Raw genomic sequence first — 57,532 nt, 5'->3', positions numbered from 1 at the left:
CGCGGGTCTCGTACGACCGCTGACGCAGCCGGCCCGACACGATCACCCGGGCGCCACGCTGCAGCGACTCGGCGACGTGCTCGGCGGCCTGCCGCCACACGGTGCATGCGAGGAACAGCGGCTCGCCGTCCTTCCATTCGTTCGACGCCTTGTCCATGAAACGGGGCGTCGAAGCGACTCGGAACTTGGCGACCGCAGCCCCGGAGGGGGTGAACCGCAACTCGGGGTCATCGGTCAGATTGCCGATGACCGTGATGGTGGTGTCTCCTGCCATGACCATCTCCTCGCGCACTCAGCGTCTCGTCGTACAGGCTCGCAGAGCCGTACGACAGAGTCACGGAGGCTGATCCGGACGAACCGGGGTTGGATGCTCTAGCGCATTTCCGGTCGGATGACCTTGGTGCGCAGCACGGACTCGTTGAGGCGCAACTGACGGTCCAGCTCGGCCACCGCAGCAGGCGTGGCCTGCAGGTCGATGACGGCGTAGATGCCCTCGGCCTTCTTGTTGATCTCGTACGCGAGGCGCCGGCGGCCCCACACGTCGGTCTTCTCAACCGAGCCACCCGCGGTCCGAATCACGTTCAGGTACGTGTCGAGCGACGGTGCGACGGTGCGCTCCTCGAGGCTGGAGTCGAGGATGACCATGAGTTCGTAGTGACGCAAGACGTGCTCACCTCCTGTGGGCTAAGCGGCCACGGTCCTTCCGTGGCAGGAGGTCTTGTGTCGCTGCCCGCACGCGCCGAGGGAACCCGGCCGGACGCGGACAACCGCACCAGGATACCCGGTCCGAACGATCATGCCCGGGGCGGTCGGATCAGCACCCGGACACGCTGACGGGGGTCCACCGCCCGACCGGGTAGCGATCGGTGGTGGACCCCCGTCCAACGAGGCCGCGGGGCGTCCCGTCCGCATTCCTTGGGTGGGACCTGGGGAGGAACGACCACACCGATGAGGTTGGACGGAAGACGCCCCGCGGAGCTTTATCGTGTTGTTATCTGACGATACAACAGCACTCGTACCTTGTCGGGGGAAAAAGTACAAATTTCCGAGATTCTTCATCGGCCTGGATCCGGGGTGTGAAGGGGCCGCCCCCGCCGCGCCGGGCCGCGTGGCGGAGGCAACCTCGCTGTCGGCCGTCGACCCCGGTCACCGGACGTGGCGCCCACGCCACCAACCGGACCGGGCACTGGTCGCCGGTTCAATCCCATCAACGAGCGTCGGTCCGAGCGGTGACGTGTGACCCCCCGCGACACCGCCCCGACCGTCGCGGCGGCAGTCAGGGTCGCGACGTAGGCTCGCTCGCATGCGTATCGGAGCCCACGTCGACTCGACCGACCCGCTGGCGGAGGCGGCCGCCCGGTCCGCCGACACCGTGCAGTTCTTCCTCTCCGACCCTCAGGGATGGAAGGCGCCCAAGCCTCGGGAGGACGCCGAACTACTGCGCACGGCCGAGGTCGACCTCTACGTGCACGCGCCGTACGTCATCAACGTGGCGACCCTCAACAACCGCATCCGGATCCCGAGCCGGAAGCTGTTGCTCGGGCACGCCAACGCGGCCGCCGCCATCGGCGCCAAGGGCGTGATCGTCCACGGCGGGCACGTCAACGCCGGTGACGACCTGGCCGTCGGCTTCGACAACTGGCGCAAGACCTTCGCGTACGCCGCCGACTCCGGTGGCTTCGGCGTGCCGGTTCTGATCGAGAACACCGCCGGGGGCGACAACGCGTGCGCCCGACGACTGGACGCGCTGGCTCGACTCTGGGACGCCATCGGCGACCACGAGGTCGGTTTCTGCCTGGACACCTGCCACGCGTACGCGGGCGGCGAGGACCTGCTCGGGCTCGTCGACCGGGTCAAGGCGATCACCGGCCGGATCGACCTGATCCACGCCAACAACTCCAAGGGCGCGTTCAACTCCGGCCAGGACCGGCACGACAACCTGGGCGGCGGGACGATCGACCCGGAACTGGTGGTGGCGGTGATCCGGGCGGCCGGGGCGCCGGTGGTGGTCGAGACACCGGGGGGTGTGGCCGGTCAGGCCGCCGACATCGACTTCCTCCGTCAGCAGCTCGGGACGGAGAGCCGGGCAGCATGACGACCGGACAGCCCGGGACCGGTGCGGCCCGGCCCGCCCCCGCCGGCGCGGAAGCCGAGAACCAACCCGCCACCGCATCCACGACGGGCCGCCCGACCCGGTCGGCCGACACCTCGGGCACCGACCAGGCGCCCGACTCCGCCGAGGCATCGGCTGCGACGTCGGCGGAAAGCCCCGGGCCGCGATCGACCGACGGCGCGAAACCCGGAGCGGCGACGAACGGCAGGCCCACGGGCGCCAGCGTCGCCACCGGTGACATCGAACCCGGTCCCGCGAAGGACGACGCGGCCAAAACCAGCGGTACGCGCGAAGCAAGCGATACCGCCAAAGCCAGCGGTACCGGCGAAGCAAGCGACGCGACCAAAGCCAGCGACACAGCCAAGGCCAGCGGTACGGCCCGGGACGTCACCGGCACGGACGCACCGAAGCGCGGCTGGATCAGCCGCCTGACCAAGCGCGGCAAGGCGGCCAAGGGGGCCAGCGCCACGGCCGGCGCCCCGGTCAACGACAGCGACCCGGCCAAGGACGACAAGACCAAGGCAGACGCCGCCAAAGACGGCGTCCTGGTCAAGGACAACGACCCGGACAAGGACGACAAGACCAAGGCAGACGCCGCCAAGGACGGCGACCCGGCCAAGGACGGCGACCCGAAGGACGACGCGGCCAAGGGCGATGGCGCGACCAAGAGCGCGAAGCCGGGCGACGCCAACGGTCAGCCACTGACCGATGGCGAGACGAAGCCGGCTGACCCGGATCGTTGGGAGGCGTTCGCTTCCGCTCCGGAGCCGAAGCCGTCCATCCTCACCCGGTCCGGCCGGGCCGTGGGCCGATTCCTGATCCACGAGTGGACCCTGGCCGCCCTCGGCGCGCTGGCGCTGGCCGTGCTGATGACCTGGCCGACGCTGCGCTACCCGCGCTACACACTTCCGCAGGACTACTGGGATCCGAGCCTGCAAGCCTGGCAGATGGCCTGGTCGGGGCACATCCTGCTGGCCGATCCGGCGCGCCTGTGGCAGTCCAACACGTTCTTCCCCGAGCTGTGGAGTTTCGCGTTCTCCGACACCCTGCTCGGGTACGCCCCGGCGGGGATGCTCGGCAGCGGCCCCGAGGACGCGGTCCTGCGCTACAACATCATGTTCGTGCTGGCGCACGCGCTCGCCACGTTCGGGGCGTACGCCCTGGCCCGACAGCTCGGTGCCGGCCGGATCGGTGCCGCCGTCGCCGGGGTCACCTACGCCTACGCGCCGTGGTTGCTGTCCCAGGCCGGGCACCTGCACGTGCTCTCCAACGGCGGGATTCCGCTGGCGCTGGCGATGTTGGCGCGCGGGCACGGTTGGTCACTGCGGCACGGTTACCGACCCGAGCGCCGGCACGACGGTTGGGTCTACGGCGGTTGGCTGGTGGCTGCCTGGCAGCTCAGCCTCGGCTTCGGCATCGGGCTGCCGTTCGCGTACTTCCTCGGCGTCGCGGTGTTGGTCGTCGTCGTCCTCTTCTACGTGCGGCGGCTGCGCACCCGCCAGGCCGTACCGTTCGGTCGCCGGCTGCTCCTCGCCGACCTGCTCGGCGGGTTGCTGTTCGCCGGTGTGGGTCTGCTGATGGCGTTCCCGTTCTTCCGGGTGACCGAGCTGCACCCGTACGCCGAGCGCACCATCGACGACGTCGGCATCTTCTCGCCGCCGGCGTCGGGTTTCGTGACGTCACCCGCGGAGTCGTTGATCTGGGGTGGACTGCACAAGGGCGCCCGGGCGGCACTGCCATGGCATCCGGAGATGACCCTGTTGCCGGGCTACGTGCTCTACGCGCTCGCCCTGGGTGGGCTGTTCTTCTCGGTCTGGCGGCTGCGGCATCGCCTGCTGCTGCTCGCCGGGGTGCTGGTGACGATGGCCTTCGCGATGGGCACCCGTTTCTTCGACGGCACCTTCACCTACGTGCCGCTCTTCGAGCACGTGCCGGGCTGGAGTGCTCTGCGTACTCCCGGTCGGTTGATGTTGTGGACCACGTTGTTGCTTGGCCTGCTCGCGGCGGGAGCGGTCACCGCGCTCACCGACCGGGTCCGCGAGTTGACCGCGCAGCGGATCCCGTCGTGGCCGGGGCCGTGGCTGCGGATGGCCACGTTGCTGCCGCTGCTGCTGGTCACCGTCGAGGGCCTGAACAACACCCCGCACCCGGTGGTGCCGAGAACGCCGGCCGCGATGCGTACGGCCGAGGGACCCCTGCTGGTGTTGCCCAGCAGCCAGAACCTGGACCAGCACGTGATGCTCTGGTCGACAAGTGGGTTCCCCGACGTGGTCAACGGCGGCAGTGGCTTCACTCCACGGCAGCTGGACGACGTCCGTCGGGTGAGCCAGGCGTTCCCCAACCAGACAAGCATCGACTACCTGCGCACGCTCGGCGTCCGGACGGTGGTGCTGCTGCGCGACCGGGTGCCAGGTACGCCGTGGGAGATCACCATCGACGCACCTGTCGAGTCGCTCGGCATCACCCGCCAGGAGGTCGGGAACGCCGTCGTCTACAAGCTCTGACGCGGGGTCAGGTGGCGGGGGTGGGCTCGGGTTCGGGTTCGGGGGCCGGTGCTTTGCGGCGCCAGCGGTCCAGCCACGGCGCATCGGGTGCGCCGTCGAGGACGCCACCGTCCGGGTCGTCCGGGTAGGTGGCCCGTACGGCGTCCCGCTCGGGGTGCCGGATCTCCTGGATGACCAGCACGCAGAGCACCACCACGGTGGTCAGCCGCAACGTGGAGGCCAGCACGAACACCCCCTCGGGGAAGACCGGGCGGCTGGTCGCCGCGCCGAGCAGCTCACCGTAGAAGGCGACGAAGTAGCAGACCTCGGCGATCTGCCAGGCCAGGAAGGCTCCCCACTTGGGGCGGGCCAGCACCACCAACGGCAGGAGCCACAGCACGAACTGCTGCGACCAGACCTTGCTGAAGATGAGGAACGCCGCGACCACCAGGAAGGCGAGCTGGCCCAGCCGCGGGCGGCGTGGTGCCCGCAGCGCCAGCACGGCCACGCCGAGGCAGGCCAGCCCGAACAGCGCGTACGAAAGGTTGTTGAGGGCGGGGATGTTGCCGTTCAGCCACTCGAACGGGCCGAGCCGGGCGGGGTCGTTGCCCACCTTGCCGTCCAGGTAACGCCCGATGTACCAGAACGTGCCCCAGTCGATCGGCCGAGTGGTGTTCAGCTCGAAGAATCGGTCCCAGTTGTCCGGGTACGCTCGCGCGGCGGGCAGGTTCACCAGCACCACGGCGGCGATCGCCGTACCGATGGCGGTGAGCGCGGCACGGACCCGGTCGGCCCGCAGCGCGAGAATGAGGATCGGCCCGAGCAGGAACAACGGCCACAGCTTGGCCGCGCCGGCCAGCCCGAGCAGCACACCGGCGACCGCCGGTCGTTTTCGGGCCCAGGCCAGCAGGCCGAAGGCGGCCAGCCCGATGGCCAGCAGGTCCCAGTTGACGGTGGCGGTGAGCACCAACGCCGGGGCGAGTGCGAACAACGCGGCGTCCCAGGGTCGTCTGCGGCGCAGCGCCAGGATCACCGCCACCGTGGCCACCGCGAGCGAGCCCAGCACCAGCGCGTTGAGGTTGTAGAACCACTGGCCCTGGTTGATGCCCGGGTCGTCGACACCGACCGCGTGCACCGGCAGGCCCAACGCGCCCATGAAGTAGCCGGTCAGCACCGGGTACTCGACCGGGTGGTCACGGTAGGGCACCTTGCCCTCGTTGAGCCCTTCGGCGTAGTAGAGGGCGAGGACGTCGGTGTAGCAGAACCGGGTGTACTGGACGTTGTTCTGCCAGGCGCCGTCCTGGCAGGGCGACTTCTGCACCCAGTGCAGCGCGAGAGTGAGGCAGACCAGGGCCAGCACGATCCGGACCGCGGTCCAGAACCGCCGCTCCTGGCTGGCCGGCCGGTCCAGCGCGGTCGCGTGGTCGCCCAGCGGGCCGCCGATCGCACCGGAGAGGCCGCGGACGAACCCGTCGGAGCGGGACGGGTGGTCGGTGGTGCCGGCGTCGTCGATGCCGGGCGTCGACTGGGTGCTCATGAAAAGGCATCCTGCCGTATGACGGGGGTACCCGTCCCGTCCCGACGCGGAGAGATCTGGGTACGAAAACGCCGCCGCCGGCCGGACAGGTCGTCCGGTCGGCGGCGGCGTCGTGCGGAGCTGCGGGTCAGTCCTGGTTGGGCGGTAGGCCGGGCAGCACTCCACCGCCGGCACCACCGAACCCACCACCTGGCCCACCTGGCCCACCGGGCCCGCCAGGCCCACCGGGGTTACCGCCCGGGTTGCCCCCGGGGTTACCGCCCGGGTTACCGCCCTGAACCGTGCAGAACGGGTCGGTCAGCGGGTCACAGGCAGGGCCGCCCGGTTGGCCCGGCAGACCCGGGATGGCCGGCGGCGGCTCCTTGCCGTTGCCCTTCGTGACGTCACCCTCACCGGTGACGCTGGGCAGGGGGATCTCCTCCAGGCCCTTGAGGGCGGTGTTCATGTACTTTTCCCAGATCGGGCCGGGAAGGTTCGAGCCGCCCACATCCTTGCCGCTGGCGAGGCGGATCTGCGGCTTCTTCGGGTCGCGGCTGCCCACCCACACCGCTGTGGCGTTCTGCGGGGTGTAACCGACCGTCCAGGCGTGCGAGTTGTCGTCCTTGTCGTACTCCCAGGTGCCGGTCTTGGCGGCGGCCTGGCGGCCGTTCTCCAGGGAGATGTCGTTGGGGCGCGGGATCTGCTTCAGGACACCGGTGACCTCGTCGGTGATCTTCTTGGGGATCCGCGGCTCCACCTTGATGCGCTCGCTGCCGACGACCTTCCACTTGCCGGTGTCCTTGTCCTGCTGCTCCACCTTGATGACGAAGTGGGCCTTGATGTACTTGCCGTCGTTGGCGAACGTCGCCATGGCGTTGGCGTGGTCGAACACGGTGATCGGGTACTTGCCGAAACCGGTGTAGTTGTCGAACGGGTTCGGACCCTTCTTCGACAGGTCGAAGGCCTGCGGCGGGTCGACGCCCCACATGGTGGTCACGCCGGCCTTCCGGGCCATGTCGACGACCTTGTCCGCGCCGATCTTGTCGGCGACCCAGTAGAAGGGCACGTTGTACGACTGGACCGTCGACTCTTCGAGGGTGCAGTACTTGCCGCACTTGAGGTTGGTGCGGCCGGCGTTGCCGATCGCGACAGAGGAACCCTCGGGCTTGTACGGCGTGGGGTCCCAGTGCGACTTGACCGAGATGCCGGCCTCGATCGCGGCGGCCAGCGTGTACACCTTCATCGACGAGCCCGGCTGGTGCCCACCGGTCAGGTCGCCGTTCTTGTCGGTGTTCTTGCCTGCGTAGTCGAAGTCGGCGCCGCTGTCACCGCCGTAGTAGGCGAGCACGCGACCCTTCGACGGGTCGATCGACACCACGGCCGCCATCAGGTTCTTCGGCTGGTCGTTGAGCTCGGAGCCCTTCTTCGACTGCATCGCCGTGTTCTCCGCGGCGGTCTGCAACTTCGGGTCGATGGTGGTGGTGATCCGGTAGCCGCCGTCGCGCAGCGCGTCCACGCAGCTCGTCTTGCCCTCCGCACCGCTGTCGGAGCAGAGGCCCATCGCGTCCATCTCCTGGCGGACGTAGTTGATGACGTTGCCGCGCGGGCTGTCGACACCGAACCCGTTGCCGCCCTTCTTCGGTGCCAGCACCTTCGGGTACTCGGTCGGCGACACGGGCTTGCCGGGGGAGTCCACCCAGCCTTCCTTCTTCATGCCGGCGAGCACGTAGTCCCACCGTGCCTTGGCGTCGGGCATGTTGACCGCGGGGTCGAACCCCTTGTGGGTGTCGCTGGCCACCGGCTGCTTGATGACCGCCGCGAGGACCGCGCCCTCGGCCACGTTGAGGTCCTTCGCCGACTTGCCGAAGTAGGTCTGGGCCGCCGCCTCGATGCCGTAGGCGCCGCGGCCGAAGTAGATCACGTTGAGGTAGTGCTGCATGATCTGCGGCTTGTCGTACTTCTCGTTCAGCTTGGAGGCGAGGATCGCCTCCTTCACCTTCCGGCCGTACGTGTCGTCCTGGAGATTCTCGAACGCGTTGCGGGCGTACTGCTGGGTGATGGTCGAGGCACCCTGCTTGTCGCCACCGGAGATGTTGTTCCATCCGGCCCGGACGATGCCCTTGTAGTCGACGCCGGAGTGCCGGTAGAAGTTGCGGTCCTCGGCTGCCGCCACCGCGTGCTGCACGAACTCCGGGATCTGGTTGATGGTGACGAACGTACGGTTCTCGCTGCCCAGCTTGGCCAACGCGGTCTTGCCGTCCTTGGCGTACACCGTGGTGGACAGCGGCAGCGGCAACTCGTTGGGCATGACCACGTTCGTCGAGTAGTAGGTGAACCCGACCACGCCGACACCGGCCAGCATGATGAAGACCGCGACCCCGGCGATCAGCAGGTTCATCCGTTTGCGCTTCTTCGCCCGCGCCGCTCCCGGGCCGCCGGCGCCACGACCGCCCCGGCCCGGCCCGTTGGGTCCGCCCGGACCGTTGGGCCCACCCGGGCCACCGGGACCGCCGGAGACCGGCGAGACGCTCGCCCGGGCCACCGCGGCGCGGCCACCCACCGAGGCGGAGCCGACACTGGCCCGGCCCGCCGAGGCGGCGCCGACAGCGGCGGCACCGACCGTGGCCCGACCTGCCGGTGCTCCGGGCGCCGGGGACACGGGCACCGAGGCCCGGCCCGCGCCGGCACGACCGGCGGCCACACCCGGCGCCGGCGACACCGGCACCGAGGCCCGCCCTGCTCGGCCCGGGGTCGCCGAACCCACCGAGGCCGATCCGGCCGCCGCGGTGCCACGCGGCGGCACCGAGGCAGAACCGCCCACCGTGGCCCGCCCACCGGCGGCCCGCGGCGGCACCGAGGCGCGACCCGGGGTTGCCGCGCCGCCCTCCGAGGCCGACCAGCCACTCCCGGGGGAGTCACCGCCGGGTCTGCGGTGCGCGTCGTCCGCGCCCGACCCGGGGTTGCCGTTCGCACCCGGGTACTGGGCCCGGCCGCGCGCAGAACTGGGATCGCCGTACGAGTTCATTCCTCACACCCTGCCGGTCGCGGTGGGGCGCGACTGCGCCGCCACCGGGTTGCCGTGAGTTGCTTCACCCGGGACGGTGGCACGAGAGTGCCACCTCACCGAGGTCAATGCCGTATCAATCGGGCCAATCGGACCAACGAGCGGTCGTCCGTCCCGGGTTTTGTCGATGGCCCCGGGGCCGGTCCAACCAGCTGCGATCACCGTTGCGCCTCTCGCCTCCGCCGACCCGCACCTTCGGCGGCCGCCATGTCCTGCTCGCCGGTGCCGTCGCTGTCGCCGGTCAGACCGTCCCGGCCGAGCAGGTACTGCTCGACGAGATGGTTCCAGTCACAGCCGAGGCACACCTCCACCACGAAGACCTGGAACTCACGCAGCGTCATCGCCAGGACGGGCAGCTCGGTAAGTGTCCGTGCCTGCCCGGCGGACTGCTTGAGCTCGTCGCCATAAATGTAGTGGACGAGGGTCAGGTTTTCACTGCGGCAGATCGGGCAGCGCCGCTCGGTCGGCTCTCCGTGGAACCGGGCGGCGTTCTTCAGGTACGGCGATGCGTCGCAGACGTCGTACGTGCCGACCCGGCCGGCCAGGAGCTCACGCAGCACTGCTCGCTTCTGAAGCGAGTAGTCGACGACCTGGCGCTGCGTACGCATGCGGAGAAGGGTACGCGGTCCGGCCCGACCAGGCGACCATGCTCACGATCCGTGACGACGACGTCTCGGAACGGGGGTTTGCCCTGGCTGGCGCGACCCGCTAACGTGCGATGTATCGGACCGATACATCGCGGCGGTTACCGCTTCACGCCGGAGGGTAAGGAGAGGGTGGCCAGTGCTCGAGTTCGCCATCCTCGGCCTCCTGCAGGAGTCTCCGATGCACGGCTACGAGCTGCGCAAGGAGCTGACCGCCAAACTCGGCGCGATCCGGGCGGCGATCAGCTACGGCTCGCTCTATCCAACCCTGCGCAGGCTGCAGGCGGCGGGATGGATCACCGAAGCTGCTGAGACACCCGCCACTGCCGAGGAGGTTCCCGCGCTGACCAGCCGACGAGGTCGGGTGGTCTACAAAATCACCGCGGACGGCAAGGAACGCTTCGCCCAGCTGATCGCACAGGCCGGGCCCGAGACGTATGACGACACGGGCTTCGGGGTGCACTTCGCGTTCTTCGCCCGGACCGACCAGGCGACCCGCCTGCGCATTCTGGAGGGTCGCCGCCGCAAGATCGAGGAGCGTCGCGAAGGGCTTCGTGACGTGCTGGGCCGGGCAGCCGAGCGCCTCGACGCTTACACCTTGGAACTACAGCGCCACGGCCTCGACGCCTGTGAGCGCGAGGTCCGCTGGCTGGAGGAGCTCATCGCCAACGAGCGCTCCGGCCGAGCCCCGACGGTCCCGAACATCGGGACGGCCGGTGGCCGACGAGAAGACAACAGCCCGCCTCCGCCTGGAGAGACCAGGAATGAGCGGCCGTGACAGAAAAGAAGGAGGCAGACGCTATGGGCTCCGTCCGCGTCGCCATCGTCGGTGTGGGTAACTGCGCCTCGTCCCTTGTTCAGGGCGTCGAGTACTACCGGAATGCCGACCCGAACGACCGCGTCCCGGGTCTCATGCACGTCGCCTTCGGCGACTACCACGTCAACTCCGTGGAGTTTGTCGCGGCGTTCGACGTGGACGCCAAGAAGGTGGGCATGGACCTCGCGGAGGCGATCGTCGCCAGCGAGAACAACACCATCAAGCTCTGCGACGTGCCGCCGACCGGCATCAGCGTGCAGCGCGGTCCGACCTTCGACGGTCTGGGCCAGTACTACCGCGAGATCGTCGAGGAGTCCGACGCGACCCCCGTCGACGTGGCGCAGGCGCTGCGCGACGCGCAGGTCGACGTCGTCGTCTGCTACCTCCCGGTCGGCTCCGAGCAGGCCGCCAAGTTCTACGCCCAGGCCGCGATCGACGCCGGCTGCGCGTTCGTCAACGCCCTGCCGGTCTTCATCGCCTCCGACCCGGAGTGGGCCCAGAAGTTCACCGACGCGGGCCTGCCGATCGTCGGTGACGACATCAAGAGCCAGGTCGGCGCCACCATCGTGCACCGCGCGCTGGCGAAGCTCTTCGAGGACCGCGGCGTCGAGCTGCTGCGCACGTACCAGCTCAACTTCGGCGGCAACATGGACTTCATGAACATGCTGGAGCGCAAGCGGCTGGTCTCGAAGAAGATCTCGAAGACCCAGTCGGTCACCTCGCAGATCCCGCACGAGATGAGCAAGAGCGACGTGCACATCGGCCCGTCGGACCACGTGCCGTGGCTGGACGACCGCAAGTGGGCGTACATCCGCCTGGAGGGCCGCTCGTTCGGTGACACCCCGCTGAACGCCGAGCTCAAGCTCGAGGTGTGGGACTCTCCGAACTCGGCTGGCGTCATCATCGACGCGGTTCGGGCTGCGAAGATCGCGCTGGACCGGAAGATCGGCGGCCCGATCCTGTCGGCCTCGTCGTACTTCATGAAGTCCCCGCCGGTGCAGTACGCCGACCACGACGCCCACCAGGCCGTCGAGGAGTTCATCGCCGGCGAGGTCGAGCGCTGACCCGCTGAGCACCAGGTACGGCCGAGGGCCGGGTCCGTTGGGACCCGGCCCTCGCCGCGTTCGGCGCCTCGCCGTCCGGACGGCGAGCGAGCTACTTCCAGCTCGGCTTGCCCTGCTTGGCCTTGGCCGCCCGCTCCGCCTTGCGGTCGGCAAGCGACTTGGCGCCGCGGGCCGCGGCGTTGACGGAGTACGGCAGGATGTCCTCGTGGACCTCGCCGTAGCCGACCACGAACGCCGTCACGTCGAGGACGACGTGCGTGGTCTGGAGCGCGTAGATCGAAACGGCGTCGGCGGTCCAGCCGATGCCCGACATGAACGCGTTCGAGTTGACCTGGTTGGCCGAGTAGTTCAGTGACGCGAAGTTCGCCGGCCGCGCGGTGTCGTAGGGGAAGATCTGCAGGAAGCCCGCGTTGACCGCGGTCGTCGCGGTGACGATGCCGAAGAGCGCGTCACCGTAGTAGACGAAGTCCTCAAGCAGGACGTGGATCGTCTGGCCGCCCCGCAGGCGGCCCGCGCTGTCCAGGGTGGTCGAGGAGGCGTTGGCGATCCGGTTGCGAAGGCCGGGGTCCCGGGTGTCGATGACCCGCTGCGGGACGATCGGCACGATCTGGTTCGAGTTGCCGGTGGTGTACACGTAGTCGGTGATGGAGTTGTTGGCGCTGTCCTTGACGGACACCACCTGGAAGTTGCCGTCCTTGTCCACGCCCATCGAGCCGATCGGCGCTTTCGTACTCAGCTGGTCACCGCTGGGGGTCAGCATGAGCTGTGGGCCGGCGAACTTGACGTTGAACGCGCCCGTTTCGAGGTTCGTGTTCTCCAACCGCAGGGTCGGCACGTTCGCCGGGTTGACCAGGGCGGTGGTGCCGCCGCCCGTGACGACGTTGTTGGCGGCCTGGATCACCGGCTGACCAGGGTCGGCCTGGGCCGAGCCGGCCGCGACGGCACCGACCACTGTGGTGCCGGCGACGCCGGCGGCCACGGTGCCCGCGCGGCGCAGCAGCTGACGCCGGCCGACGTTCTTGTCCTGGTTTTCGGTCATGAGTACCCCCGCGAAAGTGGAAACGACGCTTGATCATGACCGCTGCGGCATGGAATCCATATCGACCGGTCGGCTGATAGTCGGGATTTGTCCCGCATCCGGCGGGCCGACCGACCGCGAGCGGTCAGGACCAGGCGTGGCGCAGGGCGACCGCGGCCTCCAACTCCAACAGCGTGACCTTGCGCGGCAGACCGCCACCGAAGCCGACCAGCTTGCCGCCCGCACCGACGATCCGGTGACACGGCACGATCACCGGCACCGGGTTGCGGTTACAGGCCACGCCCACCGCCCGAGCCGCCCCGGCATCGCCGACCCGGCGTGCCACCTCGCCGTACGTCAGCGTCTCGCCGTACGGAATGCGCGTCATCTCCCGCCACACGGCCCGCTCGAAGTCCGAGCCACGCGGCATCGACACCGGGACGGTGAACGCGGTCAGCTCGCCGGCGTAGTAGGCCCGCAGCTCGGCGACGGCCTGCCGGGACAGCTCGTCGCCGGGTTCCTCGGTGGCGGCCTCGACCCGACCGAAGTGGGTGCCGCAGACAGCCGTGCCATCGGTGGCGACGGAGAACTCACCGATCGGGGAGTCGAGCACGGTCCAACGCATCGCCCCATTCTCCCCGACCCGGGCGACCGGGCGAACCCCGCCGGCAGCAGCCGGTCCGCGTTGCGCGGCGTCGATACCGTGCAGGTCGTGGCAACGGGGACGCTCATCTTTCTGATCATCGGCGGGGCGGGCATCGGGGTGCTCGCGCTCGCCCTGCTCGGCACCGAGCTGTTCCAGTTCGGGCACGCCGACGTGGATGGTCCGATCTCGGTCGAAACGGTTGCCGGCTTCGCCGGGGCGTTCGGCTTCGGTGGGGCCATCGTCAACGAACTGCTCGGTGCGCGTACCCCCGGCATGATCGTCGGTGCGGCGGTCGGCGGCGTGCTCGCGGCCGTGCCCACCGGCTGGCTGGCGGCCCGGCTCAGCCGGGCCGCGCGCAACATGCGCACCGATCCCACCCCCACCCGCGACGACCTGGTCGGCGCGCTCGGCCTGGTCGTCACCCCGGTGCCGGTCGACGGCTACGGCGAGGTCCGGGTGCGCCTCGCCGGCCAACCGGTCAAGCTCAGCGCCCGCGCGGACCAGCCGATCCCGCTCGGCGCCCAGGTCTTCGTCGTGCAGGCGCTCAGCGAGACGAGCGTGCACGTCGAGACCTACTGATCTCCTCCTCGTAGACGGGACTCCTTTATATGGCCCTGCTCATCGCCATCGGTGGCGCGGTTGTCCTCGCGCTCATCCTGGTGCTCTTCGTGCTCTCCCGGATCAAGGTGGCCGGGCCGAACGAGGCGTTCATCGTCACCGGCCGCAAGGGCCGCACCACGCAGACCGCCGACGGCGGCCGGTCGACCGACAACTCCGGGCAGAAGGTCGTGCTGGGCGCCTCGGTCTTCGTGCTGCCGGTGGTGCAGAAGCTCCAGTCCCTCGACCTGTCCAGCCGGCGGATCGACGTCGGCATCCGGGGCGCGGTGAGCAAGCAGGGCATCCGCGCCGATCTGCACGGGGTGGCGATCGTCAAGGTCGGTGGCACCGAGGACGCCATCCGAGCCGCCGCCCAGCGGTTCCTGCACCAACAGGACGAGATCGACAACTTCACCCGGGAGGTGCTGGCCGGCGCGCTGCGCTCGATCGTCGGCCGGCTCACCGTCGAGGAGGTCATCCGGGACCGGGCGGCGTTCGCCAACGCGGTCGCCGAGGAGGCCGAGCACTCGATGACCAACCAGGGTCTGGTGCTGGACACGTTCCAGCTCCAGGACATCCTCGCCGAAGGGTCCTACCTGCAGGACCTGGGTCGACCCGAGGCCGCTCGGGTGCTCAAGGACGCGGCCATCGCCGAGGCGCGGGCCCGACAGCAGGCCGAGCAGGAACGACTGCTCGCCGAGGAGGCCATCGCCGAGGCAAACCGCAACCTGGCCCTCAAGCAGGCCGGCATCCAGGCCGAGATCGACGCGGCGAAGGCGAAGTCCGCCGCCGCCGGGCCGCTCGCCCAGGCGGAGCGGGACCAGGCCATCCTCTCCGAGCAGCAGAAGGTCGCCGAGCGCAACGCCGAACTCAAGCAGCGCCAACTCGACACCGAGGTACGCAAGCCCGCCGACGCGGCCCGGTACAAGGTGGAGCAGGAGGCCGAGGCGTCCCGCGCCGCGGCGGTGCTGCACGCCGACGCGCAGCGGCAGTCCGTGATCGCCGCCGCACAGGCCTCCGCCGAGCAGGCGCGGCTCACCGGTGAGGGCGAGCGGGCCCGACGTGCCGCACTGGCCGAGGCGAACGCGATCGAGGGTGCCAAGGAAGGTGAGGCCGAGCAGCGTCGCCGTTCCGCGATCGCCGAGGCGGTGGAGCGCGAGGGTCAGGCCGAGGCGGCGGCCATCCTGGCCAGGGGCGAGGCCGAGGCGGACGCGATGGCGCGCAAGGCCGAGGCGTTCGCCGCGTACGGGGAGGCAGCGGTCCTGGACCTGCTGGTGAAGGTGCTGCCGCAGGTGGTGGAGGCGGCCAGCGCCCCGATCGGGGCGATCGACAAGATGACTGTCATCTCGACCGACGGTGCGTCGTCGCTGACCAAGTCGGTGGCCGGCAACGTGGCGCAGGGGCTCCAGCTCGGCAGCGACCTGACCGGGATCGACCTGGCCGGTCTGCTGGCCCGGCTCGGCTCCGCGTCGAGTCCGACCCGCAACGGCGCCGCGTCCGTCGACGGGCAGGCCGTCGAGACCCGCTGACGGTGTACGCGACGGGCGTCGCTCCCGGTTCGGGGGTGGCGCCCGTCGGCATGCCGGGGCGGGCCTGCCCGTCGGCACGCCGCAGTGATCCACTCGGCTTCCTGAAAATCGGGCCATGCGCCGTGTCGGGACACCGCGACTTCAACGAAACCGAGTCGATCATCGCAGGGCTCGGAGCGTGCGGCTCGGAGCTCTAGGGGATCAGGCCCTCGGCACGGGCCCAGCGCAGCAACTCCGCCTCGGCAGCGTCGCGGTCCAGCGGGCCGTGCTCGAGGCGCTGCTCCTTGAGGTGCTTCCAGGCTCGCCCGACCACCGGCCCCGGCGGTACGCCGAGCAACTCCATGATCGCGTTGCCGTCCAGGTCGGGACGAACCCGGGCCAGGTCCTCCTCGGCCGCGATCCGGGCGATCCGGTCCTCCAGCGCGTCGTAGTCCGCCGCGAGCTGGGCGGCCTTGCGCCGGTTACGGGTCGTGCAGTCGGAACGGGTGAGCTTGTGCAGCCGGGGCAGCAGGTCACCCGCATCGGCCACGTAACGACGCACCGCCGAGTCGGTCCACTCGCCCCGCCCGTACCCGTAGAAGCGCAGGTGCAGCGCGACAAGCGCGGTCACCTGCGCGGTGACGTCCTTGGGGTAGCGCATGGCCTTCATCCGGGCCTTGGTCAGCCGAGCGCCGACCACCTCGTGGTGGTGGAAGCTGACCCGACCGTCCGGCCCGACCGCCTTCGTCGCCGGCTTGCCCGCATCGTGCAGGAGGGCGGCCATCCGCAGGACGAAGTCGCAGCCCTCCTCCTCGTAGGAGACCGCGTTCTCGACGACCGTCAGGGTGTGCTCGTAGACGTCCTTGTGCTGTGCGTGCTCGTCGATCTCCAGCTTCAGACCGGTCAGCTCCGGCAGGAACCGGTCGGCCAGGCCGGTGTCGACAAGCAACCGCAGGCCGGTGATCGGGTCCGCGCCGCAGAGCAGCTTGGTGAACTCGTCGCGGATCCGCTCGGCGGTGATCCGGTCCAGGTCGGCGGCCATCTCGCTCATCGCCCGGTGCACGTCCGGGTGGACGGCGAAGCGCAACTGCGCGGCGAACCGGGCGGCCCGCAGCATCCGCAGCGGGTCGTCGCCGAACGACTCACCCGGGGTGCTCGGAGTGCGGATCACCTTGGCGGAGAGGTCGTCCAGCCCGCCGTGCGGGTCGGTGAACCGGTGCTCCGGCAGGCTGACCGCCATCGCGTTGATCGTGAAGTCGCGCCGCTTGAGATCCTCGTCGAGGCTGGTGCCGTACACCACCACCGGGTTGCGGCTGACCTGGTCGTACGACTCGGCGCGGAAGGTGGTGATCTCCAGTCGGAGGCCATCGCGCTGCGCGCCGATGGTGCCGAATTCCCGGCCGGTCTCCCAGATCGACTCGGCCCAGCCCTTGATGATCCGCAGCGTCTCGTCGGGGTGCGCGTCGGTGCAGAAGTCGAGGTCGTCACCGAGCCGGCCGAGCAGCGCGTCCCGTACCGAACCGCCCACCAGGTGCAACTCGTGACCGGCGCGGACGAACCGGCGGCCCAACTCGTCGGCGACCGGGGAGACCCGGAGCAGTTCGGCGACGGCGTTGCGCTGCGCGGCGGTGAGTTCGCGGCGGTCGGCGGCGTGAGGAGCGGAGGCTTCGGACATGGGATCGCCAGCCTATCGGGCCGGGGTGTGATCCGATCCGCCGGGCGTGGGTAACGGGTGGGGGTTGACTATGGTCTGTGGCGTGCGGGTCGGTGTCCGACCCGACGTACCCCTGGGAGGCTGGAGATGAGCGGCGGGCTCTACCGCAGCGCCAACGCCGCGCACGGCGGCGGGCCCGGGGCCGGCGCGCGTCCGGGTGACGGCGCCACCTTCATCTCCGCCGAGCCGCTGAACCAGCCGGCCCTGGAGTCGACCGCGCCGCCGCAGGAGCAGGTGGCCGAGGCGAGCGCGGCGGCCAACAGCGCGGTGATGGCGGTTGGCAGCCTGGTCAGCCGCGGCACCGGCTTCCTCCGCAACCTGGTGATCGGCGCGGCCCTCGGCGGTCTGCTTGTCGGCGACGCGTACACGACCGCCCAGATCCTGCCCGGCATGGTCTACGAGTTCCTGCTCGGTGGCGTCCTCACCAGCGTGCTGATCCCGGTGCTGGTGCGCCGACGCAAGAGCGACCCGGATGGCGGGCAGGCGTACGCCCAGCGGTTGCTCACCCTCGCGGTGTTCGCCCTCGGCGCGGCGGCTCTCCTGGCGGTGGCCCTGGCCGGGCCGTTGACCTGGTTGTACGGCAGCGGTGAGTCGACCGGGGAGTTCTCCGGGCTGGTCCGGCACCTGTCGTACCTGATGTTGCCGATGATCTTCTTCTCCGGCCTCTCCGCGTTGATCAGCGCGGTGCTCAACACCCGGGGTCACTTCGCCGCCCCGATGTGGGCGCCGATCCTCAACAACCTGGTGGTGATCGGCACCGCCGGCCTCTACATCGCCATCTTCGGCGCGAAGATCGTCCAGCCGGAGGACATGACGGCCGGCCGGGTCATCCTGATCGGTGGGGGCACCCTGGTCGGCGTGGCGGTCCAGGCGACCGGCCTGCTGCCGGCGCTGCGCAAGGTCGGCTTCCGCTGGAAGATGCGCTTCGACTTCCGGGCGCTCGGGCTGCGCGAGCTGGGCCGGCTCGGCGCCTGGATGATCTGCTACGTCGCGGTCAGCCAGGTCGGCCTGATCGTGCTGATCAACCTGCTCAACCGGGCCGGTAAGGAGAACGCCGCCGGCCCGCTGATCTACAACAACGTCTTCCTGCTGCTGATGACCGCACACGGCATCATCGCCGTCTCGATCATCACCGCGCTGATGCCCCGGATGAGCGCGGCCGCGGCCGACGGCCGCTACGGCGACCTCGCCGCCGACCTGTCCCGGGGCACCCGCACGGTCACCGCGGTGCTCGCGCCGATCGCGGTCTGCTACGCCGTCCTGTCCACCCCGATCGCGTTCACGCTGTTCCGGGTGGGTGCCTTCACCGAGGACAACGCCACCGCCACCTCCGTCGTGCTGCTCGCGGCGGCGCTCGCGCTGGTCCCGTTCGCGATCAGCCAGCTCTTCACCTTCGCGTTCTACGCGCTGCCGGACACCCGTACCCCGGCGTTGATCAACATCCCGGTGGTGGCGCTCCGGATCGGGGTGCAGATCGTGCTCTTCGTGGCCTTCTCGGCGAGCTTCGCCGGCGCCGGAATGATGATCGGTAACGCGGTGTCCTACCTGGCTGCCGCGATCGGCTCGGCCTGGCTGCTCCGGCCACGCGTCGGTCGGATCGGCCTCGGCGGCATCATGCGCACCGGCGGCCGGGTCGCGATCGCGGCGCTCGGTTCGGCACTTGTCGGCCTGCTGGTGGTGAAGCTGCTACCCGGCGACGACACGCCCAGCCGGCTGGAAGCGGTGGTGCAGCTCGTCATCGGTGGTGCGGTGATCGGCGGGACCTACCTGGGTCTGGCCATGTTGCTGCGGATCAGCGAGATCGCCGAGGTGGTCGGCATGGTCCGCCGCCGCCTCGGTCGCTGACCGCCAGCGGTTGGTCACAAAAAGTCGACACGCACACGGACCGTGACCGCGGATCACCAGGCTGGGGACGCACCTGTGGATAACTCCGCGATTCGCCGGTCAACCACCGCATCAGCCTGTGGATAACCAACCGTAAGGCTGAGGGTGCGGGGCCGATCGGTGGGAACATGCCAGGTGTGGGGAGGGGCCGCGCCAGCCCAGCCCCGGCGTCGGTCACTTGCGGTGAAGCCGTAGATTAGCTAGTACATGTGCCAGCAACGTGGCTGACAACGGTCGTAACCGGACGAGCTCCTCGACTGCCGGCAACCCGCCGGGTACGGCGGGAAGATGACATGTCGAGGAGATGGGCAACCCAGGTAAGGTCGCTCTCGACGGGTACGGCAGGGGCCGACGCGGCGCGTCGACACCGTCGGCCGGTTCCTTCAACGGCAGAGCGGGAAGCCACATGCCCAGCAGTTCGGGTCCATCGATCGACACGATCACCGAGGGAGGACGGGTGACCCAGGTCGGCGAGGGTCAGGAGGCAGACGAGAGCGCTCCTCCGGTTATGACCTTCGGTGCTCCCACGGCCGGTGAAGTCCTCGCCGAGCGTTACGAACTGGTTGAGCACATCAACAACGACAGCGCGGGTCGGCTGGTCTGGCGCGGGGTCGACGTCATCCTGCGCCGTCCCGTCGCAGTCGTGCTGCGCTACCCGGGTGGCGACTCCGCCACCGAGATGCTCCAGGCCGCCGTCGCGGCGAGCCGGGTCATCCACCCCAACCTGGTCGGCGTCTACGACGCGATCGACGAGGCCGAGCGGGCGTACGTGGTGCGCGAGTGGGTCGACGGGCAGTCCCTGCGCGACCTGGCGACCGACGGCCCACTGGATCCGGCCCGCGCCACCGCCATCGGCAACGCCGTCGCGAGCGCGCTCGCCGCGGTGCACGCCACCGGCATGGTGCACGGCAACGTCCACCCCGGCACCGTCATGATCAGCGACGAGGGTCGCGTGGTCCTGGCCGACGCGCGCACCGATGGTGCCGACAGCCAGGAGAACGACATCCGGGCGGTCGGCGGCATCCTCTACTTCGCCCTGACCGGCTCCTGGCCGCACGCCGAAGCACCCCTGCACGGTGCCACCGCCGGTCACGGCCGTGCCGCCATCCCGGACGCCGTTCGGGACGCCGGGGGTGGCATCGCGGCGCCACGTCAGGTCCGGGCGGGCGTGCCCGCCTACCTGGACGACCTGACCATGGATCTGCTCGACGCCGAGATCGCGCCGCCGTCGTCCGATGTGCTCGCCGCCGAGCTGGCCCGACTGGACGTGCCGGCCGAGGAGGAGCACTACCTCGAAAACAGCGGCCCGCTGCGTTTCGCCGCCGAGACCGGTGAAGAGCCGTCGCCACTGGCCGCGGCCGGTGGTCGCAAGGTCGCCGTGGGCATCGCCGGCCTGCTGGCGGTCGCCCTGGTCGGTCTGCTGATCGGGATCAGCACGCTTGGCGACAAGGACCCGCAGGCCAGCCCGAACCCCACTCCGTCGGCGAGCGCCTCGGCCGGCGCTGCCACCCCGGCCGCCGCGGTGGTCCGCAAGCTGCCCGTGAAGGACGTCCGGATCATCGACCCGGACAGCAAGGTGCGCGATGAGCTGGACGGCGCCATCAAGGCGGTCGACGGCGACCCGGACAAGGGCTGGGGCACCGACACGTACACGACCGCCAAGTTCGGCAACACGAAGCAGGGCATGGGGATCTGGCTGGACCTCGGCGCGCCGCACACCGTCAAGTCGGTGCAGGCGGTGCTCTCGGCCCGTGGCGCCTCCGCCCAGCTTCTCACCGGCAGCGTCAACCCGCCGTCGACCTCCAACGGCGACAAGCAGGTGATCGCCAACTACCGGACCGCGAAGAACGCCATCGGGCAGCCATTCGAGGACCACGACGGCACCACGATGGCGTTCGACGGCTTCGACGCCGACCGGAAATACCAGTACCTGCTGTTCTGGGTCACCGAGTTGCCGCCCGCCGAGGGGGGCTTCCAGGTCGACGTCCAGGAGATCACGGTCCAGGGGTCGTGAGCCTGGCACCCCCACCGTGGCGCCGCATTCGCAGGACGTGGTGATGGACGGGCACGCCGCGGCTTCGGATCTGGAGCTGCTGCGTGCCCACGTCGATGGTGACCGGCACGCTTTCGCCGAGCTGTTCCACCGGCACCGCGACCGGCTCTGGGCGGTCGCGGTGCGTACGCTCGGCGACCGTGAAGAGGCCGCCGACGCGCTCCAGGACGCGCTGCTCTCCGCGCACCGGGCAGCCGCCCGGTTCCGTGGTGACTCCGCCGTCACCACGTGGCTGCACCGCATCGTGGTAAATGCCTGCCTGGACCGGATGCGTCGCCGGCAGGCGCACCCGACCGTGCCGCTGCCGGACGGCAACCGCGCGGGGGACGGCTCGGGCATCGGCGGGATCGAACCTGTCGCACCCGCACCGGACCACGACACCGCGCTGGTGGTCCGCGAGGCGCTGGCCGCGCTGCCCGTCGAGCAACGTGCCGCGCTGGTGCTGGTGGACGTCCAGGGCTACCCGGTCGCCGAGGTCGCCCGGATCCTCGGCATCGCCGAGGGGACGGTGAAGAGCCGGTGCGCCCGGGGCCGGGCCCGGCTGGCGGTGCTGCTCGGGCATCTTCGCCCCGCCGTCGCCCCGACGCCGTCGGCCCGCCCGCACGCAAACGGCCCGACCAGGGAGGTGCCGGGCGTCACGCCGGGGAACCCGAGCCCGGCCGAGGGCGTCGGATCGGGGTCGGGGCGGTACCGGCGGGACGCCAACCAGGAGGACACGTGACGACCGAGGGGTTCCGGGAGGTCGACGACGACCTCCTCGCTGACTACCTCGGCGGGGCGTTGGACGGCACCCCGCGGCAGGAGGAGGTCGCCGAGCTGGTGTCCACCGACCCGGCCTGGGCCGAGGCGTACGCGCTGCTGGCTCCCGCGCTCGCGGAGGTCCGTGCCGACCTGGGCCGCTGGGCCGAGCCGTCGCCGCGGATGCCGCAGGCGATCGCCGACCGTCTCGGCGCCGCGCTCGCAGATGCGGGGCCGACACCGGCCGAAACCTCGGCCGACGAGGATGCCTCCGCAACTTTCGAGGTCGACCGACCCGGCGACACCGCGCCACCGCCCATCGTGCCGACGCAGGGCGGTGCCGGCCGTCGGCCAGCCGTCCGCGTACCGGCCGGTGCCGGTCGTCCGGCGGCGCCCACCGGCCCGGGCCGCCGGCGCAGCTGGGTGCGCCGTGGCGCACCGGTGGCCACCGCCGCGATCGCCGTCGTCGCGCTCGCGTTGGGCCTGAACCAGCTGTCGATGGGCGCGAGCGACGACTCCGGCACCACCGCCATGAACGCGCCCGACATCGCCGCGGCGCCCGCACCGGTCCGCACCACCGGGCCGGCACTGCACAGCGGTACGAACTACGCCCCGCAGACCCTCGGCGACCTGCAGACCGCATCGTCTCCCGGTCGGGCGACCAGTAACACGCCCGGCACCCAGCCGGGGGTGGAAGCCGAGGGTGACCGACGTCCGTCGCCCGACGGCTCGGACCAGTTGGCCCGGCTGACCACCGAGGCCGCGCTGACCACCTGCCTGACCAGCGTGGCGGCGGAACACGGATCCGCCCCCCTGGCGGTCGAGTTGATCGACTACGCGCGGTTCCAGGGCGAGCAGACACTTGTCATCCGTTTCACCGACGCGACCGGGGCCCGCTGGGCCTGGGTGAGCGGCCCGGAGTGCGGAGTGCCGGGGTCCGGCTCGGACAGCCGGTATTCGGCGCGGGTAGGGTGAATCCACGGTCGACGGCACGATGACCACCCACGTGACCTGACCCACCAGATGCCGGTTTCGGGAATCCCCGGTTCGTACGATGACGTTCTGGAAGTCAGCTGTCGGCCCCATCCAGGCGTCGGCAACTCGGATCAGCACCGGCGCTCACACCGACGCTGAAACACACACAATCGGGAGACGGCAGTGGACGAGGTCCGCAACCTGATCATCATCGGCTCCGGTCCGGCCGGCTACACGGCGGCGGTCTACGCCGCCCGCGCCAACCTGAAGCCGCTGATCATCGAGGGCGTGCAGTCCGGTGGTGCGCTGATGACCACGACCGAGGTGGAAAACTTCCCCGGCTTCGCCGACGGCATCCTCGGCCCCGAGCTGATGGACAACATGCGCAAGCAGGCCGAGCGGTTCGGTGCGGAGTTTCTCACCGACGACGTGACCCGGGTCGAGCTGGTGGACACCGGCGACGCCGGTTCCGGTGCGGTGAGCACCGTCTGGGTCGGCCAGACCGCCTACCGGGCCCGCTCCATCATCCTCTCCACCGGTTCGGCCTGGCGTCCGCTGGGCGTGCCCGGCGAGCAGGAGTTCCTCGGCCACGGCGTCTCCTCCTGCGCCACCTGCGACGGCTTCTTCTTCCGCAACCAGCACATCGTGGTCGTCGGTGGCGGCGACTCGGCGATGGAGGAGGCCAGCTTCCTCACCCGCTTCGCGGAGTCGGTCACGATCATCCACCGCCGAGACTCGTTCCGGGCCAGCAAGATCATGGCTGAGCGGGCGTTGAGCAACGAGAAGATCAAGGTCGAGTGGAACAGCGCCGTCGAGGAGATCCTGGGCGACGACGGCAAGGTCACCGGCGTACGGGTCCGCAACGTGCACACCGGTGACACCAAGGTGCTGGACGTGACAGGTGTGTTCGTGGCCATCGGTCACGACCCCCGCAGCGAGCTCTTCCGTGGTCAGGTCGAGATGGACGACGAGGGCTACGTGAAGGTCCAGGCCCCCGGCACCCGCACCAACGTGCCAGGTGTCTTCGCCGCCGGTGACCTGGTCGACCACACCTACCGTCAGGCGATCACCGCGGCCGGCACCGGCTGTGCCGCCGCGCTCGACGCCGAGCGGTTCATCGCGACGCTCAGCTGAAACAAGGAACACATCCCGGAGGAGGGGCATAGTGGGAAATACCAAGGCGGTCACCGACAAGAGTTTCGTCGCTGACGTGCTGCAGGCCGACAAGCCGGTTCTGGTGGACTTCTGGGCCGAGTGGTGCGGCCCCTGCCGCAAGGTGTCGCCGCTGCTCGAGGAGATCGCCGGCGAGATGGGCGACCGGGTCAGCATCGTCAAGCTCAACATCGACGAGAACCCGGAGACCGCCCGCGCCTACCGGGTCATGTCGGTGCCGACGCTCACCGTCTTCAAGAACGGCCAGCCGGTGCAGTCGATCGCCGGTGCCAAGCCGAAGGGCGAGCTGGTCCGGCTCATCGAGTCGGCTCTCTGAGCAGCAGAAACATCCACCGAACCCCGTACCCGCTCGTCGGGTGCGGGGTTCGGTGTCCTTCCGGCCGCGGCGTCGACGTTTTTTCCGGCCAGGCCACCTCGCCGCCCCGGAACGCATAGCCTCAACCCTGGGCCGCCCGGCCAGCCAGCGTCGTGCAGAGGGGGTCGTGCCGTGCGTCCGATCCGATCCGGTGACCGGGGACCCGCGGTCACGGAGATCCGCAGCATCCTGACCGGCCTCGACCTACTCACCGTCACCGGGCCGCACGCCGACGAGTTCGACCTCGCCACCGAGCGGGCGGTCCGCGCGTTCCAGCAGTCCCGCGGCCTCAGCGTGGACGGCCGGGTCGGGGCGGAAACCTGGCGCGCCCTGGACGCCGCCCGCTGGCGGCTCGGCGCCCGCACCCTCTACCACGCGGTCCCCGACCCACTCACCGGCGAGGATGTCCGGTCGCTGCAGGAGCGGCTGCTGGAGATGGGGTACGACGTGGGCCGGGCGGACGCCATCTACGGCATCCGGACGTCCCGGGCGGTGGCCCAGTTCCAACGCGAGGTCGGCCTCACCCCCGACGGATCCTGCGGCCCGCACACCATGAACGCGCTGCGCCGGATCGGCCGCAAGGTGGTCGGTGGCCGACCGCAGTGGCTACGCGAGTCCGACGCCATCCGGCAGTCCGGCCCGGCGTTGGTCGGCAAGACGGTGGTCATCGACCCCGGGCACGGCGGCACCGACCCGGGGATGGTGGTGCCCGACGGGTCGCTGCGCTGGACCGAGGCCGACCTGATGCATGACCTGGCCAGCCGGCTGGAGGGGCGACTCGCCGCGACCGGGGTGCGGGTGCAGCTCACCCGTGGCCCGTCGCCCGACAGATGCCTGCCGGACACCGACCGGGCGCTGCTGGCCAACTCGCTGGGCGCTGACGTGTTCATCTCGCTGCACCTGGACGGCCACGCCAACCCGGAGGCGGAGGGCGTCGCCACCTACCACTACGGCACCGACAACGGCGTGACGTCGGCGACCGGTGAACGCCTGGCCGGGCTGGTGCAGCGGGAGATCGTCGCCCGCACGGGGCTGCGCGACTGCCGTACCCACGCCAAGACCTGGGACCTGCTGCGGCTGACGCGGATGCCGGCCGTCCGGGTCGAGGTCGGCTACCTCACCTCGCCGACGGACCGCGCCCAACTGGTCGACCCCCGTTTCCGCGACCGGGTGGTGGAGGCCATCGTGGCCGCGGTACAGCGGATGTACTACCCGATCGAGCGCGACGTTCCGACCGGTTCGCTGGACGTCAGCGAGCTGCGGGCCGTCGTGACCGCCGGCACGGTGGTCGACTGACCCGCCGGGCGGCGATCAGGTGTTGGTGGAGCGGGTCGCCGGGGCGGGACGGACCGGACGAAGCAGGGTCTCCGGGCTCATCGAGCCGAGCAGCTTCTCCAGCGCGTACTCGACGTCGGACTTCCAGCTCAGCGCCGTCCGCAGCTCAAGGCGCAGCCGGGGAAAACGCGGATGCGGACGTACGGTCTTGAACCCCACCGAGAGGAAGAAGTCGACAGGTGCCACGCAGCCGCCCGCGGGGTCGTCCGCGTCGCCGAACTTGGCGTCGCCGAACGCCTCGATGGCCTTGATCCCCCGCTTGGTCAGGTCTCGGGCGACGCCCTGCACCAGCATCCGGCCCAGCCCGCCCCCGGAGAACGCGGCGACCACGTTGGCGGTCATCAGCAGTGCCGCGTCCGCGGAGACCGGTGAGGTCGGGAACGCCATCGAGCGGGGCACGTAGGCGGGCGGCGCGTACGTCACGAAACCCGCCGGCATGCCGTCGACGTACGCGAGCTTGCCGCAGGAACCCCACTCCAGCAGTGTCTGGGAGACCCACGCCTCCTTCTCCAGGCCCGGGTCACCGGCGGCGCAGGCCCGGTCCGCGGAGACCGGATCAAGCTCCCAGTAGACGCACTGCCGGCACGGCCGAGGAAGGTCTTCCAACGTGTCGAGGGTCAGGCTGACCAGACGTCGCGACATACGGCGCATCCCCACAATAGGCTCGGTGGAAGGATCGGCACGAAACGACAGTGCCGCCTTCCTGCCCCCGACGAGCGATCGTACGCCGCCGATCGGCGATACGGGAGGGGACGCGCAGATGCACACCGCACCGGGGGACGTCCCGGACGACGGTCCGCCATGTGGTCGATCCGTCTCGGCAGGCCTGCGACGTGGCCCTGGCGGACTAGGATCGACAATCGGTGTCCCACCGCCATGGTCATCGGTGAATGGGGTACCCGGGACGGGAACCACCCGAGCAGCGATCGAGGTGAGGTCATGACCGGCACGACTCTTGACGACTACACCGACCGGTACGCCCGGCGGGTACGCGGGATGACCGCCTCGGAGATCCGAGCACTGTTCGCGGTCGCCAGTCGTCCAGAGGTCGTCTCGCTCGCAGGTGGCGCACCGTACATTGCCGCCCTTCCGCTGGACGCGGTCGGTGAGATGCTCGGCCGGCTCGGCTCGGAGCACGGCGTGACCACCCTCCAGTACGGCATCGGTCAGGGCACCCTCGAGCTGCGCGAGCGCATCTGCGAGGTGATGGCGCTCTCCGGCATCGACGCCGCGTGCGGCGCCTCCCCGGAGGACGTCGTGGTCACCGTGGGCGGGCAGCAGGCCCTGGACCTGGTCGCCCGGCTCTTCCTCGACCCCGGTGACGTGGTGTTGGCCGAGGGTCCGACCTACGTGGGCGCGCTCGGCGTGTTCCAGGCCGCCCAGGCGCAGGTCGTGCACGTGCCGATGGACGCGGACGGGCTGATCCCGGAGGCACTGGAAACCGCCATCGCCGACCTGGCCCGCGCGGGCCGGCGGGTCAAGTTCCTCTACACGATCCCCACCTACCAGAACCCGGCCGGTGTGACGCTCAGCGAGGAGCGCCGGGAACGGGTGCTCGACATCTGCGAGCGCGCCGGTCTGCTCGTCGTCGAGGACGACCCGTACGGTCAGCTGGGTTTCGAGGGTGACGCACCGGCGCCTTTGCGGGCCCGTCGCCGCGACGGGGTCTTCTACCTCAGCACGTTCTCCAAGACCTTCGCGCCGGGGCTGCGCGTCGGCTGGATCCTGGCCCCGCACGCGGTCCGCGACAAGCTGGTCATCGCCAGCGAGGCCCAGATCCTCTGCCCCAGCGTCTACGCCCAGACCGCGGTGGCCACCTACCTCGGCACCATGCCGTGGCGGCAGCAGCTCAAGGTCTATCGCGAGGTCTACCGGGAGCGCCGGGACGCCCTGCTCGACGCGATGGCCGACCTGATGCCGGAGGGCACCAACTGGACCACGCCGGCCGGCGGTCTCTTCGTGTGGGCCACCCTGCCCGAGGGCCTCGACTCGAAGGCGATGATGCCCCGCGCGGTCGCCGCTCGGGTCGCCTACGTGCCCGGCACCGGCTTCTACGCCGACGGCACCGGCACCGGCGCGATGCGGCTGAATTTCAGCTTCCCGCCGCCGGAGCGGATCCGCGAGGGCGTCCGCCGGCTGGCCGGTGTGATGGAGCAGGAGATCGCGATGCGCCGGGTCTTCGGCGCCGTGGGCGGCACCGCCGGCCGACGCGGCCAGGCCGGCTCCGACGTGCCAGGGCCCGACTTGGCATGATGCCGGCATGGGTACGACCGCCACTGAGCGCCTCCTCGTGACCGATTCCGCCACCTCCACCGACCTGCGTGTCGTGGTGCTCGCGGGTGGGCTCTCCTACGAACGGGACGTGTCACTGCGCTCCGGTCGACGGGTGCTCGACGCGCTGCGCGCTGTCGGGGTGGAAGCCGAGTTGCGCGACGCCGACGCGGCGTTGCTCCCCGCGCTGGCCGCCGACCCGCCGGACGCCGTCGTCATCGCACTGCACGGGGCCACCGGCGAGGACGGCTCGCTGCGCGGCGTGCTGGACCTGTGTGACATCCCGTACGTCGGCTGCGACGCCCGCGCCTCCCGGGTCGCCTGGGACAAACCCTCGGCCAAGGCGGTGCTCCGCGAGGCCGGCATTCCCACACCGGACTGGGTGGCCCTGCCGCACGACCGCTTCTCCGAGCTGGGCGCGGTCGCCGTACTGGACCGGATCGTCGACCGACTCGGCCTGCCCCTGATGGTCAAGCCCGCCCAGGGCGGGTCGGGGCTGGGTGGCGCGGTGGTGCGGGACGCCACGGCGCTGCCCGCCGCGATGGTCGGGTGCTTCGCGTACGACTCCACGGCGCTCGTCGAGCGGTACGTGCCCGGCATGGACGTGGCGGTCTCCGTGGTCGACCTCGGCGACGGACCGCAGGCGCTGCCGCCCGTGGAGATCGTGCCGCGCAACGGCGTGTACGACTACGCCGCCCGCTACACGGCCGGACGGACCACCTGGCACGCCCCGGCCCGGTTGGACCCGGAGGTGTCCGCCACGGTCGCCGACGTGGCCCTCGCCGCGCACACCGCGCTCGGTCTACGGGACCTCTCGCGGGTCGACGTGATCGTGGACGCTGCCGGCCAACCACACGTGTTGGAGGTCAACGTCTCGCCGGGCATGACGGAGACGTCGCTCCTGCCACTTGCCGTGCAGGCGGCAGGGCTGGACTTCGGCCGGCTCCTCGGCACCCTGGTCGCCCGAGCGGCAGCCCGCCTCACCACTCCCTGACCTACTCGCCGCCGCCTCGGTGCGCCGCCGCCCCTGAGCCGACCATGAGGTTGGCGTGGCTGCCACACGCCTGGATCACCGCACCACCCTCATGGTCGATCCACCATCAACGAACCGTCCGTGCGTCCGGCCCGTCGGTGCGCGGCGGTGCGGCGGGTACGGGACCGGCGGTGCTGCTGTCCGGGCTGCTGTTGTCCGCAGTGCCGTTGTCCGGGCTGCTGTTGTCCGCGGTGCCGTTGTCCGCGGTGCCGTTGTCCGGGGTGCCGTCGTCCGAGGTGCCGTCGTCCGGGGTGCCGTTGTCCGGGGCCACCTGCTTGACGGTCTGCCCGGCCGTGCCGGGGACGGCCTCGTCATCGGTGTCCCCCGCCGAGCCAGAGAGGCCTGCGGCACCGCCGAGAACCTCGGGTCCGCCGGGAAGCGGCTCCGCCGTGCCAGCGGCGGCGGTTGCTGGGACGACGGCGGTTGTCGGCGTACCGGACGTCGAAGCGATGGATGGTGAGGCGGTGGACGCGCCGGTTGCCTCGTGGGTGGCGGATGCCGATCGGGCGGCTCCGCTGGTCGGCTCGGCGACGTCGGCCGGAGAGCCGGCCTCCACGACGAGGGAATCCGCTGCGGGTGCTGCGGCCTCGTCGGTCTGACCGGTGGCGACGATAGGCTCGGGCGCTGGTTCCAAAGTCTCCTCTGCGGCCTCGATGACCGAGGCCGCCGCTGCCGAGGCTGCCTCCGCAGCGGCGGCGGCAGCGGCATCCGCGGCGGCCGACTGGGCCAGCAGGCTGGACGGTGCCTGCCACTGGATCCGGGGTGGCTCAGCGAGCGGACGACCACCGAACTCGGCAAGCCAGGCGGCAACGAGCGCCAGATTCTCCCGCCACTGCGCCTCGGAGATCGGCGGCAGAATCGAATCCCACAGCGACAGGAAGGTGCCCCGCAACTGGAGGCGGCCGTACGGCCGGGCGAGGAACCACATGTGCAGGTGAGCCGAGCCGTCTCCCCACCGGTTGACGTGCACCCGCGCCACGCCGTCGAGTGACCGGATGGCCCGTTCCAGCCGTACGGTCATCACGCCCAACTCGGCGGCAAGCAGGTTCGGCAGGTCACCGAGGTCGAGGTGGGTCCGCGATTCCAGGATGAGCACCATGGGCAGCCCGGTGGGCCGATCCATGGCACGGACTCGCCACCGTTCGCCCACCCAGATGTAGGCCTCGTCGGGCGCGTTGCAGGCGGTGCATTCCCGGAGGCCCTCGCCCTTCCGGGGCGGTTCGACCGGGACCGGATCATCGAGTTGCTTCACGTGGAGGTCCCCCTCGAAGGGGAACGACGGCCACTGCGTGAAGTCCGGGACTGAGGGAGGGGTGTCGTGCACGACGCTGACCCTAACCGAGTCTGGCACCGCTGTCCCTACCCGTTTGACCCCTCCCGATCGACCAGATCAGTGCTCTTCGTCGATCAGGTGTGCCACGTCACCACCGCGCGGCGAAGCGATATCCACAGGCTGCCGAGATCGCCAATACGGGCCGTCATCCACAGGCTCGCACCCGCTCTCACGCGCTGTTTCACGTGAAACAGGGGGTGCCTGTGGACAACGGGTGTGGATAACTTTTCCACCGGTCGGTCGTTGTCCGAAGATCGCCGAACCGCGTGGCAATGACGGCTCGACTCCGCCAGCCGAGCGGGGACGGACCTGTCCCGCCCGGTCGCGCGGGGGCGCTACCCGGGAGGGACAGCCGCGCCGACCGACGGGCGGACAACGGCGATCGAAACGCCCTTCCGGACTACCTGACCGAGCCGCCGCCATGGAGGTGTGGTTACCCGCCCGCGTAACCGCTGAGACTGGCGGTACGAGGCGCGGACGCCTCCGTGCCCCGAGGGGCGCCGGGGTTGCCGACGGGCGCGAGGGCTCACTGGGCTCGCGGGATGTGGGGCAGCATCGATCGCTGGTCGACGGTCCCACGTCGGGGCCCACCCGGACAGTGCGTGGCGATGACGAGAAGTGGCTGTCGAGCGTCAGGCAGCGACGGCGACAGCGACGAGGATTCAGGGCCGTACACGCGTCGAGAAGGTCGTAAGAAGTTCCGGAGCGACTGGAGGGTACCCCTGCGGCCCACGAAGCGGCAGCGGGCCACTCAACGGCCGCACGGGTGCCTCATGGTCATCCCACGGGGAATCGGAAGGTCCACACGACAGCGGATCTCCGTTTCACGTGAAACGGAGCCCGCGCACGCCCCGTGCCCGCAATGATCGACTCGGTTTTCATGAAGTCGCGGTGTCCGGCCCAGCGTGATGCACCGACTTTCAGAAAGCCGAGTCGATCATTGCGGGCACACCGTCGTGATCGACCGCAGCCCGCCGTTGCGGGCACGCGTCGGGATCGGCGCGGACCGCCGCCGCAGACCGACGCCGCGAGCCGACGCCGCGGGCCGCCGTCGCGGGCCGCCGTCGCGAGCCGCCGTCGCGAGCCGCCGTCGCGGAGGACCGCCATCGCGGAGGACCGCCATCGCGGAGGACCGCCATCGCGGAGGACCGCCATCGCGGAGGACCGCCGTCGCGAGCCACCGTCGCGGACCGACGCCGCGAGCCACCGTCGCGGACCGACCCGCGGACCGACGCCGCGAGCCACCGTCGCGATCACTGCGGACCGGCGAATCGATCAGCGCGAGATGCGGCGTCGCGACGCGGCGCGGCGTCGGGCCGCCGGCTGACCCCCGCTGCGGCTCGCGAGTGCGACAGGCCCCGCCCCAGGATCGGCAATCGACAGCTGTTTCACGTGAAACGCGGAGCCGGAAGCAGAACGGCCGCGCTACCCGGAGGGGTGCGCGGCCGTAGGCGGAGAGGGCGGGTTCAGTCCCCGCTCTCCTCCTGCTGCACTCCGATGATCCCGACGATCCGCTCAAGGTCGTCCACGGTGGCGAACTCGATGGTGATCTTCCCCTTGCTCCGGCCGATGTCGACCTTCACCCGAGTGTCGAACCGGTCGGACAGGCGGTCGGCGAGATCGGTCAGGGCTGGCGCGTGGGCCTTCGGCCGCCGCTTCGCGGCCTGCCCCTTTGCCGGCCCATCGTTGAGCGTCAGCGCGACGATTTCCTCAGTCGCCCGAACCGAGAGGCCCTCGGCCACGATCCGCAACGCCAGCTGCTCCTGCGCCTCGGTCTCGTCGAGGCTCAGCAGAGCGCGGGCGTGGCCTGCGGACAGGATCCCCGCGGCAACCCGGCGCTGCACCTGGGCCGGCAGGTTCAGCAGCCGGATGGTGTTGGAGATCTGCGGGCGACTCCGGCCGATCCTGCGGGCCAACTCCTCGTGGGTGGCCCCAAACTCCTCCAGCAGTTGCTGGTAGGCGGCGGCCTCTTCGAGAGGGTTCAGATTGGCTCGGTGGATGTTCTCCAGGAGGGCGTCGCGGAGCATGGCGTCGTCCCGGGTGTCCCGGATGATGGCGGGAATGCTGTCCCGCCCCACCGCCTGGGCGGCCCGCCAACGCCGCTCGCCCATCACCAGCTCGTACTTCTCGTCGTCGAGCTGCCGGACGACGATGGGCTGAAGGAAGCCGACCTCCTGGATCGAGGTCTTGAGCTCTTCCAGTGCCTCCTCGTCGAAGACCTGGCGGGGCTGCTTCGGGTTGGGCAGGATCGCGTCGACCGGAATCTCGGCGAATCGTGCTCCGGGTACGGGGCTGAGCGTGGGCTCCGGCTCGTGAACCTGCGTCGCGGCGGTGACCGCCGGAACGGCTGCGGCGTCGGCCTCGACCGGGTGCTCGTTCTCCGGCTCCACCGTTGCGGTGCCGGCGGCACCCGGCACCGGCCCGGTCGGGATCAGCGCCCCCAGGCCCCTACCCAGACCGCCCCGAGGACGGTTCTTCATGCCTCGCCTCCCAGCGACTCGTCCGCACTACGCATTCCGACCCACCGGCTCCTTGACGCCTCGCTCGGCGATCTCCTGGGCGGCCTCGAAGTAACTCGTGGCTCCCCGCGATCCGGGATCGTAGGTCATCACCGACTGGCCGTAGCTGGGTGCCTCGGAGACCCGGACGTTGCGGGGGATGACCGCCTGGAGGACCTTGTCGCCGAAGTGGTTCCGGACGTCCTGCTCGACGGCGTCGGCCAACCGGGTACGCCTGTCGTACATCGTCAGGAGGATGGTGGAGACATCGAGCTTCGGGTTGAGGTGTTGGCGTACCAGGTTGATGTTGTTGATCAGCTGGTTGAGCCCTTCCAGGGCGTAGTACTCGCACTGGATCGGGATCAGCACCTCCTGCGCGGCAACGAGGGCGTTGACCGTGAGCAGACCGAGCGACGGCGGGCAGTCGATGAAGACGTAGTCGAACTCGCCCGGGTAGGCGGCGATCGCCCGGTCCAGGCGTGACTCCCGCGCCACGACCGACACGAGCTCGATCTCGGCGCCGGCCAGGTCGATGGTCGCGGGTACGCACCAGAGGTTGGGGATGCCCTCGACCGCCTGCGCCACCTCGGCCAGGGGCACGCTGTTGATCAGACAGTCGTAGACGTCCGGGATGCCGGTGTGGTGCGGGACGTTGAGCCCGGTCGAGGCGTTGCCCTGCGGATCGAGGTCCACCACGAGCACCCGGTTGCCGTGCAGGGCGAGGGCCACTGCAAGGTTGACGGTGGTCGTGGTCTTACCCACGCCGCCCTTCTGGTTGGCGACGCACATGACCCGGGTCCGGTCCGGCCGAGGCATGGTCACCTCGCCACTGGGATTCAGGATCTGCACGGCGCGCATCGCCTCCATAGCCAAGGGTGGGTCATCCTCTTCGCGCGTCGGGGTTTCACGTGAAACGTACGTGGGGTCGGTTGCCACGGCAGCCAACGAGTCGGTCGAAGTGACCGGCGCGTCGGCGATCACCGGCACGGCATCTCGTACCGCCGCGGCGCCGGGTTGGTGCGGGACCGCAGGCTCGAAGCGAACCGCTCGGGCGGTGTTGCGCCGGCCTGACGTCTGCCGCACCTCGACGACGTTGGCCGGTCGGGTCAGCCCTTCGGATGTCCGGCGAACACTCGCCGGGTCCACCACTTCGGCCCCGGTCGGTGGATCCGCTGGATCTCCGCCGAACAACGACGGATCGCCGTCCGCAGGCCCGGTCGTTCCGGGAGGCCAGCTCGGGTAGTCGGTTTCACGTGAAACGGGATCGCCTGTCGACCCGGTCACGCGTGGATCGTCGTACCTGCCGTCGTCATGCACCTGTCATCCCTGCCCGCTTCGGATGGTCGGTCCGCGCCCCGGTCAACTTGGCCACACCCACGCTCGCAACCCGGAGCGTACGGCCCTCGGGAGCGGTCGGAGACCCCGCGACGTCCGTCGCCCGCTTCACACTATCGACGCGCGGTCAGCCTACGGCGGACGGGCGCGGCCGGTCCACGTCGGGTTCTCATCCCCTCGTCCATCCGTACCGGTACAACGAGGCAACCCACCGACCGGAAGCCCGATGACACGAAGTGTCAGCGTCGGCGGGTCCGGCCGTTTCGGGAGCGCTTGTTGGTCGCCGCGCGTGCCGGGCCGACCATCCGCTCGCGCACGATCTCCACGACGGTGGTGGGCGGGTCGATCACTCCGGTCCCACAGAGGTGCAGGGTGGGCTCCCCGCCACCGAGTCGCGCCACCACCTCGGCGTGCTCCTCGATCTCGACGGCCGCGGACGAACCCTTCAGCGCCAGCAGGCGGCCGCCACGCACCGCCAGCGGGAGACTCCAGCCGGCGAGGCGATCCAGTGGCGCGACCGCGCGGGCAGTGACCACGTCTCCGCTGATCGGGTCCCGACCGCTCGAACCGGTAGCCGCCTCGTCGGCCCGGCCGCGGAACACCCGTACCGACTTGGCCAGGCAGAGTCGCTCGACGACCTCGATCAGGAACGACGTGCGCCGTGCCAGCGGCTCGATCAGGGTGACGGTGAGATCGGGGCGCGCGATGGCCAGGACAAGACCCGGCAGACCGGCTCCGGAGCCGACGTCCAGGACTGTCGCGCCGGACGGGATCCGCTCGGCGACCACCGCGCAGTTGAGGAGGTGCCGATCCCAGATGCGAGGTGCTTCGCGGGGGCCGATCAGGCCGCGGACCACCCCGTCGGTGACCAACAACTCGGCGTACGCGGCGGCCAGGTCGAGACGATCGCCGAAGAGGGTAAGCGCGGCCGGAGCCAGCTCTGGCGGCAGCGCCGCGTCCTCTGCTGACGGGGCGGTGCCGAGGTCGGCCGATTCGACGCCAGCCCCAGCGGGCTGGACAGCGGACGGCCCGAGCGGTGTGCCGCCCGGGCCGGTCACGGCGTCGGCCGTGCTGTCGTGGTGGGTCACCCGGTCAGTCCGCCGGCCGTACGACGATGCGCCGGGCCGGCTCCACGCCCTCGGACTCGCTCGCCACACCGGACATGGCGTTGACCACGTCGTGCACACACTTGCGCTCGAACGCGGACATCGCCTCCAGGCGGACCGGCTCGCCGTACTCCTTGACCTTCTCGACGGCGTTCTTGGCGACGGCGGCGAGTTCCTTGCGGCGGTTCGCCCGGTAGCCGCCGACGTCGAGCAGCAGACGGCTCGGCGTGCCGGTCTGCCGGAAAACGGCGAGGCGGGTCAGCTCCTGGAGCGCCTCCAGGGTGGCTCCGCGCTGACCGACCAGGTTCTGCAGGCGATCGCCGACCACCTCGACCATGGGGCGTCCGGCGGCGACCAACTCCTCGATGTCGCCGTCGTAGTCGAGGATGTCGAGCAGCCCTTCGACGTAGTCGGCCGCGATCTCGCTCTGCTGGAACAGGTCGCCCTCGCTCACCGCCTTCTTCACTCTGCCGCCAGCGGCGGTATCGGTGCCCTCGTCGGCCGCGCTGTCCTCGTCGGTCTCGGCGTCGTCGCCGTCCACCGCGAGCGTCGCGGTCTCCTCCTCGTCCAGGGACTGCTCGGTGCGGGGGATGCTGGTCTCGGTCACGGTCTCATCTCCGTACTCGCTCGGCCGGACCGTCGGGTCCGACTGGTTTCCCGGGGCCGGCGGGAGGTCGCCGGTGCCCGCGGGCACGTCTGTACGGGCAGTGTCGCCCGTGGCCGCACGGTGCGCGGTCGGTTCCGCTCGGCGCCACCGGACGGCGGCTGCGCGGCGCGGGACGGGCCGCCACCGGTCACCCGGCGACGGCCCGTGCGGGTCAGCCCTGCCGCTTGGCGGGACGGCTCTTCTTCGGGTTGTTCGCCGGCTTGGCACCCGGCTTCGGCCCGGCCACCTTGGGCGCGGTCGCCTTGACCGGCGCCGGCGGGGCCGCCTTGCCGCGACCGAACAGGCCACCGGACTTGGCGGGCTGCACCGGGCTGCGGTTGGCGGCGGGAGCGACGGCCTTCTTGGCGGTCACCGGCGGCGGGAACTTCCGCAGCACCCACTGCTGCTGGCCGAGGGTGAAGAGGTTGTTGGTGACCCAGTAGATGATGACGCCGATCGGGAAGATCGCGCCGGAGATCAGCAGCGACGCCGGGATGCCGTAGAGCATCAGTCGCTGGATCATCCGCTGCTGCGGGTCTTCCGCCCAGCCGGTCTTGAGGATCATCTGACGGCTGGTCAGGTAGGTGGTCGCGATCATCACCAGGACCAGGACGCCAGCAATGATCTTGACGGTGCTGCCGGTGGCGCCGAGGCGGGACAGTTCGTCGGCCGTGGAGCCGAACTTGCCGGCGATCGGGGCGGTGAAGAGCTTCGCCTGCGAGGCGCTGGTGAACTGGTCGACGCTCCACCCGTACAGGGTCTTGCCCTGGTTCGCCGGGTCCAGTCGCTTCAGGGTGTGGAAGAGACCCAGGAAGACCGGGATCTGAAGGAACATCGGAAGGCAACCCATCAGCGGGTTGGCCTTCTCCTTCTTGTAGAGCTCCATCATTTCTTTCTGGAGCGTCTCCCGGTCACCCTTGTGCTTCTCCTGAAGCTCCTTGACCTTGGGCTGGAGCGCCTGCATCGCCCGCTGGGACTTGATCTGCTTGACGAAGACCGGGAACAGGATCACCCGGACGGTGACCACCAGGAAGATGATGGACAAGATCCAGGCGAAGTTGGTGCCGATCACCGAGCCGACCGGTACCCCGATGGCGTCCCAGGCAGAGTGCCAGGTCAGCAGGATCCACGAAATCGCGTAGTAGATCCAGTCGAGACTCAGACTCAATTCGGGGCTCCAGTCACATCAGCACGGCGGCGGCCGCCCGGCTCCGGCACCGGGTCATGTCCACCAGGGTGAAAGGGGTGGCAGCGCAACAGCCGCCGGACCGCCAGCGTGGCTCCCCGGAGCGCGCCGTGCCGGACGATCGCCTCCTGGGCGTACGCACTGCACGACGGGTAGAACCGACAGCGGGCCGGCAGCGCCGGACTTATCCACCGACGGTACGCGATGATGGGCGCGATCAGCACCCTGGCACCGGTTGTCCGCGGACGTGGGCTGGTCTTCTCGGTGCCGGTCATCGGGACCGCCGCTCGCGGGGCGACCGGGCGACCGCGATGGCGGCATCCAGGTCGGTGGCGAGGCGAGGGTACGACGCCTCCGCCGCTGCGGGCAGCGCCCGGACGACAAGGGTGCTGCCGGCGGGTAGGCCGGTCAACCGGTCCTGGACCAGTGCTCGCAGCCGACGCTTGACCCGGTTGCGGATCACCGCGTTGCCGACGGCCTTGGACACGACGAAGCCGGCGCGGGACGGCACGGATGACTGCTCCGCGATGCTGTCCCGCACCGGCTCCGGCGAGGTCGGTGTGCTGGGCTCGGCGCTCACCGGCACGGTCAGGTGGACCACGACGGCGCCACGTCCGACACGTCGGCCACCGCGAACCGCTGCGGCGAAGTCAGTGCTGCGCCGCAGTCGTTGCGCGGCGGCCAGCACGACTGCCCACGTCCCCTGACCGGCCCGGTCGGCTCAGGCCGACAGGGTGGTGCGACCCTTGGCGCGACGGCTCGAGAGGATGGCACGGCCGGCACGGGTGCGCATGCGCAGCCGGAAGCCGTGGGTCTTCGCGCGCCGGCGGTTGTTCGGCTGGTAGGTGCGCTTGCTCACGTCAGGCTCTCCGTTTTCGTACGCGCCCCGCGCGACGGGATCGCCGGGGTCGTGTGGTGGTCCAGGCCACCTCGACGGTGGCCCCGATCGGTGCTGTCCGGTGGTGCGGGACCTCGGCGACGCGGGGATGCGACCGCGGACAGCAAGCACCCATCACCCTAGCAGAGGGCGAGAAAGCAGCCGTTCCAGCCTACGCAGGGGGGCAATGGCCGTCAAACACCCCGAGGAGCGGACAACAGGACGCGCCCGGAGCCGAAGGGTGGTTTTCGCTGATGCCGACAAGGCTGTCACCGCGTCGCCGGTTGATGGCGCAGGGACAACGCTGTTACCGTGCCCGATTGCGGTGAGCGTCGGAAGCTCCGGTCGTCGCGCAGGCAAGACCGGACAAGGTAGTGAATCGTTCGGCACGGTGAACCCGCTTCAACGCCCGGTCAGGCAGGGGGCAGGTGCCACCCGCGTCCGGCGGCGGCCACAATCGGTCGGTACACAGGCTGTGGATAACTTGTGGATGACCACCGGTCGACCGTCCGGGTGGGGTGTTGTTCCACCCGCGAACGCGGCGGGCCCGGGATGGCCGGCTGGCAGACAGCGGCGGCCGGGAGCAGAGGCGAGGGGGTGGCACGACGGTGGCCGGTACGACCGACCTTGCCGCAGTGTGGTTAGCGGCGACCGACGAGCTAGCCGACGAGATCATCTCTGCCCAGCAGCGTGCCTACCTCCGACTGACCCGGCTGCGGGCGATCGTCGAGGACACCGCGCTGCTCTCCGTGCCGGACGCGTTCACCCGCGACGTCATCGAGTCACGGCTGCGCCCGGCGATCACCGAGGCGCTCACCCGGCGGCTCGGTCGTCCGATCCAGGTCGCGGTCACCGTGCGGGTGGCCGAGGACGCCACGGGTCGACCGGCCGGCACCGTCTACCGCAGCGCCCCGGAGTCCAGCCCGTTCGACGTCGAGGGTCCGGCTGCCGCACCCTTCGACGACCACGGCGCACGAGCGCACGCCGACACGATGATCCCCGAGCAGACCCACGCGCCGCGGACGTCCGAGCCGGTCGCGCCACCCGCACCCGCGGGTCCGCCGCTCGCGCCGAGCGTCGACGCGCATCGTCCCGGGATGATCCCCGCCAGCCGAGACGGGCAGGAGGCGCTGTTCAGCGCCGCGTTCGCCGAACCGATGCGGCCGTCGCGCCCCGGGCCGGATCGTCGGGGCTACGACGAGCAGGCCGCTCGCCTCGACCCTCAGGGCCCGGACACCCGGCCCTACGAGCCGCGCTACCGGGAAGATTCGGGGTCGCCGCGCGACCAGCACGTGATCCGCGCGATGCCGCGCGACAGCGGAACGGACAGCGGCCCGGGTCGCAGCGCGGTGGACCACCGTACGGGTGGCCGCGACGACCGCCGGCTGCCCGGCGCCGACACCGGCGGCAACCGGCTCAACCCGAAGTACATGTTCGAGACGTTCGTCATCGGCTCGTCCAACCGGTTCGCGCACGCGGCGAGCGTGGCGGTGGCGGAGTCACCGGCGAAGGCGTACAACCCGCTGTTCATCTACGGGCACTCCGGGTTGGGCAAGACGCACCTGCTGCACGCCATCGGGCACTACGCCACGACACTCGGCAACGCCCGCTCGGTCCGGTACGTCTCGACCGAGGAGTTCACCAACGACTTCATCAACTCGCTGCGGGACGACAAGACAAGCGCGTTCCAGCGGCGCTACCGCGACGTCGACATCCTGCTGATCGACGACATCCAGTTCCTGGAGAACCGCGAGCGTACGCAGGAGGAGTTCTTCCACACCTTCAACACCCTGCACAACGCCAACAAGCAGATCGTGATCACCTCGGACCGGTCGCCGCGTCAGCTCGCCACCCTCGAGGACCGGATGCGAACCCGGTTCGAGTGGGGGCTGCTGGCCGACATCCAGCCACCCGATCTGGAGACCCGGATCGCGATCCTGCAGAAGAAGGCGGCGCAGGAGCGGATGTACGCCCCGCCGGACGTGTTGGAGTTCATCGCCTCGCGGGTGTCGAACTCGATCCGGGAGCTGGAGGGCGCGCTGATCCGGGTGACGGCGTTCGCCAGCCTGACCCGGTCGACGGTCGAGCTGTCACTGGCCGAGGAGGTGCTTCGGGACTTCATGCCCGACGGCGCCGGACCGGAGATCAACGCCGACCAGATCATGGCCTCGACGGCCGACTACTTCGGCGTGAGCCTGGAGGACCTGCGCGGCCAGTCCAGGTCCCGGGTGCTCGTCAACGCCCGGCAGGTGGCCATGTACCTGTGTCGGGAGCTGACCGAGCTGTCGCTGCCCCGGATCGGGCAGGCCTTTGGTGGCCGGGACCACACCACGGTGATGCACGCCGACCGGAAGATCCGGCAGCAGATGGCGGAACGCCGCTCGCTCTACAACCAGATCGCCGAGCTGACCAACCGGATCAAGCAGAACAGCTGAGGCGTACGCCGCCGTCGGGGCGGCACGCAGCCCAGAAAACGCCCGCCCGGATCTCCGGTCGGGCGTTTTTCGGCCCTCCGACTGGACTCTCGACATGGTGTAGGCCACAGCATGGAGGCCGTGACCGCCTCGACTCCCACTCGTTGTCCACAGCTCGTTGTCCACCGTCGGTGGATAACTACGGTCCGTCCTTCGCCGGTTACCCACAGGCTGTGGAGAAACCCTGTGTACGGAGCTGTGGACGCCTGGGGACAACCGTCACGTTATCCACCGCTGACTGTCGGCCTGTGTACGAGCTGTTGAAGGTTCTGGGGATGACGGCAATGGTGATCTTCATCGTCGTCCACAGGCTTGGGGAGAAAGTCGGTGGATTACCGGTGGACAACCGGTGGACAACGGTGGACAACCGAGCGCCGAGACCGGGCTGTGGACAGGCGAGCGAGTTGTACCCCCGGTTCTCCACAGCTAAATCACCTGTAGATAACCTGTCTGACCAGGGCAGACGCGGGTTTTCCACAGTTTGCACAGGTGCGATGAAGACGATGAGTTATCTCTTCTAAGAGAACAAAAACCAATCATCACCGTTGGGCTTTCTGTGGATCGTGCCGAGCGCTGCCCGATCACCCGGTCAGCACCGACACGAACCATGGGGTCGGGCGCACAGCCGATACCGACGCGCCCTAAGGTGCGATGGGTACCCGCACGGTTGGGCGGGACGGTAGGCAGCGGTCGGCATGAGAGAGTTGTCGCTGACGTCGACGCGGAGGCATTGATGAAGTTCCGAGTGGAGCGCGACGCGCTCGCTGAGGCCGTGGCCTGGACCGCGAAGAGCCTGCCCAACCGGCCATCCGTCCCGGTGCTGGCCGGGGTGATGCTCCGGGTCACCGACGGCAACCTGCGGGTCTCCGGGTTCGACTACGAGGTCTCCAGCCAGGTCACAGTCGAGGTGCAGGGCGACGCCGACGGCGCCGCGCTCGTCTCCGGCCGCCTGCTCGCCGAGATCACCAAGGCGTTGCCGGCCAAGCCGGTCGACATCGCCGCGGTCGGCGCCCACCTCGAGTTGGTCTGCGGCAGCGCCCGGTTCACCCTGCCCACCATGCCGGTGGAGGACTATCCGGCGCTGCCCGAGATGCCGCAGAGCGCCGGCACGGTCGACGCCGCCGCGTTCGCCACTGCGGTCTCCCAGGTGGCCATCGCGGCCGGTCGGGACGAGACGCTGCCGATGATGACCGGCGTCCGCGTCGAGCTCTCCGGCAACACGCTGTCGATGCTCGCCACCGACCGATACCGGCTGGCGCTGCGCGAGATCCAGTGGCAGCCGGACGACCCCGATGTCAGCATCAACGCCCTGGTGCCCGCCCGCACCCTGAACGACACCGCCAAGGCCCTCGGCCCGCTGGGCGGCGAGGTCACGCTCGCCCTCGCCCAGGGCGCTGCCGGCGAGGGCATGGTCGGTCTGGCCGGCGGCACCCGGCGCACCACCAGCCGCCTGCTCGACGGCGCCAACTACCCGCCGGTGCGCTCGCTCTTCCCGGCCACCCACAACGCCGCCGCCCGGGTGCCGGTCAGCACCCTGATCGAGGTGGTCAAGCGGGTCGCGTTGGTCGCCGAGCGGGCCACTCCGGTGCTGCTGAGCTTCAGCGCCGACGGCCTGGTGGTCGAGGCCGGCGGTTCCGAGGAGGCGCGGGCCAGCGAGGCCATGGAGGCCACCTTCACCGGCGACGCGCTGACCATCGGCTTCAACCCGCAGTACCTCATCGACGGCCTGGCCAACCTGGGGTCCCAGACCGCCGTGCTCTCGTTCGTCGACGCCTTCAAGCCCGCGGTGATCTCACCCGCCGGCGAGGATGGAGAGGTAATTCCGGGGTACCGGTACCTCATCATGCCGATCCGCGTCTCGCGCTGATCGCGCCCAGCAACACCCAGATCCACGGAGGTAGAAACACATGCAGCTCGGCCTTGTAGGACTCGGCCGGATGGGCGGCAACATGCGGGAGCGGTTGCGCGCGGCCGGTCACGACGTTGTCGGTTTCGACCACAACGCGCAGCTGAGCGACGTCCCGACCATCGCGGGCCTGGCAGAGAAGCTCGAGTCGCCGCGCGTGGTCTGGGTCATGGTGCCCGCCGGTGTCACCGACGCCACCATCGACTCCCTCGCCGAGGTGCTCGGCGAGGGCGACATCATCATCGATGGCGGCAACTCCCGCTTCAGCGACGACGCGCCCCGGGCCGAGCGGCTCAACGAGTTGGGCATCGGCTACCTCGACGTCGGCGTCTCCGGTGGCGTCTGGGGCCGGCAGAACGGCTACGGGCTGATGGTCGGCGGCTCCCAGGAGCACGTCGACCGGCTGATGCCGATCTTCAACGCGCTCAAGCCGGAGGGCGAGTTCGGCTTCGTGCACGCCGGGCCGGTCGGTGCCGGGCACTACTCGAAGATGGTGCACAACGGCATCGAGTACGGCCTCATGCACGCCTACGCCGAGGGCTTCGAGCTGATGACCGCCTCCGAGCTGGTGACGAATGTGCCCGGGGTCATCAAGTCCTGGCGCGAGGGCACCGTCGTCCGCTCCTGGCTGCTCGACCTGCTCGACCGGGCGCTCGACGAGGACCCGGAGCTGGCTGACCTGAGCGCCTACACCGAGGACACCGGCGAGGGTCGCTGGACCGTCGACGAGGCGGTCCGCCTGGCGGTGCCGCTCAACGTCATCACCGCCTCGCTGTTCGCCCGGTTCAATTCGCGGCAGGACGACGACTCGCCCGCCATGAAGGCCGTCTCCGCGCTGCGCCAGCAGTTCGGTGGCCACGCCGTCCACAAGCGCTGAGCGGTATCCACACCCTGTGTATGTCCACCGACTGGAACTTGTCGACTTCCGCTCGTACGAGCGGGTGGCCGTCGACCTCCAGCCGGGGGCGAACGTCCTGACCGGCCCCAACGGCGTCGGCAAGACGAACCTCGTCGAGGCGCTGGGCTACGTGGCGACTCTGGACTCACACCGGGTCGCCACCGACGCGCCGCTGGTCCGGATGGGCGCCACCGCCGCGGTGATCCGCTGCGCGGTGGTGCACGACGGCCGGGAGCTCCTGGTCGAGTTGGAGATCGTGCCCGGCAAGGCCAACCGGGCCCGGCTGGGCCGCTCACCGGCGCGGCGGGCCCGGGACGTGCTCGGCGCCCTGCGACTCGTGCTCTTCGCCCCGGAAGACCTCGAGTTGGTCCGGGGCGACCCGTCCGAGCGCCGCCGCTACCTGGACGACCTGCTGGTCAACCGGCAGCCCCGGTTCGCGGGTGTGCGGGCCGACTACGAGCGGGTGGTCAAGCAGCGCAACGCCCTGCTGCGCACCGCGTACCTGGCTCGCAAGACCGGCGGGTCCCGCGGCGGCGACCTCGGCACCCTCGCCGTCTGGGACACCCACCTGGCCCAGCACGGCGCGGAGCTGCTCGCCGGCCGCCTGGAACTGGTGGCCGCGCTCACCCCGCACGTCGCCAAGGCCTACGACGCGGTGGCCGCCGGTCGGGGCGCGGCGAGCATCGCCTACCGGCCCTCGATCGAGCTGGCCGAGCCGACCACCGACCGGGCCGCGTTGGCCGAGGCCCTGACGGCGGCCCTGGCCGCGTCCCGTTCCGCCGAGATCGAACGGGGCACCACCCTGGTCGGCCCGCACCGCGACGAGCTGGCGCTGACCCTCGGGCCACTGCCCGCCAAGGGGTACGCCAGCCACGGCGAGTCCTGGTCGTTCGCGCTCGCGCTGCGACTGGCCGGGTACGACCTGCTGCGCGCCGACGGCATCGAGCCGGTGCTGGTACTCGACGACGTCTTCGCCGAGTTGGACACCGGCCGCCGGGAGCGCCTGGCGGAGTTGGTCGGCGGGGCGAGCCAACTGCTTGTCACCTGCGCGGTGGACGACGACGTGCCGGCAGCCCTGCGCGGGACCCGCTACCAGGTTGGCGAAGGGACGGTACGCCGTGTCGGATGAGCCTCGCCCCAAACGACCGGAGACGGGTAAGGGTGACGCGGCAGCCGCGCGTACCCCCGGGTCGGAAGCGACCGGCGGTGAGTCGGCGCCCGCCGGGCCGGAGCTGGCGCGGGCGGTGCTCGACGCGGCGCTGTCCCGGCGGCAGGCGGCGGCCCGAGCCCGACGTACCCCGGGTGGCGCCGGCGGCGACGCGGCCGGCGGATCGGGGCGGCGGCTGCGCGGCTACTCCGGCCCGGGCCCCGACCCGCGCGACCCGCAGCCGCTCAGCGCCGTGCTGAACCGGCTGGTGAAGGCGCGTGGCTGGCAGCAGCCGGCCGCCGAGGCCACCGTGTTCGGCGCCTGGGAGCGCGTGGTCGGCGCGGAGGTGGCGCAGAACAGCCGCCCGGTCAAACTGGAGAACGGCGAGCTGACCGTGGAGGCACGCTCGACGGCCTGGGCGACCCAGCTGCGCCTGCTCGCCGGCTCGCTGCTCAAGCAGATCGCCAGCGAGGTCGGCCACAACGTGGTGCGCAAGCTGCACATCCACGGCCCGGCCGCGCCCTCCTGGGGGAAGGGGCCACGCCGGGTACGCGGCCGGGGCCCCCGCGACACGTACGGCTGAGCCGGCCCCCTCAGCGCCGTCGGTCGGCCTCGCGGGCCGCTCGTTTGCGCTCGCGCTGCTCCCGGGTGAAGCGCTTGCGCTCGGCCAGGTCGCGCTTCCACGCCTCGCGGGCCTCGGCCGAGCCGCCCTGCACCGCACCTTTGACACCGTCGGCCGGCCCGGCGAGGTGCCGGAACGCCCAGCTCAGGAGTCGGCCGCCCTCGCCCGGGGCCCTGGTGGTCGCGCCGTCCTCACTCATCTGCCGCCCTCTTCCGCCGCGCGTCGTCCGCCCGCCGAACGAGCGAGCGATTGGGGCACCAATGGTTGGTACACCAACGATCGGTAGAGTAGTCACCGTGCTTGGTAAGGGCAACCGATGACCGAACGACCCGATCGCGTCGACCCGTTGGCGTTGGAGCAGCAGGTCTGCTTCGCCCTCTCGGTGGCCGCGCGCAGCGTGGTGGCCGTCTACCGGCCACTCCTCGAACCCATGGGGCTGACCCATCCGCAGTACCTGGTGATGTTGGCGCTCTGGCAGCACGCGCCGCTGTCCGGCCGTGAGCTCAGCCGCCTGTTGCAGCTCGACCCGGGCACGCTCTCACCCCTGCTCAAGCGACTCGAAGCCGCCGGCTACCTGCGCCGGGAACGCGACCCCAGCGACGAGCGCAGCCTCGCCGTCACCCTCACCGCCAGCGGCGCCGCGCTGCGCGACCAGGCGGAGCTGATCCCGGCCGCGATCGTGCAGCGACTCGGGCTGCCCGTCGCCGACCTGCAACACCTGCACGCGGTGCTCACCCAGGTGATCGCCGCAGCCAACCGACCGGGCAGCGACCAGAGGGTGGCAGAGACCGACGCGGCGGGTCAGGCGTCGGCGGGTCAGGCGTCGGCGTAGACGGCGAAGCCGCGCTCGGCGCAGCGCCGGTAGAACGCGGCCAGCACGCCCAGCTCGGCGCAGGTGAAGTTCCACTGCGGCGGGTCGCCGCGCTCGTCGCGCAGCGCGTCGAGCCGGCTCTCCAACCACCGCAGCTGCTGCTCGGCCAACCTGCCGTCGCCGAGCAACGAGCGCAGCACCGTGCTCACCGACTCGAAGGTCACCGCCTCGCCGTACGCGCGGTGCCCGGCCACGAACCGCTCGATGCCACTGGCGATCCAGGAGCAGCCGTCCGGGTCGATCACCGGATCCTCGTCCTCGGCCGCGGCATCTGTGGCGTACAACACACCTTCGAGGCCGAGAAGGAGATCCACCAACTCGGTGTACGCGGTCGCCCGGATGGTGCCGGTCTTCGCGATCAGCTCGGCCAGCGCCGCCGTCGGCGCGGAGATGCGCGGCACGTCGACGATCTCGCCGAAGTCGACGAACTCGGCCGGCGCGACCGGATCGTAGAAGCGGCCGGTCCGCGGCCAGTGCACCGCGACGTTGTCCAGCCCCATCTGTCACCTCTTAGAGAGCACGTGTCGGGTCGATCGAGTCGATCGTCCCGGTTCCGGCCGGTAAAGATCAAGCCTGGTTCCGGGGCGCCGCAAACGTACGGCACGGACGCTTCGGCCGCGACCCCCGACCCGCCCGAGCGCGGGTCAACCCGTCCGGGGGCGGCGCGTGCGATCGGACCCTGGCGTGTGGGGGGAGTCGCGGGCAACGGGGTTCTGCCGGCTACGGACTTCTCAGCAGCCTCTCTGAGGGTGCCGAGTGGTGGTTCTGTCCCCCGCGCACAGTAGGATTGACAGCGAGACGAAGACCCGGTGTGGGAGAGCGACGGGGCCGGGTGGCCCCAGATTCATTCTCCACGTCGGGTCGAGCCGATCGCGATCCGCGGGCAACCGCGGCGACCGGCGCGTTCGACCCGCTGTCCGGAGGTCTCCGGCACCGGTCCACGCGCCGACGTCGCGTCATGTCCGCCGAACCCGCGCCCGACGCGCCCTACCGGCGTGGCTGACGCGAGAAAGTGGCCGAGGGTGGCAGCGCAGGACAAGCAGGAGTACGGCGCAGAGTCGATCACCGTTCTTGAGGGTCTGGAGGCGGTCCGCAAGCGGCCCGGTATGTACATCGGGTCCACCGGTGAGCGCGGTCTGCACCACCTCGTCTGGGAAGTTGTCGACAACGCTGTCGACGAGGCGCTCGCCGGATACTGCGACACCATCGACGTGGTGCTGCTCGCCGACGGCGGCGTCCGGGTCACCGACAACGGCCGAGGTTTCCCGGTCGACCTCCACCCGAAGCTCAAGAAGCCGGGCGTCGAGGTCGCGCTGACCATCCTGCACGCGGGTGGCAAGTTCGACGGCAAGGCGTACGCGGTCTCCGGCGGCCTGCACGGCGTCGGCGTGTCCGTGGTGAACGCGCTCTCCACCAAGATGTTCGTCGAGATCCACAAGTCCGGTTCCGTGTGGCGGCAGCACTACACCAACTCGAAGCCGAGCCCACTGGAGAAGGGCGAGCCCACCGACCGCACCGGCTCGGCGGTCTCCTTCTGGCCCGACCCCGACGTGTTCGAGACCGTCGACTTCGACTTCCAGACCATCTACCGACGCCTGCAGGAGATGGCCTTCCTCAACCGCGCCCTGCGCATCCACCTGCTCGACGAGCGGGTGGCCGAGGAGGAGGACGGCCGCCAGCGCGAGGTCACCTTCTACTACGAGGGCGGCATCGCCGACTTCGTCCGACACCTCAACGCCTCGAAGAGCCCGATCCACAAGACCGTGGTCGAGTTCGGCGCCGAGGAGGAGGGCATGTCGCTTGAGATCGCCATGCAGTGGAACGAGTCGTACGGCGAGTCGGTCTACACCTTCGCCAACACGATCAACACCCACGAGGGCGGCACCCACGAGGAGGGCTTCCGGTCCGCGCTGACCAGCGTGGTCAACCGGTACGGCACCGACAAGAAGCTGCTCAAGGGCGACGAGAAGCTCTCCGGCGAGGACATCCGCGAAGGGCTCGCGGCGATCATCTCGGTCAAGCTGGCCAACCCGCAGTTCGAGGGTCAGACCAAGACCAAGCTCGGCAACACCCCGGTGAAGAGCTTCGTGCAGCGGGTCTGCAACGACCGGCTTGTCGACTGGTTCGACCGCAACCCGGCCGAGGCCAAGATGATCATCACGAAGGCCTCCCAGGCGGCGCGGGCCCGGATCGCCGCGCAGCAGGCGCGCAAGCTGGCCCGGCGCAAGTCGCTGCTGGAGTCCGGCTCGATGCCGGGCAAGCTGGCCGACTGCCAGTCCACCGACCCGCGCGAGTCCGAGGTGTTCATCGTCGAGGGCGACTCGGCCGGCGGCTCGGCCAAGCAGGGCCGCGACCCACGGACCCAGGCGATCCTGCCGATCCGCGGCAAGATCCTCAACGTGGAGAAGGCCCGGATCGACCGGGTGCTGAAGAACAACGAGGTCCAGGCGCTGATCACCGCGCTGGGCACCGGCATCCACGACGACTTCGACATGGAGAAGCTGCGGTACCACAAGGTGGTGCTGATGGCCGACGCCGACGTCGACGGCCAGCACATCCAGACGCTGCTGCTCACCCTGCTGTTCCGCTTCATGCGGCCGCTCGTCGAGATGGGCAACGTCTACCTGGCCGCCCCGCCGCTCTACAAGATCAAGTGGAACAAGAAGGGCGACGACGCGCAGTACGCCTACTCCGACCGCGAGCGGGACGGGCTGATCGCGCTGCGCCAGCAGAAGAAGCCGAACGCCAAGCCGGACGACATCCAGCGCTTCAAGGGCCTCGGCGAGATGAACTATCCCGAGCTGTGGGAAACCACGATGAACCCGGCGACGCGTACCCTGCGTCAGGTCACTCTCGACGACGCGGCAACCGCCGACGAGTTGTTCAGCGTGCTGATGGGTGAGGACGTCGAAGCCCGCCGGTCGTTCATCCAGCGCAACGCCAAGGACGTCCGGTTCCTGGACATCTGACAGACCGCGGCGGAGCGGCCGGGCAGTGCCCCGCCGCTCCGCCGGTCCACAGAGTTATCCACAGCTTGGCCGGTATCCACAGCGGTTATCCACAGCACGAAAACGACTCTGAGTCTGATAAGGGTATACAGTGACCGATTCTCCCGAGTCCACACCTAACGAGCCCGAGGTCCCCGCCGAGGCCATCGCCGCCGTGGTCGCGCACGACCGGATCGAACCGGTCGGGCTCGAGGTGGAGATGCAGCGCTCCTACCTCGACTACGCGATGAGCGTCATCGTCGGGCGTGCGCTGCCGGACGTGCGGGACGGGCTCAAGCCGGTCCACCGCAAGATCCTCTACGCGATGTTCGACTCCGGCTACCGTCCGGACCGCGGCTACGTGAAGTGCTCCCGGGTCGTCGGCGACGTGATGGGCCAGTTCCACCCGCACGGCGACTCGGCCATCTACGACGCGCTGGTCCGCATGGCGCAGTCCTGGTCGCTGCGGTATCCGCTGGTCGACGGCAACGGCAACTTCGGCTCGCCGGGAAACGATCCGGCTGCCGCCATGCGCTACACCGAGTGCAAGCTCGACCCGCTGGCCATGGAGATGCTGCGGGACATCGACGAGGACACCGTCGACCTGCAGGACAACTACGACGGGCGGGCCAAGGAGCCCACGATCCTGCCGTCGCGGATCCCGAACCTGCTGGTGAACGGCTCCGAGGGCATCGCGGTCGGCATGGCCACCAAGATTCCGCCGCACAACCTGCGGGAGATCGGCGCGGCGGTGCAGTGGTGCCTGGAGCACCCGGAGGAGGACGAGGAGACCACCCTCGAGGCGCTGCTCGGCATCGTCAAGGGCCCGGACTTCCCGACGCACGGTCTGATCGTCGGCACGACCGCGATCCAGGACGCGTACCGCACGGGTCGTGGCTCGATCCGGATGCGTGCCGTGGTGGAGGTCGAGGAGGACAAGCGGGGTCGCCCCTGCCTGGTCGTCAGCGAGCTGCCCTACCAGGTCAACCCGGACAACCTCGCCGAGCGGATCGCCGAGCTGATCAAGGAGGGCAAGCTCGCCGGGATCGCGGACATCCGTGACGAGTCCTCCGGGCGTACCGGCATGCGGATCGTGCTGGTGCTCAAGCGCGACGCGGTCGCGAAGGTCGTGCTGAACAACCTCTACAAGCACACCCAGCTCCAGGAGACCTTCGGCGCCAACATGTTGGCCCTGGTCGACGGGGTGCCGCGCACGCTCAACCTGGCCCAGTTCCTCCGCTACTACGTCGAGCACCAGATCGACGTGATCCGTCGGCGGACCGCGTTCCGCCTGCGCAAGGCCGAGGAGCGGGCGCACATCCTGCGCGGTCTGGGCAAGGCGCTGGACGCGCTGGACGAGGTGATCGCGCTGATCCGGCGTTCGCCGACCGTGGACGACGCTCGGCAGGGCCTGATCCGGCTGCTGGAGATCGACGAGATCCAGGCGACCGCGATCCTGGACATGCAGCTGCGCCGCCTGGCCGCGTTGGAGCGGCAGCGGATCGTGGACGATCTGGCCAAGCTCGAGATCGAGATCGCCGACCTCAAGGACATCCTCGCCAAGCCCGAGCGGCAGCGGAAGATCGTCTCGGAGGAGCTGGGCGAGATCGTCACCAAGTGGGGCGACGACCGCCGGACGAAGATCATCCCGTTCGACGGCGAGGTCTCGATGGAGGACCTCATCGCCCGCGAGGATGTGGTCGTCACGATCACCCGGACCGGGTACGCCAAGCGGACCAAGGTCGACCTCTACCGCTCGCAGCGACGCGGGGGTAAGGGCGTCAGTGGCGCTACGCTGCGGCAGGACGACATCGTCAGCCACTTCTTCGTCTGCTCGACGCACGACTGGATCCTGTTCCTGACGAACAAGGGCCGTGTGTACCGGGCCAAGGCGTACGAGTTGCCGGAGGCCAGTAGGGTAGCCAAGGGCCAACACGTGGCCAACCTGCTCGCCTTCCTACCCGATGAGCAGATAGCGCAGATCATTGAGATCCCGAACTACCAGGTAGCCCCCTATCTGGTACTGGCCACGAAGAACGGCCTGGTGAAGAAGACGCGGCTCGAGGAGTTCGACTCCAACCGTTCCGGCGGCATCATCGCGATCAACCTGCGCGATGAGGACGAGCTGGTCGGTGCTGCGCTGGTTGCGCCGGAGAACGACCTGCTGCTGGTCTCGGAGAAGGCACAGGCGATCCGGTTCAACGCCTCGGACGAGGCGTTGCGGCCGATGGGTCGGGCCACCTCGGGTGTGATCGGTATGCGCTTCACGGACGACGACGTCCTGCTCGCCATGGAGGTCGTGCGGGAGGGGCTGGACGTTCTGGTGGCCACGAACGGGGGATACGCGAAGCGGACCCCGATCGAGGAATACCCGGTGCAGGGCCGGGGAGGTAAAGGCGTGTTGACTGCGAAGATCACCGAACGGCGCGGTGGTCTGGTTGGCGCGGTGGTGATCGATCCGGACGACGAGTTGTTCGCGATCACCAGCAACGGTGGTGTCATTCGGACTCCGGTGAAGCCTGTACGCCGTACGCGTGACCGGAACACAATGGGGGTCAAGCTGATGGACCTCCCGGACGGCGTGACTATCGTGGCGATTGCTCGCAATGCCGACGAGCCTGACGAACAGGACTAGTTGAATGACGGAGACACAGGCGAAGTCGGGGAACACGGGGACCTCGGCCAACCCGGTCGACGAGGAGGCCGCCAAGGGCGGCACACCAGCGACTGGCCGCGCGGCCGTAGGCCGGGCAACGGTCCCCGCCGACGCGCCTGCCCCGAAGTTCACGAGGGCTCCGGGTATGACACCCCCGCCGGAGCCCGGCAGTGATGACGCTGGTTCGGGTGACAAGACGGAGGCGTCCGGTGCCGAGGCGCCGACGTCCGCCGTCGCCACACCTCCGGGTTCGGCGGCGGCGCCCTCGGCCCGTCCGGCGACCACCCAGCCGATCAACGTGCGGCCGGGTCAGGCGGCGTCGAGCGGGACCACCGGCACCCAGCCGCGGATCATGCCCGGCATGACGCAGCCGCCGTCGGATGCGACGCGTACCTCCGCTGCCGGCCGCCCGGCCAGCGGGGGTGGCCTGCCGCCGGGGATCGGTAACCCGTCCGCCGTCGGGGCTGCCCGTGTCGGTGACGCGGTGCGGGCGGCGCGTTCGTCGGTCAGCTCGGCGGCGTCCCGCGGGCCGCGTCGGGCGCGGCTGAACCTGAAGCGGATCGACCCGTGGTCGGTGATGAAGTTCGCATTCGCCGTCTCGGTGGTGCTCTTCATCGTCGTGGTGGTCGCCACCTCGGTGCTCTACCTGGCACTGGACGCGATGGGCGTGTTCAAGAGCGTCAACGACAGCCTGGGCGACCTGGTCAACGCCGGTGGTGGGCAGAGCACCAGCAGCTTCCAGATCACCGCCAAGGGCGTGATCCTCAGCTCGGCGCTGATCGGTCTGGTCAACGTGGTGCTGTTCACCGCGCTGGCCACGCTGGGGGCGTTCGTCTACAACGTCTGCGCCGACCTGGTCGGCGGGATCGAGCTGACGCTCGCCGAGCGGGACTGAACGACCGGGACGCCGGGGCACCGCGGAAAGCGGTCGCTCCGGCGTCCCGTACTCAGGTAGTTTTTGCAGGCGTCGACGGCCCGGCTCGTTGGTCCGGACCCCGATTTGGGGTGGGCCCAGCGGATGGGTTAATCTTGCTCGTCGCAACGCGGGGCTATAGCTCAGTCGGTTAGAGCGCAGAGCTGATAACTCTGAGGTCGATGGTTCGATTCCATCTAGCCCCACCGCACGGTCGTCCGACGTTAGTCGAGCACGAGGGGTCGCCCCAATGTTCAAGAAGCTGCTGATTCTGGCTGGCGTCGTCGGCGTGGCCGCCGTCGTGTTCAACAAGATCAAGGCCTCGAACGACGAGCGTGCCCTCTGGCACGAGGCGACCACCGCGCCCGACCTGCGCTGAGGTCCGGCCCGGCGCCGAGCGATCTGCGCCACGGTCGTCCACGGGGCCCTAGCTCAACTGGCAGAGCACTGCCTTTGCAAGGCAGGGGTTAGGGGTTCGAGTCCCCTGGGCTCCACCACATCATCCGGGCAGGTCACGGCCTGTTCTTCTCCCCCGCTGACCCCACCTCGGATCGACGATCATTTTTTGGTCGTCAGCGGATCGTCAGCAGAGCCGCCGAAGACCCTGCGCACCGACTCATTGATCGTGGAACCGCAGCCCGCCGGCCGCCTTGGTTGCCACACAGTCGACGGCTTTCCGCTCGGTCGTGAACTCCGCCGACCACTCCACATCCTCACGGTCAGACCAAGTGGCGCAGAACTGAAACGGGCCGACCTCGACGACCTGGCCGAGGAGCCCAGCGCGGACGAGTGACGGCCGCCAGACCTGGCGGCGGAAGTTGCTGCGCAACATCAAGGCGGCCCTTGACGGGCCGCACGCGCCGCCGCCAGGGCGCGCGCCGGCCGCTGTCGCTGTCGCTCCGCGGCCGGCACGCCTGATGCCCGGCGGCTGGCGCGGAGAGCGGGGAGCCCGGAGGGCCGCCGCAGAACGACAGGTCGTTGACGGGTGCTGGCAGCGTCGTCAGCGGTGCTCGCCGAAGACCGCCGCGGCCACCTGGTAGCTGTCGAACGCCCGGGCCGCCCCGGCGTACGCCTCCAGGTGGATGAAGAGCTCGACGATCTCCTCCTTGGTCACGCCGGACGTCAGCGCGATGCGCAACTGCCCCCGCAGCGGCTCGTGGGTGCCCAGCGCCGCCGCGACGGCCACCGAGATCAGGCAGCGGCTCCGCAGGTCCAGGCCCGGTCGCGGCCACGAGTCGCCGAAGGTGTGCTCGGTCGCCAGCCGCCGGAAGTCCTGACCGACCGCGGGTTCCCCGTCGGCCAGCGGCAGGGTCAACGGTTGGCCGAGGAGGCGCTCCGCGGTGTCGAGGGCCTGCTGGTATCGGGGATCGTCGGGCATGCGTTGTCACCTCCGCAGGTGTCAGCCGATCGACTGCCGTTCGGTTCCAGCATCGCGCCCACCCCGGCGTTCGGTCGGCCGTTCCGGAAAACCGGTGGTCGCGTCCAACGCCAGACGCCGACATCGATCAGTGAGCATCCACCGCATCGAGCCGCCTTTGCAAGGCAGGGGTTAGGGGTCCGAGTCCCCTGGGCTCCACCAGCACTTCCCTTGGTTGATCTCGGTCGCGGCTGCCGCACGCTGGGGACTCCGGGCGTTCGATCTGGAGAGTGCCAAGCCCTGCTCACCCTTCGCGTACCCAGCCCACCCGGTTGGGCGCTGTCCCGTACGGGACAGTCCCATCCTGTCCCGGGGGCGCTCGGCAGCGCGTACGAGGCTGGTCGCGAACCTGGTCGGGATTGTCCCGAGCGGCTGTTCACCTTGTTGGGAAATCGGTGACCGCGTTGGCTTCTTCTCAAGGTTGCTCGCTGCGAAACAAGCGAATTTCGCCGTCGCGAGCTGCGAACGAGGAGGATCCGTGACCCGACGACGTAAATCACCAGCCAGGCGCCCGGCCGCGTCGCCACCGCCGAACGCGCCGGCCAGGTGGCGGTGGCAACCACGGACCTGGGGCTGGGCCGGACTCATCCTGGCGGTGGCACTCGTGAGCGGCGCCGCGGCCTGGGTCGGCACGAATGACCGAGCGGGTTCCGCGACCGCCACCGCGGGATCTCCCGCTGCCGTCGCGGTCGACATTCCGGTCACCAGAGCGCCGATCGCCGAGCAGCCGTCCACCACCACACCTGTCCGGCAGGATCCGCCGCGCCAGCCCATCGGCAGTGGCGCCGCTACCAGGAGCGCCACCGACAACGGCAGGCCCGCCATCGCGGTCGACCAGAAGAAGCGTCGTTTCGCGCCGGTGAAGCAGAACAAGCGTCGCGCCGAATCGGTGGACCAGCACAAGGACCGTTTCGCGCTGGTGGACCAGAACAAGCGTCGTGCCGAGCCGGTGGACCAGAACAAGCGTCGTGGCGAGCCGGTCGACCGGAACAAGCGTCGTGCCGAATCGGTGGACCGGACCAAGGGATGGGTGCCGAGCCGTCTCGCGTTCGGCCGTAGCTCCGGACACGCCTGCAAGGCGGTCGACCAGGGACGAACCGCTCGGGCCGTCTGCCGGGTCACCGAAACTGCGGCAGGTAAGAACCACCAACCCCGGGTGCAGGACGTCAGGGACCAGGTCGTGCACGTCCGCCCAACGCACCTGAAGGAACGGAGCCTGAAGGACCGCGCCCCGATCCAGTGGTGCCACGACCGCGTGCGGCCCGCGTACCCCCGCTCGGTGTGGCAGGCACGACCCGGCGGGCCCGGAGCGCGCCCTGACCTCGACGGGTCCCGATTGGTCCGGGCCGGCGGCCCGGGTGCTGGTGACGGAGCTTTCGGTGGCTGAGACGACAAGGACCAGCCGACTGACCATGTCCGTCCTGCTCTCCGCCGCCCTGGCCGCCGGACTGGTCGGCGGGGCGGTCCAGTCGCAGCCGCGAGCCGGGCAGCCCGACGACCTGCGGTACGTGGCCAGCAGCGAGCCTGAGCCTGATCGGTGGGGAGCGAGGGTCGTCTACAACCCGGCGACCGGGAAGTGGGAAGGCCTCCCGTTCGACCGACCGGAGTTGGACGCCCGCGAAGGTCAGGTGGACCGGTACCGGCCGAGGCCACCGGCGCACCACTGGGAGGATCAGCTCGATCCGCCGAGGTACTACGAGGACAACTCGGTCGATCGGCGGACTCCCGCCCAGCGGGAGGAAGACGAGCGGAAAGCCCGTCGCGGAAAGCAGAACCAGGTCATCCCGAAGGACGGCGTACGGGCCGGAAACGACCTGAGCAAGGCCGCCGACAATCTCGGTAAGGCTGCCAGTCAGCTGCCCAAGGCCGGGACTGCCGTTCCCAAGCCCGGGCCGGGCATGCAGGGGGGACAGTCCAGCGCGGTACCGGTCCGCAGTGGGGTGTTGGCCGTGACGCTGGCGATCACCGCCGCCCGGCACGCCGAGCGGCTCCGCCAGGCCCGGGCCGACGAGCGTCGTCGCCTGGGTCGGGTGAATGCGTCGACCCTGCGGGCGGCCAAGAAGGCCCAGCAGGACGCGGCGAGGGCGACGACCGCGATCCAGGACGCCGCCCGGGCTCGGGCAACCGCTGAGCAGGCTGCGGTCCGGGCGGCCAGGGCCGAGGAACAGGCGCGCCGATCAACGGAGCAGGCTCGGACGGCGGGAACCTCCGAGGCCCGCCAGCAGAGCAGGACGGACGGTCGGGACGCCAAGGCAGCGCGGAAGGAGGCGACCCGGTCCGCGACAAGGGCCCAGCAGGCCGATCGGGTGGCGCAGCGGTACAACCAGGCGTACGTCGCCGCGGCTGGTGTGGAGGTCAAGCAGAAGGCTCACGGCGCCAGGAAGGCGGCCACCACGGCGAGCCGCGCCGCCGACGGCTCACAGCGGGTCGCCGACCGGGCCGAGCGGGCGGTACGCCAAGCCGAGCAGCGCTTGGCGGCGGCTCGGGCCAAGGACGACCCGCGGGCGGTGGCGAAGGAAGAGCGGCGCGTCGAGAAGGCACGCCAACAGTCGGAGCAGGTTCGGGGGCCGCTCAAGAAGGCCACGACCGAGGCCACCATCGCCGCGCGGAAGGCCGATGAGCTTGAGGCGAAGGTACGCAAGGCTGAGCAGCGCGCGCGCGACGATATCGCCCGAACTCGGGACAAGGCTCACGCCACCCACAACGCACCGGTAAATTCCGCCCAGGGCAAGAAGGGCAACGGCGACCCACCGGACGACCCGCCGGCCAAGACCCGGCCCAGGACCGACGGCCCGAAGGGGTCGGGCGGCAATGGTGCGCAGGGCACTCCTGACAATGCGGGCACCCCCGCGACCGCCGCCGCCAAGCCCGGCGGGGCCGCCGCCCTGGCGAAGCGCCTTGGCGGCCTGCGCGGTGGGTCCGGCGCGACCGGGATGGGACTGGAAATCGTCGCTTTGCAATGGTTGGAGCAGCAGGACCCGGAGGCCTTCGCGGCGCTTCAGGGGGTGCAGGACCAACGGGAGCGGGAAAGCCTCAAGTACCTCCAGGAATCTTTGAAGGACCCGAGCACGCGGGCCGAACAAATCGAGAAGTATCAGTTCTACCAGGGCGGCGACCCGTCGTACGAGGATGGCTCAGTCCCCCTCATCTCACCCGAGTTCGGCAAGGCGAGACGTCAACTGTTCGAGCAGGCGATCAACGAGGACAAGGCCGCCCAGCGCCGCAAGGACGAGGTTGCCCGGTGGGACTCGTACGCGAAGGCCAAGTCGGCGCAGTGGGAGACGCAGCAGGCGGCAGGAAGAGCGGTCGAGGCGGCCCGGGCCAAGGACGCGCGCGAGTTCGCCGCCGACAAGGAGCTTCGCGCGCAGCAGAAGGTGAAGGCGAAGGCGGAGAGCAAGAAGGCTGACAAGGTTCTCAAGGCGTCCAAGGCCAAGGACGACCGTGAGTTCCGGGCGGCCGAGCAGAAGCGTGCGGCGGAGAAACGTGAGGCCGAGCAGCGCCGTAAGGACGAGGCGGCTCGTTGGGACGCGTACGCCAAGGCGCAGGCGAAGGCCTATCAGGAGCAGCAGAAGGTGAAGGCGAAGGCGGAGAGCAAGAAGGCTGACAAGGTTCTCAAGGCGTCCAAGGCCAAGGACGACCGTGAGTTCCGGGCGGCCGAG

At 70.1% G+C, this 57,532-nt stretch carries 50 protein-coding genes and 2 tRNA genes (1 of these 52 running past the window's edge); 30 read left to right on the top strand and 22 right to left on the bottom strand.

All coding sequences use genetic code 11. From position 1 onward, the window contains the following. A protein-coding gene (locus tag AB0B14_RS16460; protein WP_030487687.1) for a single-stranded DNA-binding protein crosses the window boundary here: on the bottom strand, positions 1–292 show its 5' portion. It extends 248 nt beyond the left edge of the window; only the first 292 of its 540 coding nucleotides appear in the window; its start codon is at positions 290–292; its stop codon lies beyond the left edge, outside the window. Between the two features lie 80 nt (positions 293–372). After that, entirely contained in the window at positions 373–663 is a 291-nt protein-coding gene (rpsF, locus tag AB0B14_RS16455) for a 30S ribosomal protein S6 (RefSeq protein ID WP_036391391.1), read from the bottom strand. A gap of 640 nt (positions 664–1,303) precedes the next feature. Here rpsF and AB0B14_RS16450 point away from each other — a divergent pair. Beyond that, positions 1,304–2,095 carry a deoxyribonuclease IV gene (locus AB0B14_RS16450; RefSeq protein WP_357066063.1) on the top strand — a complete coding sequence of 264 codons (792 nt, stop codon included), beginning with the start codon at positions 1,304–1,306 and terminating at the stop codon, positions 2,093–2,095. Beyond that, entirely contained in the window at positions 2,092–4,617 is a 2,526-nt protein-coding gene (locus AB0B14_RS16445) for a hypothetical protein (protein WP_357522883.1), read from the top strand. The genes AB0B14_RS16450 and AB0B14_RS16445 overlap by 4 nt, the downstream gene beginning before the upstream one ends. Before the next feature lie 7 nt (positions 4,618–4,624). Here the strand turns inward: AB0B14_RS16445 and AB0B14_RS16440 are convergent, their stop codons facing one another. Both AB0B14_RS16440 and AB0B14_RS16435 read right to left on the bottom strand, forming a co-directional pair. Continuing rightward, positions 4,625–6,133, bottom strand: coding sequence for a glycosyltransferase 87 family protein (locus AB0B14_RS16440; RefSeq protein ID WP_357066069.1), 1,509 nt, complete (start codon positions 6,131–6,133; stop codon positions 4,625–4,627). A 127-nt stretch (positions 6,134–6,260) separates the two neighbouring features. Then, the gene (locus AB0B14_RS16435) at positions 6,261–8,510 is read right to left on the bottom strand and encodes a transglycosylase domain-containing protein (protein WP_357066072.1); all 2,250 of its coding nucleotides are present in this window, start codon (positions 8,508–8,510) and stop codon (positions 6,261–6,263) included. Here AB0B14_RS16435 and AB0B14_RS16430 point away from each other — a divergent pair. Then, positions 8,473–9,195, top strand: coding sequence for a hypothetical protein (locus AB0B14_RS16430; protein WP_357066075.1), 723 nt, complete (start codon positions 8,473–8,475; stop codon positions 9,193–9,195). The genes AB0B14_RS16435 and AB0B14_RS16430 overlap by 38 nt on opposite strands. Before the next feature lie 139 nt (positions 9,196–9,334). Here AB0B14_RS16430 and AB0B14_RS16425 read toward each other — a convergent pair whose 3' ends face one another. After that, a complete protein-coding gene (locus tag AB0B14_RS16425) occupies positions 9,335–9,784 on the bottom strand; it encodes a DUF5318 domain-containing protein (protein ID WP_357066078.1) in 450 nt (149 codons plus the stop codon). Between the two features lie 175 nt (positions 9,785–9,959). Here AB0B14_RS16425 and AB0B14_RS16420 point away from each other — a divergent pair, with 175 nt between their 5' ends. Continuing rightward, complete coding sequence (locus AB0B14_RS16420) at positions 9,960–10,598, top strand: PadR family transcriptional regulator (protein WP_357066080.1); 639 nt, start codon at positions 9,960–9,962, stop codon at positions 10,596–10,598. A gap of 23 nt (positions 10,599–10,621) precedes the next feature. Continuing rightward, positions 10,622–11,701, top strand: a complete 1,080-nt coding sequence (locus AB0B14_RS16415) for an inositol-3-phosphate synthase (protein ID WP_357066083.1) — start codon at positions 10,622–10,624, stop codon at positions 11,699–11,701. Positions 11,702–11,792: 91 nt separating this feature from the next. Here the strand turns inward: AB0B14_RS16415 and AB0B14_RS16410 are convergent, their stop codons facing one another. After that, complete coding sequence (locus AB0B14_RS16410) at positions 11,793–12,740, bottom strand: hypothetical protein (RefSeq protein WP_357522882.1); 948 nt, start codon at positions 12,738–12,740, stop codon at positions 11,793–11,795. Between the two features lie 124 nt (positions 12,741–12,864). Then, the gene (locus AB0B14_RS16405) at positions 12,865–13,344 is read right to left on the bottom strand and encodes a methylated-DNA--[protein]-cysteine S-methyltransferase (protein WP_357066089.1); all 480 of its coding nucleotides are present in this window, start codon (positions 13,342–13,344) and stop codon (positions 12,865–12,867) included. Positions 13,345–13,422: 78 nt separating this feature from the next. Here AB0B14_RS16405 and AB0B14_RS16400 point away from each other — a divergent pair, with 78 nt between their 5' ends. Together AB0B14_RS16400 and AB0B14_RS16395 are read left to right on the top strand one after the other, a co-directional pair. Next, the gene (locus AB0B14_RS16400) at positions 13,423–13,944 is read left to right on the top strand and encodes a hypothetical protein (RefSeq protein ID WP_357066541.1); all 522 of its coding nucleotides are present in this window, start codon (positions 13,423–13,425) and stop codon (positions 13,942–13,944) included. A 29-nt stretch (positions 13,945–13,973) separates the two neighbouring features. Further along, complete coding sequence (locus AB0B14_RS16395) at positions 13,974–15,491, top strand: SPFH domain-containing protein (protein ID WP_357066091.1); 1,518 nt, start codon at positions 13,974–13,976, stop codon at positions 15,489–15,491. 193 nt (positions 15,492–15,684) lie between these two features. On the opposite strand, the gene AB0B14_RS16390 is transcribed toward AB0B14_RS16395, so the two are convergent. Continuing rightward, positions 15,685–17,145 (bottom strand): CCA tRNA nucleotidyltransferase, encoded by a 1,461-nt coding sequence (locus AB0B14_RS16390; RefSeq protein WP_357066094.1) that lies wholly within the window; start codon positions 17,143–17,145, stop codon positions 15,685–15,687. 126 nt (positions 17,146–17,271) lie between these two features. On the opposite strand from AB0B14_RS16390, the gene murJ reads away from it, so the two are divergent. The 7 genes from murJ (at position 17,272) to AB0B14_RS16355 (ending at position 25,658) form a co-directional block, all read left to right on the top strand. Then, positions 17,272–19,029, top strand: a complete 1,758-nt coding sequence (gene murJ / locus AB0B14_RS16385; RefSeq protein ID WP_357522881.1) for a murein biosynthesis integral membrane protein MurJ — start codon at positions 17,272–17,274, stop codon at positions 19,027–19,029. A 445-nt stretch (positions 19,030–19,474) separates the two neighbouring features. Beyond that, positions 19,475–21,082 carry a protein kinase family protein gene (locus AB0B14_RS16380; protein WP_357522880.1) on the top strand — a complete coding sequence of 536 codons (1,608 nt, stop codon included), beginning with the start codon at positions 19,475–19,477 and terminating at the stop codon, positions 21,080–21,082. 43 nt (positions 21,083–21,125) lie between these two features. After that, entirely contained in the window at positions 21,126–21,842 is a 717-nt protein-coding gene (gene sigM, locus AB0B14_RS16375) for an RNA polymerase sigma factor SigM (protein ID WP_357522879.1), read from the top strand. Continuing rightward, entirely contained in the window at positions 21,839–22,834 is a 996-nt protein-coding gene (locus AB0B14_RS16370) for a hypothetical protein (protein ID WP_357522878.1), read from the top strand. The genes sigM and AB0B14_RS16370 overlap by 4 nt, the downstream gene beginning before the upstream one ends. Before the next feature lie 183 nt (positions 22,835–23,017). Continuing rightward, on the top strand, positions 23,018–23,968 hold the full coding sequence (gene trxB, locus AB0B14_RS16365; protein WP_357066108.1) for a thioredoxin-disulfide reductase: 951 nt from the start codon (positions 23,018–23,020) through the stop codon (positions 23,966–23,968). A gap of 31 nt (positions 23,969–23,999) precedes the next feature. After that, positions 24,000–24,323, top strand: a complete 324-nt coding sequence (gene trxA / locus AB0B14_RS16360; protein ID WP_053651673.1) for a thioredoxin — start codon at positions 24,000–24,002, stop codon at positions 24,321–24,323. A 171-nt stretch (positions 24,324–24,494) separates the two neighbouring features. Further along, positions 24,495–25,658 (top strand): N-acetylmuramoyl-L-alanine amidase, encoded by a 1,164-nt coding sequence (locus AB0B14_RS16355; protein ID WP_357522877.1) that lies wholly within the window; start codon positions 24,495–24,497, stop codon positions 25,656–25,658. Positions 25,659–25,673: 15 nt separating this feature from the next. Here the strand turns inward: AB0B14_RS16355 and AB0B14_RS16350 are convergent, their stop codons facing one another. After that, on the bottom strand, positions 25,674–26,339 hold the full coding sequence (locus AB0B14_RS16350; RefSeq protein ID WP_357066114.1) for a GNAT family N-acetyltransferase: 666 nt from the start codon (positions 26,337–26,339) through the stop codon (positions 25,674–25,676). Between the two features lie 297 nt (positions 26,340–26,636). Here AB0B14_RS16350 and AB0B14_RS16345 point away from each other — a divergent pair, with 297 nt between their 5' ends. After that, complete coding sequence (locus AB0B14_RS16345) at positions 26,637–27,950, top strand: PLP-dependent aminotransferase family protein (protein ID WP_357066117.1); 1,314 nt, start codon at positions 26,637–26,639, stop codon at positions 27,948–27,950. A gap of 7 nt (positions 27,951–27,957) precedes the next feature. Beyond that, a complete protein-coding gene (locus AB0B14_RS16340) occupies positions 27,958–28,962 on the top strand; it encodes a D-alanine--D-alanine ligase (protein ID WP_357066120.1) in 1,005 nt (334 codons plus the stop codon). A 106-nt stretch (positions 28,963–29,068) separates the two neighbouring features. On the opposite strand, the gene AB0B14_RS16335 is transcribed toward AB0B14_RS16340, so the two are convergent. The 9 genes from AB0B14_RS16335 to rpmH all read right to left on the bottom strand — a co-directional run bounded on the left by AB0B14_RS16335 (position 29,069) and on the right by rpmH (position 37,964). Then, positions 29,069–30,100: a hypothetical protein gene (locus tag AB0B14_RS16335; RefSeq protein WP_357522904.1), complete on the bottom strand. Its 1,032-nt coding sequence runs from the start codon at positions 30,098–30,100 to the stop codon at positions 29,069–29,071. A 1,700-nt stretch (positions 30,101–31,800) separates the two neighbouring features. Further along, positions 31,801–32,814 carry a ParB/RepB/Spo0J family partition protein gene (locus tag AB0B14_RS16330; protein ID WP_357066125.1) on the bottom strand — a complete coding sequence of 338 codons (1,014 nt, stop codon included), beginning with the start codon at positions 32,812–32,814 and terminating at the stop codon, positions 31,801–31,803. A 27-nt stretch (positions 32,815–32,841) separates the two neighbouring features. Continuing rightward, a complete protein-coding gene (locus AB0B14_RS16325) occupies positions 32,842–34,149 on the bottom strand; it encodes a ParA family protein (protein ID WP_357066128.1) in 1,308 nt (435 codons plus the stop codon). 257 nt (positions 34,150–34,406) lie between these two features. Continuing rightward, positions 34,407–35,255 carry a 16S rRNA (guanine(527)-N(7))-methyltransferase RsmG gene (gene rsmG / locus AB0B14_RS16320; RefSeq protein ID WP_357522876.1) on the bottom strand — a complete coding sequence of 283 codons (849 nt, stop codon included), beginning with the start codon at positions 35,253–35,255 and terminating at the stop codon, positions 34,407–34,409. Positions 35,256–35,259: 4 nt separating this feature from the next. Beyond that, the gene (locus tag AB0B14_RS16315) at positions 35,260–35,880 is read right to left on the bottom strand and encodes a R3H domain-containing nucleic acid-binding protein (RefSeq protein ID WP_357066132.1); all 621 of its coding nucleotides are present in this window, start codon (positions 35,878–35,880) and stop codon (positions 35,260–35,262) included. Between the two features lie 211 nt (positions 35,881–36,091). Continuing rightward, positions 36,092–37,081, bottom strand: coding sequence for a membrane protein insertase YidC (gene yidC / locus AB0B14_RS16310; protein ID WP_357066543.1), 990 nt, complete (start codon positions 37,079–37,081; stop codon positions 36,092–36,094). A 2-nt stretch (positions 37,082–37,083) separates the two neighbouring features. Next, on the bottom strand, positions 37,084–37,380 hold the full coding sequence (gene yidD / locus AB0B14_RS16305; protein ID WP_357522875.1) for a membrane protein insertion efficiency factor YidD: 297 nt from the start codon (positions 37,378–37,380) through the stop codon (positions 37,084–37,086). Then, complete coding sequence (gene rnpA / locus AB0B14_RS16300; protein ID WP_357522874.1) at positions 37,377–37,793, bottom strand: ribonuclease P protein component; 417 nt, start codon at positions 37,791–37,793, stop codon at positions 37,377–37,379. The genes yidD and rnpA overlap by 4 nt, the downstream gene beginning before the upstream one ends. A 33-nt stretch (positions 37,794–37,826) precedes the next feature. After that, on the bottom strand, positions 37,827–37,964 hold the full coding sequence (gene rpmH, locus AB0B14_RS16295) for a 50S ribosomal protein L34 (RefSeq protein ID WP_007453904.1): 138 nt from the start codon (positions 37,962–37,964) through the stop codon (positions 37,827–37,829). Between the two features lie 626 nt (positions 37,965–38,590). Here rpmH and dnaA point away from each other — a divergent pair. From dnaA to AB0B14_RS16270, 5 genes are all read left to right on the top strand, one after another. Next, complete coding sequence (dnaA, locus tag AB0B14_RS16290) at positions 38,591–40,417, top strand: chromosomal replication initiator protein DnaA (RefSeq protein WP_357066141.1); 1,827 nt, start codon at positions 38,591–38,593, stop codon at positions 40,415–40,417. A gap of 772 nt (positions 40,418–41,189) precedes the next feature. After that, positions 41,190–42,323 (top strand): DNA polymerase III subunit beta, encoded by a 1,134-nt coding sequence (gene dnaN / locus AB0B14_RS16285; RefSeq protein WP_357066144.1) that lies wholly within the window; start codon positions 41,190–41,192, stop codon positions 42,321–42,323. Between the two features lie 40 nt (positions 42,324–42,363). Beyond that, complete coding sequence (gene gnd, locus AB0B14_RS16280; RefSeq protein ID WP_357066148.1) at positions 42,364–43,239, top strand: phosphogluconate dehydrogenase (NAD(+)-dependent, decarboxylating); 876 nt, start codon at positions 42,364–42,366, stop codon at positions 43,237–43,239. Positions 43,240–43,255: 16 nt separating this feature from the next. Then, the gene (gene recF / locus AB0B14_RS16275; protein WP_357066151.1) at positions 43,256–44,389 is read left to right on the top strand and encodes a DNA replication/repair protein RecF; all 1,134 of its coding nucleotides are present in this window, start codon (positions 43,256–43,258) and stop codon (positions 44,387–44,389) included. Next, positions 44,379–44,990: a DciA family protein gene (locus tag AB0B14_RS16270; protein WP_357522873.1), complete on the top strand. Its 612-nt coding sequence runs from the start codon at positions 44,379–44,381 to the stop codon at positions 44,988–44,990. The genes recF and AB0B14_RS16270 overlap by 11 nt, the downstream gene beginning before the upstream one ends. Before the next feature lie 10 nt (positions 44,991–45,000). On the opposite strand, the gene AB0B14_RS16265 is transcribed toward AB0B14_RS16270, so the two are convergent. Then, positions 45,001–45,228: a hypothetical protein gene (locus tag AB0B14_RS16265; protein ID WP_357066157.1), complete on the bottom strand. Its 228-nt coding sequence runs from the start codon at positions 45,226–45,228 to the stop codon at positions 45,001–45,003. A gap of 117 nt (positions 45,229–45,345) precedes the next feature. Here AB0B14_RS16265 and AB0B14_RS16260 point away from each other — a divergent pair, with 117 nt between their 5' ends. Next, complete coding sequence (locus tag AB0B14_RS16260; RefSeq protein WP_357066160.1) at positions 45,346–45,861, top strand: MarR family transcriptional regulator; 516 nt, start codon at positions 45,346–45,348, stop codon at positions 45,859–45,861. Here AB0B14_RS16260 and AB0B14_RS16255 read toward each other — a convergent pair. Next, positions 45,846–46,400: a hypothetical protein gene (locus AB0B14_RS16255; RefSeq protein ID WP_357066163.1), complete on the bottom strand. Its 555-nt coding sequence runs from the start codon at positions 46,398–46,400 to the stop codon at positions 45,846–45,848. The two genes, AB0B14_RS16260 and AB0B14_RS16255, sit on opposite strands and share 16 nt — an antisense overlap. 522 nt (positions 46,401–46,922) lie before the next feature. Here AB0B14_RS16255 and gyrB point away from each other — a divergent pair. The 6 genes from gyrB to AB0B14_RS16225 all read left to right on the top strand — a co-directional run bounded on the left by gyrB (position 46,923) and on the right by AB0B14_RS16225 (position 52,953). Further along, positions 46,923–48,869, top strand: a complete 1,947-nt coding sequence (gyrB, locus tag AB0B14_RS16250; RefSeq protein WP_357066166.1) for a DNA topoisomerase (ATP-hydrolyzing) subunit B — start codon at positions 46,923–46,925, stop codon at positions 48,867–48,869. A gap of 130 nt (positions 48,870–48,999) precedes the next feature. Continuing rightward, positions 49,000–51,522, top strand: a complete 2,523-nt coding sequence (gene gyrA / locus AB0B14_RS16245) for a DNA gyrase subunit A (protein WP_357522872.1) — start codon at positions 49,000–49,002, stop codon at positions 51,520–51,522. A gap of 4 nt (positions 51,523–51,526) precedes the next feature. Further along, complete coding sequence (locus tag AB0B14_RS16240; protein ID WP_357066169.1) at positions 51,527–52,438, top strand: DUF3566 domain-containing protein; 912 nt, start codon at positions 51,527–51,529, stop codon at positions 52,436–52,438. 150 nt (positions 52,439–52,588) lie between these two features. After that, a tRNA-Ile gene (locus AB0B14_RS16235) sits at positions 52,589–52,662 on the top strand. 44 nt (positions 52,663–52,706) lie between these two features. Then, positions 52,707–52,835 carry a DLW-39 family protein gene (locus AB0B14_RS16230; RefSeq protein WP_209444550.1) on the top strand — a complete coding sequence of 43 codons (129 nt, stop codon included), beginning with the start codon at positions 52,707–52,709 and terminating at the stop codon, positions 52,833–52,835. Between the two features lie 42 nt (positions 52,836–52,877). After that, positions 52,878–52,953 (top strand) — tRNA-Ala (locus tag AB0B14_RS16225). Between the two features lie 119 nt (positions 52,954–53,072). Here AB0B14_RS16225 and AB0B14_RS16220 read toward each other — a convergent pair. Both AB0B14_RS16220 and AB0B14_RS16215 read right to left on the bottom strand, forming a co-directional pair. Beyond that, positions 53,073–53,288 carry a hypothetical protein gene (locus AB0B14_RS16220; RefSeq protein WP_357522871.1) on the bottom strand — a complete coding sequence of 72 codons (216 nt, stop codon included), beginning with the start codon at positions 53,286–53,288 and terminating at the stop codon, positions 53,073–53,075. 168 nt (positions 53,289–53,456) lie between these two features. Continuing rightward, the gene (locus AB0B14_RS16215; RefSeq protein ID WP_088986731.1) at positions 53,457–53,834 is read right to left on the bottom strand and encodes a carboxymuconolactone decarboxylase family protein; all 378 of its coding nucleotides are present in this window, start codon (positions 53,832–53,834) and stop codon (positions 53,457–53,459) included. A gap of 634 nt (positions 53,835–54,468) precedes the next feature. Between AB0B14_RS16215 and AB0B14_RS16210 the strand changes: the two genes are divergently transcribed. Both AB0B14_RS16210 and AB0B14_RS16205 read left to right on the top strand, forming a co-directional pair. Then, positions 54,469–55,260, top strand: a complete 792-nt coding sequence (locus AB0B14_RS16210; protein WP_357522870.1) for a hypothetical protein — start codon at positions 54,469–54,471, stop codon at positions 55,258–55,260. 25 nt (positions 55,261–55,285) lie between these two features. Further along, the coding region (locus AB0B14_RS16205; protein ID WP_357522869.1) for a hypothetical protein at positions 55,286–57,532 on the top strand (2,247 nt) is incomplete at its 3' end.

Origin of the sequence: Micromonospora sp. NPDC049171 (assembly GCF_040648275.1) — a bacterium.
Classification (GTDB): domain Bacteria; phylum Actinomycetota; class Actinomycetes; order Mycobacteriales; family Micromonosporaceae; genus Micromonospora.
The sequence above is the reverse complement of the archived record's forward strand: the minus strand, read 5'-3'. Positions and strand labels throughout refer to the sequence as shown.

Excerpts from the sequence above, each read along its gene's own strand:
- AB0B14_RS16450 (WP_357066063.1), top strand. The coding sequence starts at position 1,304 with ATGCGTATCGGAGCCCACGTCGACTCGACCGACCCGCTGGCGGAGGCG.
- AB0B14_RS16445 (WP_357522883.1), top strand. The coding sequence starts at position 2,092 with ATGACGACCGGACAGCCCGGGACCGGTGCGGCCCGGCCCGCCCCCGCC.
- AB0B14_RS16440 (WP_357066069.1), bottom strand. The coding sequence starts at position 6,133 with ATGAGCACCCAGTCGACGCCCGGCATCGACGACGCCGGCACCACCGAC.
- AB0B14_RS16430 (WP_357066075.1), top strand. The coding sequence starts at position 8,473 with ATGATGAAGACCGCGACCCCGGCGATCAGCAGGTTCATCCGTTTGCGC.
- AB0B14_RS16435 (WP_357066072.1), bottom strand. The coding sequence starts at position 8,510 with ATGAACCTGCTGATCGCCGGGGTCGCGGTCTTCATCATGCTGGCCGGT.
- AB0B14_RS16425 (WP_357066078.1), bottom strand. The coding sequence starts at position 9,784 with ATGCGTACGCAGCGCCAGGTCGTCGACTACTCGCTTCAGAAGCGAGCA.
- AB0B14_RS16415 (WP_357066083.1), top strand. The coding sequence starts at position 10,622 with ATGGGCTCCGTCCGCGTCGCCATCGTCGGTGTGGGTAACTGCGCCTCG.
- AB0B14_RS16410 (WP_357522882.1), bottom strand. The coding sequence starts at position 12,740 with ATGACCGAAAACCAGGACAAGAACGTCGGCCGGCGTCAGCTGCTGCGC.
- AB0B14_RS16405 (WP_357066089.1), bottom strand. The coding sequence starts at position 13,344 with ATGCGTTGGACCGTGCTCGACTCCCCGATCGGTGAGTTCTCCGTCGCC.
- AB0B14_RS16395 (WP_357066091.1), top strand. The coding sequence starts at position 13,974 with ATGGCCCTGCTCATCGCCATCGGTGGCGCGGTTGTCCTCGCGCTCATC.
- AB0B14_RS16390 (WP_357066094.1), bottom strand. The coding sequence starts at position 17,145 with ATGTCCGAAGCCTCCGCTCCTCACGCCGCCGACCGCCGCGAACTCACC.
- murJ (WP_357522881.1), top strand. The coding sequence starts at position 17,272 with ATGAGCGGCGGGCTCTACCGCAGCGCCAACGCCGCGCACGGCGGCGGG.
- AB0B14_RS16380 (WP_357522880.1), top strand. The coding sequence starts at position 19,475 with ATGCCCAGCAGTTCGGGTCCATCGATCGACACGATCACCGAGGGAGGA.
- sigM (WP_357522879.1), top strand. The coding sequence starts at position 21,126 with ATGGACGGGCACGCCGCGGCTTCGGATCTGGAGCTGCTGCGTGCCCAC.
- AB0B14_RS16350 (WP_357066114.1), bottom strand. The coding sequence starts at position 26,339 with ATGTCGCGACGTCTGGTCAGCCTGACCCTCGACACGTTGGAAGACCTT.
- AB0B14_RS16345 (WP_357066117.1), top strand. The coding sequence starts at position 26,637 with ATGACCGGCACGACTCTTGACGACTACACCGACCGGTACGCCCGGCGG.
- AB0B14_RS16340 (WP_357066120.1), top strand. The coding sequence starts at position 27,958 with ATGGGTACGACCGCCACTGAGCGCCTCCTCGTGACCGATTCCGCCACC.
- AB0B14_RS16335 (WP_357522904.1), bottom strand. The coding sequence starts at position 30,100 with ATGGTGCTCATCCTGGAATCGCGGACCCACCTCGACCTCGGTGACCTG.
- AB0B14_RS16330 (WP_357066125.1), bottom strand. The coding sequence starts at position 32,814 with ATGAAGAACCGTCCTCGGGGCGGTCTGGGTAGGGGCCTGGGGGCGCTG.
- yidD (WP_357522875.1), bottom strand. The coding sequence starts at position 37,380 with ATGACCGGCACCGAGAAGACCAGCCCACGTCCGCGGACAACCGGTGCC.
- dnaN (WP_357066144.1), top strand. The coding sequence starts at position 41,190 with ATGAAGTTCCGAGTGGAGCGCGACGCGCTCGCTGAGGCCGTGGCCTGG.
- gnd (WP_357066148.1), top strand. The coding sequence starts at position 42,364 with ATGCAGCTCGGCCTTGTAGGACTCGGCCGGATGGGCGGCAACATGCGG.
- AB0B14_RS16265 (WP_357066157.1), bottom strand. The coding sequence starts at position 45,228 with ATGAGTGAGGACGGCGCGACCACCAGGGCCCCGGGCGAGGGCGGCCGA.
- AB0B14_RS16260 (WP_357066160.1), top strand. The coding sequence starts at position 45,346 with ATGACCGAACGACCCGATCGCGTCGACCCGTTGGCGTTGGAGCAGCAG.
- AB0B14_RS16255 (WP_357066163.1), bottom strand. The coding sequence starts at position 46,400 with ATGGGGCTGGACAACGTCGCGGTGCACTGGCCGCGGACCGGCCGCTTC.
- AB0B14_RS16240 (WP_357066169.1), top strand. The coding sequence starts at position 51,527 with ATGACGGAGACACAGGCGAAGTCGGGGAACACGGGGACCTCGGCCAAC.
- AB0B14_RS16230 (WP_209444550.1), top strand. The coding sequence starts at position 52,707 with ATGTTCAAGAAGCTGCTGATTCTGGCTGGCGTCGTCGGCGTGGCCGCC.
- AB0B14_RS16220 (WP_357522871.1), bottom strand. The coding sequence starts at position 53,288 with ATGTTGCGCAGCAACTTCCGCCGCCAGGTCTGGCGGCCGTCACTCGTC.
- AB0B14_RS16215 (WP_088986731.1), bottom strand. The coding sequence starts at position 53,834 with ATGCCCGACGATCCCCGATACCAGCAGGCCCTCGACACCGCGGAGCGC.